This is a genomic window from Guptibacillus sedimenti, from assembly GCF_028610665.1.
GTDB classification, from domain to species: domain Bacteria; phylum Bacillota; class Bacilli; order Bacillales; family Guptibacillaceae; genus Guptibacillus; species Guptibacillus sedimenti.
In genome coordinates this window covers 1-56,558 of record NZ_JAQQWV010000009.1, presented here as the reverse complement: position 1 = coordinate 56,558, position 56,558 = coordinate 1, and the positions used below count along the sequence as shown (strand labels likewise).

Sequence of the window (56,558 nt, the reverse complement as noted above, 5' to 3'; positions counted from 1 at the left end):
CGGAAACCACTTTTGGCCAAAAGCTTAAGAAAGCCATTCGGCAGCGTTTGGTTTCTTACGATGGGATTCCAGCCCACCCCGCTTTGAAGTGGTACGGTCAGCAAGATAACTATGAGTGGGAACAATATTTTTTATCAGATGATGACTCTTCGCTTTCTAAATGTCCTTTCATGGCGATGAAACAGAAGTGGAAGAGCATACGTTCCTAGTGCTGTTTCCTTTTCATTTTAAAAAAGGTAGCCGAAGCAATGAGTAGAAGAAAGCATAGACTGACAAAAAAACCTGCTCTACTAATGCGATCAAATAACGTCCCTGAAACAGCTGTACTTATTAGAAGAATACCAATGACGAGTTTTATCTTATCTTTGAACGTGGTCTGAGTTAATTTCCGATAAGAAAAAAGGATAAACATCCAATTGTATAACAGCATTAAACCAGCGGCAGTTGTTAAATACTCAAAGATGTTTTCAGGTAATAAGAGAGCAACACCAATTGAAAGTATAACAACTAGGGTTGTAAGACCAAAGGCGGGAAGGGAAATCTTCCTGCTTTTTTTTGCGAAAATTGCAGGCGCATCATTTTCTTCAGCGAGTGTTACAAGCATGGTTGTAACAGCATAGAGAGAAGCGACCATTGTTGAAAAGCCAGCAATAATTAAAATCGCATTAAATACGTGAGGGATCCATGGGAGTTGAAATTGAGTGAGTGCTGTTAAAAACGGGCTTTCATTCGGGGTAATGCTTTTGATAGGAATAAGCTTTAAAACAACGATGAACGAAAGAATATATAGAATGGTTAAGACGATCAGCATCACTTTTCCAGCTTTAGGAGCGTTTTTTGGATCTTCAAGCTCATTTGCCATCAGTCCCATTACTTCAATCCCACCAAATGCATAGAAAGCATATACAAGAGCAACCCAGAGTCCCATTGCATGACCTGAAAAGAAGTCATTTGACGTCACTTGAACGGTCACGTGATCTTGTTTAGGATCAAGCCATCCAAGTAAGGCAGCGGCACCGATTGCGAGAAACATGACAATGGCAGCAATTTTCATTATCCCAAACACGTTCTCCATTTTTTCGACGAGCTGGACCCCTATAAAGATGATGAGTAGCCCAAGCGAAGCAAATACGGAGGCATTGAGCCAAAGAGGAGTACTGGGAAACCAGAATTGAGCGAATAGCGCAAGTGCCGTTAGCTGGCTTCCCATGATAAGCATTTCAGAAGACCAGTAGACCCAGCCATTGCTAAATCCAGCCCATGCCCCGAAAGCTTGTTTCGCATATGTTCGAAATGATCCTTTTGTTGGATGATTAGCTGTTAGGTTTGAAAGAGCCTCATAAACGATCCAGGTTCCAATCGCAGCTAAAGAATATGCTACTAAAATGAGATAGCCTGCTTTTTCAATGACGATGCTTGACCCGAGAAAATAGCCTGTTCCTATGATGCAGCCAACACCAACGCATGACATTTGCCACCAGCTTAATTTTTTTCCCTGAGCTGTCGGTTTACCCATTCTACCACCCTCCTCCAGCCTAGTTTGAGGCTCGAAGACAAGGTTTATGTGTTTATAAAATTGTAGAATCATTTTTTTGGTTGAGGAGAAAGTAAGGAGACCATGAATATAAAGGGGTTTAGTGAGATGAACATCCAACCAAATTGTTGGAATGAATACGGACAATTAAAATCGGTTATCGTTTGTTCTCCGTCGATTTTAGATGTACCTGATCAACAGACAGCGACAGATGTGCAATGGGAAAAGGCAGTGAGACAAAAAAAGGCGAGAGAAAATCATCAAATAATGATTGAAGCGATGGAGGAAGAAGGAGTAAATGTGATTGATTACTCCGTTCATTTATCACGAGAGGAACTTTTATTAAATGAAAAATTAATTAATCGTATTTTCGTCCGCGATCTTGCATGTGTGTTTGGAAAAAAGATTCTTCCCGGGGCAGCTGGGACTTCTATGAGGAGACCTGAATATTTTCAAAGTCACACGTTATTTCAACAATGGTTTGATAACATGACGTTTCGTTTGGAAGTAAATAATGATTTGAAGGCGCTCGAATATGGAGATGTGATGATCCTGAATAAAGATGCTATTCTGATAAATGTAGGCATTCGGACAAGCATTGAAAGTGTAGAAGCTTTGCAGGATGATTTGTTCAAGGCTGGTTTCTCAGAAATAGGCGTCATTGATTTGCCCCGTCGACCAGATACAATGCACCTCGATATGAATTGTAACGTGGTCGGGGGAAAACTTTTTATTGGGAAAAGCTACATGAACTATTTACCGATTCAAGTTATAGCATCAAAAGGGTTTACTTATGAAATGCCAGAAGTGTTTTTAAAGCGACATGGGTTTGAAACGGAGTGGACTTCTGACATTAAACATACCGTGGCAGATATCAATTTCCTAAATCTTAATCCAGAGACGCTGTTAATCAGTACAAAAGCTAATAAATCAATCTTTAAAAACCATTCTATTCTTAAAAAGAAAAAGCTGATTGAAATAGAAGTAGACGAATTAGAAAAAGGGGGCGGCGGTATCCGGTGTATGACGTTGCCTTTGGAAAGAGAATAAAAAAACCTACATGATGTAGGTTTTTTTTATGATACGATTCAGTTGACACACATACCTAAGGGGGGTATATTGAACTTAAGAAAATATAGAGGAGTTGATTCGAATGGATGACTTGAACATTCCCCTACAGCCGGAGAAGAAGCCCACTGAACCGCGAACCGAAGAAGAAAAGCAGCAGCTTCAAAACCGCTTAAAACGCATTGAAGGCCAGATCCGTGGTATTCAAAAAATGGTTGGAGAAGACCGCTATTGTGTAGACATTCTCATTCAGCTTTCTGCGATTCAGGCAGCATTAAAAAAAGTTGGTTATACGCTTCTTGAACGTCATACGAAAACGTGCGTAGCTAATTCAATTAAAGAAGGTACGGGTGATGATCAGATAGAGGAGTTAATGAAAGTCATTCAGCAGTTCTCTAAGTAGGAGGTGAACGAAATGGAATCACAGAAGCAGATCTCCCTTCATGTTACAGGGATGACGTGTGCTTCATGTTCAACAAGAATTGAAAAGGTATTAAATAAAATGGACGGAGTAAATGCAAACGTTAATTTAACGATGGAAAAAGCAAGCGTCGCTTATGATGAAGATAAAGTAAAGGCGGAAGAAATTGTTGGGAAAATTGAAAAGCTTGGATACGGTGTACGCAAAGAGAAAGTTGAGCTCGATATTCACGGGATGACATGTGCCGCCTGCTCGACAAGAATAGAAAAAGGCTTAAACCGTACAAAAGGTGTTGAGCTTGCTTCCGTGAACTTAACAACAGAGTCTGGCGTAGTCGAATATCAGCCTGGAGAAGTAACGTTAGATGAAATTCTCCAAAAGGTGAAAAAGCTCGGTTATGAAGCGGTAGTCAAAAAGGATCGAGAAGAGCAGCAATCTCACAAAGATGAAGAAGTTAAAAAGAAAAAACGTCGTTTGCTTATCTCAGCACTTCTTTCGTTACCGCTACTCTTAACAATGCTAGGTCATCTACCTGGCGGGTTAGCACTTCCGGTGCCCCATCTTCTCATGGAGCCCTGGTTTCAATTTCTTCTAGCTACACCCGTTCAGTTTGTCATTGGCGCACCATTTTATTCTGGCGCTTATCGAGCACTGGTTAATAAGAGCGCAAATATGGATGTCCTTGTTGCGCTTGGGACATCTGCGGCTTATTTTTACAGTGTGATAGAGGGCATTAGAAGTTATCTAACGGAAGGCTACAATCCGTCTCTTTATTTTGAAACAAGTGCTATTCTAATAACGCTTATTTTAGTCGGAAAGCTATTTGAAGATCTTGCGAAAGGGAGAACAACACAAGCGATTACAAAATTGCTTAACCTCCAGGCGAAAGAAGCAAGTGTCATTCGGGATGGGGAAGAAGTAAAAGTACCTGTTGATCAAGTACAGGTAGGAGATCATATCATTGTTCGTCCTGGAGAGAAAATACCTGTAGACGGTATCGTAGAAAAAGGCAATTCATCCGTTGATGAGTCTATGATCACAGGGGAATCCATCCCAATAGAGAAAGAAGTAGGAGAGAGTGTAATTGGTTCTACAATTAATGAAAACGGTACGTTAACCATTCGCGCTGAAAAGGTCGGAAAAGACACAGCACTGGCCGGAATCATTAAAATTGTAGAAGATGCCCAGGGGTCTAAAGCACCAATACAGCGGTTAGCCGATGTAATTTCAGGTGTTTTTGTACCGATAGTAGTCGCTATTGCCGCCGTTACGTTTTTCGTTTGGTATTTTCTGGTTGATCCATACAATTTACCACAGGCGCTTGAGGTTGGAATAGCCGTTCTTGTTATTGCATGTCCTTGTGCACTAGGTTTGGCTACACCGACATCAATTATGGTTGGGACAGGTAAAGGTGCTGAGCAAGGTATTCTTTATAAAGGTGGCGAATTTCTAGAAGCCACTCACAAAATTGATGCGATCTTACTTGATAAAACAGGGACTATTACAAAAGGAAAGCCAGAAGTAACAGATTTTGTTGCTTTTCAAAGTAATGAGAAGAGCGTGCTGGAAAAATTGGTAGCGGCTGAGAAAGCTTCTGAACATCCTCTTGCCAAGTCCATTGTAGAGTATGGTTTGAATCAGAAGATTGAAGTAGCTGAAGCAGAGCAGTTTCAAGCTATTCCAGGACATGGGATTGTGGCAACTGTGCAAGAAAAGCAAATCCTGGTTGGTACGCGCAAGCTGATGGAGCGGGAACATATTTCCGTTTCTGCATATGAAGAGCAAATGACTACGTACGAATTAGACGGGAAGACGGCTATGTTTATTGCATTTGATAACAGTGTGCAAGGAATTATTGCTGTCGCTGATACTGTGAAAGAAACGTCTCAGAAAGCGATTGAAGAAATGCGTGCGCTTGGCATCGATGTGTATATGATTACAGGTGACAACCAACGCACAGCTGAGGCAATTGGAAAACAAGTAAATCTAAATGGCGTGTTTGCTGAGGTGCTCCCTGAGGAAAAGGCTAGTAAGGTGAAAGAGTTACAGCGAGAAGGTAAACGAGTTGCGATGGTAGGAGATGGAATTAACGATGCCCCAGCTCTTGCGACAGCTGATATTGGAATGGCTATTGGAACAGGAACAGATGTAGCTATTGAAACAGCAGATGTTACTCTCGTTGGTGGCGACCTTCAAAACATTCCAAAGGCGATTCATTTAAGTCAGAAAACGATGCAGAATATTCGTCAAAATTTATTCTGGGCGCTATTCTATAATTCAATTGGTATTCCAATTGCTGCGCTCGGTCTACTAGCTCCATGGGTTGCTGGAGCGGCTATGGCATTTAGCTCCGTATCTGTCGTAGCAAACTCCCTCCGTTTGAAGCGAGTCAAACTTTAAGAAATGAAAGGAGAATGAAAATGGAACAAACAACGTTAAAAATCGAAGGTATGACATGTGATCATTGTAAAGCAGCAGTAACTAATGCATTAACAGAGCTTGATGGTGTAGCAGAAGTAGATGTGAATATAAAAGAAGGCACGGCAAAAGTTTCTTACGACTCTAGAAGTGTTTCTGTTTCAGAAATGAATGAAGCGGTTGAAGAACAGGGATATGATATTGTCTAACTAAAAAGGCTGAAGAAAGGACGCAATCCTTTCTTCGGCCTTTTTTATGATACATAAGTTCACCACTCCACTAATAAAATGCGCTAATAGGACAAGTGGGTAGAAGAGAAAGCCTCTTCAATTTATTTAGGAGGGAATGCAGTCATGATGACATCATTGTTAACTCTTTTTATGATTGGCTTTGGAGGACTTATGATCGGCTCGTTCGCAGGGAGAATGGCATTTACATATTATCAACATCGTCTAGAAGCTCTTTACCTTATTTGCGGAGGAATGCTCATTGGTGTCATTATGTTTGAATTAATACCCGAAAGCATACGTACTTATCCGTTTTGGGCCCTCGTGGCAGGAGTATCGTTATCGGTCTTTGTTTGTGTGTTTACGGATCACGCCATACACGGGATGTTTCGTGATAAAAGCTATCTTCCTGTGTTCGCTTTCGTGCTAGCCCTTATTTTTCATAATATCCCTGTAGGAATCGCGCTAGGAATGACATTAGGTGAAGGTATCGGCATATCGTTGCTTATTGCTCTATTTATTCATCATTTACCAGAAGGGGTCGCACTCTATATTCTAATGAGAATGAATGGGGTTAAACGCATTTTTGTTATCATCGGTGGGAGCTTCGTAACGATTGTTTTAACAGTGGCAGCGTGGTTTGGTATGGTTTCGAGTCAATCTATTCTTATCAATGGCATATTTTTGGGCATTGCAATCGGCTCTTTAGGCTATGTAGCGCTTCACGAAATGATCGGCCAAGTTGTCGGGAAAGTTTTAAAAAGAGAGTTGTACTTGTATACATGTTTGGGAATACTTTTGTTATCACTCTACCTACAGGTGGCTCACGAAATCTTTTGACAACGTGCAAAAGATTCAGTAAAATTGTACATAGATTAATATGAACACATGCTCATATATTGAATACAATAGATAAAAGAACGAAGAAAGGAGTAAAATACGATGGAAGAATATCGTCTTAAGGGCTTATCTTGTCCCAACTGTGCTGCTGGCATGGAGCAACAGATTCAAAAACTTGAGTACGGCGAATCAGCTCAAATTCAGTACAATTCAGCTAAGCTAAAAGTAGATAAAAGAGTTAACATTGAACAGGTCGAGAAAATCCTTGATTCCGATCATGCTTCTATAATGAAGGAAGAGGATGGACATACACACGCTCATGCTAGTATGAAGTGGCTCCTAGGCATTTCAACTGGTATCTTTCTATTCGCTCTGCTATTAGATTTCGCCACAGCTGTTCCAGCTGTTCCGTTTTATCTTACTGCGATTATCTTAAGCGGATATCAAACGTTTATGAAAGGTCTTCGAAATTTAACGAAGTTAACGTTTAATATTGAAACCTTGATGACGATTGCGTTAATCGGGGCTGTTTCCATTGGAGAGTGGAAAGAAGGAACGCTTGTTGCGATTTTGTTTGGATTGAATGAATACTTAGAAGGACTTGGCATGGAGAAGGCCAGGAAGTCGATGGAATCCCTTCTTCAAATCGCACCGAAAGAAGCGCTTCTTATCCGAGATGGAAAAGAAGAAGTGGTCTCAATTAACGACCTTAAAGTAGACGATCTTGTTCTCGTTCAATCTGGCGCTAAAATTCCTTCAGATGGAATTGTATCAGCTGGAAATAGCTCAGTGAATGAAGCTGCGATCACGGGAGAAGCCATGCCGGTTGAAAAAGGAGTTGGTGAATCTGTTTTTGGCGGAAGCATTAATAATGAGGGCATTCTGCACGTGAAAATCTCAAAGGCCTATGAGGATTCTTCGCTCGCAAAAATATTGCATTTAGTTGAAGAAGCTCAAGAAACGAAGACACCAACGGAGTTATTTATTAATCGTTTTTCAAGATTCTATACACCAATTATCATGGTCATCTCAGCCCTGGTTATGCTTGTTCCTCCGTTATTGTTTGGTGGGATTTGGGGTGACTGGTTTTATCAAGGGCTTGCTGTATTAATTGTCGGTTGTCCATGTGCTCTTATACTGTCATCACCTATTGCGAACATCTCCGGTATTACAAGGAATGCGCGTAACGGCATTCTAGTAAAAGGATCGGTCTATCTTGAGCAACTGGGTAAAATCGATACGCTAGCTTTTGATAAGACTGGGACACTGACAAAAGGATTCCCTTATGTTGAGACATATGAAAGCTATAACGATGAGAAGTTCCTATCTGTAGCAGCAGCGGTCGAGAAGCATTCTTCTCATCCACTAGCCAAAGCAATTATGAAGAAAGTAGCTGATTTTCCTTATAGAGAACTCGAAGCAACCAATGTCGAAACGGTTTCAGGGCAAGGCATCATTGCAGAGGTTAATGGAAAGAGACATTGGGTGGGAAATGAAAAAAGCGTATGTCATGTTACCATACCTGAGAATGTTCAATCATCAATTAATGCGATGAAACGAGATGGGCTAACGCTTGTCATTGTAGCCGATGAAACAAAGATACTTGGTATGTTTGGTATTGCGGATGAAATCCGCGAAGAAAGCCAGTCTGTTATACGTGATTTGCATCAAGCAGGTATTAAGAATACGGTGATGTTAACCGGAGATCATGAGAAAACAGCTGAGAAAGTGGCAAACCGTGTTGGTGTTCGTTCTTATTTCGGTGGTCTCTTACCTGAAGACAAAGTCTCTAAAGTAAAAGAATTAACAGCGAAAGGCAAAGTAGCCATGATTGGTGACGGAATTAACGATGCACCGGCTCTTGCTTCAGCTGATCTTGGAATTGCAATGGGGAAAGGGACGGATAGCGCGATTGAAACAGCCGATATTGTATTGATGCAGGATCATCTCGGTAAGCTGCCAGAAGCGGTCTCGATCGCCAAGCGCGTGAATCGAACGATCCGAGTCAATATTGCACTAGCCCTTGGTTTGAAACTCATTGCCTTACTCCTTACTATTCCTGGATTATTGACCCTATGGATTGCAATATTGTCGGATATGGGTGCAACGATTCTTGTGACCTTGATTAGTTTAACGATTTTATGGGAGCGGAAAGAAAAAGAAAATCCAACGATAAAGAAGGAAGCTGAACCCCAGCATTCGTAAAACCTCTGGTTGTCTAGAGGTTTTTCTTTATGAGTATTTTGGGAAATTCGCCTAAATTATAGGAAGTTAAAGGTGTTTATTTAATCATGTCAACAAGTGCTGCGCCGAATTCGCGTTTGGATTTCATTGTATATGACTCAAAACGCTCGTATGATAAGAACTACAGAAAGTCGCACTGGGATAAGGATCCTATATAAGCGTTCATATTAACTGATTCAAATAAGAAACGTACAAACAAAATGAAAACGCTTTTAACGTGCGAGTGAAAAGGAGGAAATACGATGAGTGAACAGAACACAGAGAAATCTGGATTCAAAGTAAAAGTTCAGCGGTTCGGAAGTTACTTAAGCAGTATGATCATGCCGAATATTGGTGCGTTTATTGCTTGGGGGTTAATCACTGCTCTATTCATACCAGATGGTTATTTACCAAACGCAAGTCTAGCAGAATTAGTAGAACCAATGCTTTACTACCTATTGCCACTACTGATTGGATATACTGGAGGTAAAATTGTCTACGGCGGTCGTGGTGGAGTGGTCGGTGCAACAGCTACGATCGGTGTTATTGTAGGCGCAGACATTCCGATGTTCCTTGGAGCTATGGCAATGGGACCACTTGGAGGATATTTAATTAAGAAATTCGACGAGGCCATTCATGGCAAGATTAAATCAGGTTTTGAAATGCTCGTTAATAATTTTTCAGCAGGAATTATCGGTGGAGCGTTAACAATTATTGCTTCTCTAGCAATTGGACCAGTGGTATTGGGACTAAACAAAGCACTTGCTGCTGGTGTAGAAGCGATTATCGCTGCAGGTCTACTCCCTTTAGTAAGTATTCTAATTGAACCTGGTAAAGTGCTCTTTTTAAATAATGCTATCAACCATGGGATTTTTACCCCGCTTGGACTTGAACAAGTAGCGAATACTGGTAAATCAGTGCTCTTTTTAGTTGAAGCGAACCCTGGACCAGGTCTAGGAATTCTTCTAGCCTACTCGATTGTTGGGAAAGGATCTGCAAAACAATCAGCACCAGGAGCTGCACTGATTCATTTCGTTGGGGGAATTCATGAAATTTACTTCCCTTACATTTTGATGAAGCCAGCACTTGTACTTGCTGCCATTCTTGGTGGAATGGGTGGTGTATTCACATTTACACTTCTAGATGCAGGACTGTTAGCAGCGGCTTCACCAGGTAGTATCGTCTCTCTTATGATTATGTCACCACGAGGCGGCTATCTAAGCGTTATTGCAGGTGTTCTTGTAGCAACAGCTATTTCTTTCCTAGTCTCATTCGTCATTCTAAAACGCTCAAAAGATAGCGGAGAAGATATTTCAGAAGCAACTGAAAAAATGGAAGTAATGAAAGGGAAGAAGAGTAGCGTATCGTCTAATCTAAAAACGAATGCGGAAGGGCCAAAAGTAGAAGCATCTTCTTATGGTAACATCGCTAAAGTAGTCTTTGCATGTGATGCTGGAATGGGCTCAAGTGCAATGGGCGCATCCGTACTTCGTAACAAATTCAAAAAAGCTGGGTTAACAGACATTGAAGTAACGAATACGTCGATTAGCAACCTACCCAATGATGCTGACCTAGTCGTAACGCACCAGGATTTAACGGATCGTGCGAAGGATAAGCTTCCAGAAGCGAATCATATCTCGGTTAAAAACTTTATGAATAGTCCAAAATACGATGAGCTTGTTGCTGAGTTAACTTCCACAGGAGAAACGCCAGTGAAAGAAGAGACAATACCAGAACAAGCAGAGCAGAAAGAAATTAATAAAGTAGTCTTTGCATGTGATGCTGGAATGGGCTCAAGTGCAATGGGCGCATCCGTACTTCGTAACAAATTCAAAAAAGCAGGACTTCAAGACATTGATGTAACAAATACGGCTATTAGTAACTTACCAGATGATGCTGATTTAATCATAACGCACCAGGACTTAACAGATCGAGCAAAAGCGAAACGCCCTGATGCTGAACATATTTCAGTTGCAAACTTTATGAATAGCCCGAAATACGAAGAGCTTGTTGATAGACTTAAAAAATAGTTATAGCCAGAATTCGAGGTGAACCACGTGTTTATTTCAGCAAGGGAACGAAGGATTCTTCAGCTTCTATTAGAGAATGATGACTATTATACGGTCAAAGGGATTGCTCAAGTACTTGAGGTAAGCGAGCGAACGGTTCACCGTGACTTAGTCGGCGTAGAGGATATTCTTACTCAGTATGATTTATTCTTACAAAAGAAAGCTGGAGTAGGCGTTCAAATTGATGGTCAAGAATCTAGACGAGCTGAGTTGAAAAGCTATCTAGTTGATCTAACCATTACAGAATATACGCAACAGGAGAGGGAGACGTTGATTCTATGCAAGCTATTGGAATCAGCTGACCCTATTAAGTTAGTTGGGCTAGCGAATGACTTGAAAGTGACAGTTGCTACTGTCAGTCATGATTTAGACAAAGCGGAAGAATGGCTTGAAAAAATGCAGCTTTCATTAATAAGAAAGCGGGGGTATGGCGTGCAAGTTGATGGGGCTGAAGCCTTGAAGAGACACGCCATGAGCTCCTTGCTTGCGCATGAGTTTAATGATTCAGACTTTTTTACATTGTTAAAGAAGTCGATCCAAAAGAAATCTCAAACTACTGCTCTCCAATCTGCTTCTGAACGATTGCTAGGGTTAGTTGATCGAACTAAGCTTTTGAAGGTTGAGACAATCGTTGATGATGTTAACAATGAGCTACCCTATATGATCGCTGATAGTGCATATATTGGTTTAATCGTCCATCTGACCCTAGCTGTTGAGCGTATTCAAAAGGGTGAAAAAATCGAGATAGATGAAGCGTATTTAAATACCCTAGTGAATACGAAAGAGTTTGGTTTTGCTAGAATAATCGGTACAAAACTTGAAGAATCTTTTAATGTCTTAATACCTGAAGCTGAGATTGGTTATATCACCATGCATTTACGCGGAGCGAAATTGAGAAATACCGGAGATTACTATTTGGAAGAAACGAATTATCCGATTCTCGTTAAAACAAAGGAGTTAATCCGCTATGTAGATAACCACCTCAATGCGGGTTTAGTAACTAATGAATCTCTTTTAGAAGGATTAGTGACACATCTCGGTCCTGCTACACATCGCGTTAGGCAAAACATGAATATCCATAATCCTTTACTTACAAAAATAAAAGCAGACTATGCTGAATTATTCCAACTGCTTGAAGAAGCGTTAAAAGAAACTTTTCCGGGGATACCCATTCCTGATGAAGAAGTTGGTTTTCTAGTTCTCCACTTTGGTTCAGCTCTTGAAGGTCGCTTTCAACATAACGAAGTGAATATTCTTGCCGTATGCTCAAGTGGTATCGGGACATCCAAAATGCTGGCTACTCGGTTAAAACAGGAGTTGCCAGAAATTCATACCATCAAAAGTGCTTCATTATTTGAATTGCAAGATGAAGATCCTGAAAGCTATGACCTCATTGTTTCAACCATTCCTCTTCCAGATTATGAAGGCGAGTATATTAGGGTAAATCCTTTTTTAACGGAGGAAGAGGCAACGCGCATCCGCTCGACACTACAAAAGAAGTCGCTGATGAAAAAAAGAAGTACGGTAGAGAAACCTAAGAAGAACAAGGAATCTTTATTTATTTCAAACGATGAAGCAACCATCTGGTTTCGTAAAGCTGGAATATATAGCACGACTGTATCTTCGGTAATAGAATTATTTCGAGTAAATCAATCTGAACACAAAGAGGTCGAGAAACTCTTAGAAGAAGAGTGTATGCGTTTAGAAAAACTTAATGCGATCAGCTATTCACCAGAAGTTAAAGAGGCGCTTCTGAAGCGTGAAGCCATAAGTGGAGTGGGTATTCCAGAGACTTCACTTGCATTGTTTCATACGCGGACACCTGAAGTTAAAAAACCAGTATTTACAATTGGTCGATTGATAGAACCGATTCAGCGAAAGGCAATGGATGGTTCACTCATTGAAATAGATACTGTTCTTTTACAACTGGCACCAGAGGATTCACCTGTGGAAAGTATCGAAATCATGAGCTACATCAGTTCTCTAATTATTGAATCAAATGAAAGCATCGCGCTTTTCTCGGAGAGCAATCAAGAATCAATTGGGTTGTACCTCGCTAACAAAATGAAAAGTCATGTAGAAAAACAATTAGGAATTAAAGGAGACGATTAAAATGGCAAAAGAAATTCTATCAACTGAGAACGTATTACTAAACGAAACGGCTGCAACAAAAGAAGAGGCTATCCGTATGGCAGGTCAAATCCTTGTCGACAACGGTTATGTGGATGAAAGCTACCTTGAGCAAATGCAAGAACGTGAAAAAATCACAACGACTTATATGGGCAATTCTGTTGCTATTCCTCACGGTACGGAGGATGCTAAGAAAGCTGTGAAGCATTCTGGACTATCCATCATCCAATTGCGAGAAGGCGTTGATTTCGGAGATGGAAATATTGCGAAGATTATCATTGGGATTGCTGGTAAGGATAATGAGCATTTAGAGATCCTTTCTCAAATTGCGATTGTTTGTTCTGAAGAAGAAAATGTGGAAGAGTTGATTCAAGCGGATTCCAAAGAAACGTTAATCTCCATGTTTAACGAGGTGAATTAATCATGCTTGCCGTTCATTTTGGTGCTGGAAATATTGGAAGAGGCTTTATTGGAAAGCTTCTTTCTCAATCAGGATATGAAGTATGCTTCGTAGATATCAATGAGACTGTGATTAATGAGCTTAATGAACGAAAGAGTTATACGGTAGAAATATTAGGTCAGGATAGGGAACAGATTGTTGTTGAAGGCGTAAGAGGTATTAACAGCCAACAAGATCCTGAAGCAGTAATTGATGCGATCTATCAAGCTGACCTTATTACGACAGCTGTTGGTCCTACCGTATTGAAATTGATTTCTTCTGCTATCAAAGAAGGCATCTCAAAACGTATCGCAGATGGAAAAGCTCCCGTTAACGTCATAGCATGTGAGAATATGATCGGTGGCAGTACAATGCTTCGAAATGCTGTTGAAGAAAAAATGGATGAAGCGGATCGTAAAGTGCTTGATCAATATGCTGGTTTCCCAGATGCCGCAGTGGATCGTATTGTTCCAAATCAAACGCATGAAGATCCATTAATGGTTGCGGTTGAGCCCTTCTATGAATGGGTCGTCGATCAAACGATGATGGCTGGAGAGGTTCCGGAAATAGCTGGCCTTACGTACGTTCAAGATCTTGCTCCTTATATTGAGCGGAAATTGTTCACCGTTAATACAGGACATGCCGTGACAGCTTACCTTGGTTATCAAGCAGGGTATGAGACAATAAAGGAAGCACTAGACACTGAAGATATCTATCATGATGTTAAGAATGCTCTTGAAGAGTCTGGTGAATTGCTTCAGCATAAGCACGGTTTTGAAAAAGAGGCGCATGCGGCTTATATTACAAAAATTCTTGGTCGTTTTCTAAATCCACATCTAGTGGATGAAGTTACTCGCGTTGGCCGAGCTCCAATTCGTAAAATTGGACCCGACGACCGTCTTGTTGGACCGGCACGTCAGCTCGCGGAATTAAACAAAGAACCAAACTATCTTGCGAAAGGAATTGCAGCAGCATTGCGATTTGATCCCTTAGAAGATGAAGATGCAGTTAAGATTCAAAGCAAAATCAAGAATGAGGGTATTTCAAGTGCGATTACTGCTTTTACAGGAATAAATGAGGGCGAGATTTTGTTTGATTTAATTAGCAAGCACTATAAAGAAATGTCAATCAGCTAATAAAATGGAGAAGCTCATATAGGGCTTCTCTTTTTTTGGTATATTTCGTATATTTTTGTTACGATTTTGCATTAGGACTTGTGCCAAACTCAATACAATTCTACTATTAGAGTATGACATGAGTCATATCCATTTTTAATGGGAAGGGGAACACGAATGTTTAATATTTTATTACAGTCTCACTCAGGTTCATGGGCGATTCTTGTTTTGCTTTTAGTGATTAGTTATTTTGCACCTAAGCAAAAGATCTCGCTGATGATTCAACGCTTATTTTATCTAATTATGCTTGGTACAGGTATCGGAATGCTCTTTATTCTTGGTTTTCCACTGATTTATGTACTTAAAGGAATTCTGGCGATTGTGTTAATCGGTGTTATGGAAATGATTGTAGGAAGAAAGAAGCGTGGCGAATCAACAAAGATGCTTTGGATCGCGTGTATTGTTCTAATTTTAGTGATTATTTCAATCGGGTACAACTGGATTTAATACCAAAAAGCGACGTTCCGTTTACGGGACGTCGCTTTTTCTATCCTTGTCGAGGCTAATCGGGGGCCTCCGCTTTTGATTCATCTAGCTGCAGTGACCAGCCTCTCGATCGCTTCACCATATGAAATGAACATAAAGGGCGTGTTCTTTTTATGAGGTTCCAGCGCTTTTCGGGCCTCCCGGGGCCCTTCCGCTTTTTGTTTCATCTAGCTACAGGACCCCAGTCCCTCGATCGCTTCACCATATGAAATGAACACAAAGGGCGTGTTCTTTTCATATGGCTCCAGCGCTTTTCGGGCCTAACCGGTCACTTCCGCTTTTGATCCATCTAGCTGCAGTGACCAGCCTCTCGATCGCTTCACCATTTCAAATGAACACAAAGGGCGTGTTCTTTTGAAATGCCTCCAGCGCTTGTCGAGGCTAACCGGTCACTTCCGCTTTTGTTATTCCCAGGGTTTTTCTGTGGTTAGGAGGCCGGCTAGTTCTTTACTGGCTTGTCTGTGTTCTCTTCGCTTTTCTGCTCGTGCTGGTGCTGTTTCGTGTAGATTTTTTTCTTCTTCTGATTCTGGAATTACTTTTGGGACGGGAAGTGGTTTTTTATTTTCATCCAGTGAGACAAAAGTAAGAAATGCTGTTGCTCCGATATGTCGTTCGCCTGATAAGAGATGCTCCGCAATGACTTTCACAAATACTTCCATAGAAGACTTTCCGGTGAATGTCACGTATGCTTCGAGACAAACGGAATCGTCTGGTGTAATTGGGTGTAAGAAGTCAACAGAGTCCGTTGAAGCTGTTACAACTTCACTACGACAGTGTCGCATTGCTGCAATTGATGCTATATCATCAATGTCTCTCATCAGTTGGCCGCCAAATAAGGTGTTGTGGTTGTTGGTTGCTTCTGGGAATACGTGGCTTGTTTTTACTACACGTGATTCACGAATATATTTAGATTCCATAGTTGTCTCTCCTTAGTATGCTTTTCTTGTAGTCTATCTTTACTATGCCCTTGATTGAGAGGTGAAAAACCTCTGTCTTTACGAAGAAGCGAAGAGGGTATCAAAAATAGCTGTTATATAGATAATTCCATTCATCGTCGTTTACGTCAAAGACATTTTTATGATGATGCTGAGTGATGACAAGTGAATCATCTGTAAGAGTGATCCGTCCATTGTTTGTCGCAATCGTCACTATTGTATGATTCGTAAATGGTGAATTTGGATGAGTTTGAACAAATGAACTTAATGGCTCATATTCAGCCAACGTTCGAGGCGCGGTTGAGAAGCGTATTTGAGTTTTCCATGTGTCGTTGCTAACTGCTTGTTGAAGATCATACGTATCGTTTGAACGTTGGGCAATTCTATATCGATGAAACCCATCATCAACAATTTCACCCGAGAGAAGGATCGGCGTTTGACTCGAGTTTCCAAAGCCTACATCGGTTAAGTAAGTCGTTCCTTCGAGTTCGACAAGGTTAGTTAAGTGTGTATTTTCTTTCCCCCAAATCTTTTCATCAATCGCGACAGTGCCAGTAACCATAACTGTTGTAAATCCAATTTGAGTAAGAAGCCAGTTAAAGAGAGGATTTAGTTCAAAGCACAGTCCTCCGCGCTTGTTTTCAATGATTTTTGCATACATTTTCTCAAGATCCAAATCAATCCATCTTTTTCTAGAAATATCGAGGTTTTCAAAAGGAATTTGGTGCATGTGATTTCTCTGAAGTAATTGAAGAGAATGAAAATTAACCTGCATCTGCTTGATGCTAATTCGTTTAAGATATTTCTCAACATTCATACAAAAACTCCTTTCTCTTCATTTTCTATTTTCGTGCAGATCGGCTCATAACGCAATGAATTTACCTATGTAGTCATGAAGCATGTTCCTTAGGGAATAATAAAGTGAAAAGGGGTGTGAAAGTGTGAAGAAGTGGGTTTTGTTTATGTTAATGGTTATGTACTTCCCAGCCCAGGTAGGTGCAGAAGAGAATCGTGAGCTGGCTATCGTTATTGATGACTTCGGAAATGACATGGGGGGTACGGAAGAAATGCTACGACTTCCTGTAACATTAACCGTTGCGATTATGCCATTTCTTGAAACCACTGAAAAAGATGCGGAAGAAGCGCATAAGTTTGGACACGAAGTGATTGTGCATATTCCAATGGAGCCATTGAAAGGAAAGAAGAGCTGGCTTGGACCAGGAGCGATTACAACGGACTTATCTGATGATGAAATTGAGAAGCGGGTCATGGCTGCAATTGACGCTGTGCCTCATGCAGTTGGTATGAATCATCATATGGGGTCAAAAGCGACAGCTGATGAACGAGTGATGAAAATCGTTCTTGAAGCGTGTCGAGAAAAAGGTCTTTATTATTTAGATAGCAAAACGACAGGGAAAAGTGTCATTCCGGATCTTGCAGAAGAAATCGGGGTTCCTTATCTTGAAAATGAACTTTTTTTTGATGACGTCTATACGATTCAGCATATGAATAAAAAGGCTCAAGAGCTTGCAGTAAAGCTTAAAGATGATCAGGCACATATTGCTATTGGGCACGTGGGGATTGCGGGTGAAAAAATGGTTGCGGTTTTAAACGAGTTTATTCCTATGTATAAGAATGAAGCGGTAATTGTACCACTATCTCAAATGATCCCAGGATTCGAAATGATTGATGAGAGTATGCCTTAAGATAAATGCTTTGAATGACGATTATATGGGCCTTTTTTGTAGCAATTACAGCTTTACTTGCTCAAATGGAAATTTCATTGCCACTTGTTACAATCAGTGGAGGAGTTTATCCTTTCATTATTGTTGGTTTGATTAAAGCATTTCTTGCAAGTTGGTTAGGAATTACAATTCGTAGACGTCTCATTCAAGCAAGACTTTTACAACGTACAATAGGAACAATTCAATCGAAAAACTGATCCATAAGGACAACTCATTCGTTAGCTAGGAAACAAAAGTGAGGTGTCCACCATGAAAAAACGAATGGAATGGGGCTTATTATGTGGTCGAATGATACTTGGAATAATTATGTTAGCTCATGGTATACAAAAACTAGGTGCGATGGAGAATACGATTGCGATGTTTGATAAGATTGGTCAGCCTGCAGCACTTGCATATGCAGCAGCGATTATTGAAGCAATTGGGGGAGCATTCCTGATTACTGGAATCTTTGTCATACCATCAGCGATCCTACTTGGATTAACGATGATTGGTGCTATTGTTCTGGCAAAGCTTCCAATGGGGCTTATTGGAGGTTATGAGTTCCCACTTTCTCTTCTTGGTATATCAGTGATTTTAGCTTTTACTGGTAGTCGAAAATTTGCGATATCTGAAGTTATCACGAAGAAAAGTAGAGTAACTCAATAGCGTTAAATAAACGTTTGTTTAATTTTATTAATTCAAAAAACGCCTTCTCAAATGAGAGGGCGTTTTAGTCTATTTAAGAAAAAAGGAATAGATCTCGAAAATCACTACTATTTATGGAATATCATACCCCATTGAACTTGTAAGGATCTCGAACCACTGATCACGGGTTAATGAGTACGAAAGTGCATCAACTGCACTATCGATGCGCTCAGGCTTACCTGATCCCACGATTGGCATAATGTTTGCCGGATGGTTGAGGAGCCAAGCATATAGAACCTGATCCATTCCTTCAGCACCGATTTCAGAAGCGACTTTCTTAACCGTTTCGCGAAGACGTACGGCTTTTTCGTCATTCGAAGTGAATACATTTCCACCTGCAAGGGGAGACCAAGCCATTGGCTTCATTCGTTTTTCTTGACAGAGATTAAGGGTACCATCCTCAAAGTTCTCAAGGTTATAAGCAGAAAGCTCAAGCTGGTTTGTAATGAGAGGCTGCTCGACATACGATTGAAGCATGTTAAATTGGTGGTGTTTAAAGTTAGAAACGCCAAAATGACGAACTTTTCCTTCTTGTTTTAATGTAGAAAAGGCTTCAGCCACTTGTTCTGGGTCCATAAATGGATCTGGACGGTGGATGAGAAGAACATCAATATGATCAATACCAAGTGAGATGAGCGATTGTTCAGCAGAAGTGATAATGTGCTCCTTACTTGTATTGTAATGATGTGATTGGTGAGCTGGTCTGTTTGGTGATTCAATCACAATTCCGCATTTTGTAACGATTTCCATTTGGTCACGTAAGGAAGGTTTCAGAGCGAGAGCTTTTCCGAAAAGCTCTTCACATTCGTAACTTCCATAAAGATCGGCATGATCGAAGGTAGTAATGCCACGATTAAGGTTATGTTCAATGAGTGAAAGGGTTTCTTCACTCGTTTGATTCCAATCTGCCAGTCGCCAAAGACCATGAATAATACGAGAAAAAGATAAATCTTCTGTTAAATGAACACGTTGCATGGATAGTCCCCCTATTTTTTATGTGCTTTTCTTATAATAGAGGAATTAAACCGCTTGCACAACTATTGAGTCTTCTGTGAAATGTGCTTGATGTTAATGATAATGCTTCTCATTATCATTAAGCCGTGCTATAATGATAAAAACATTCAAAATAAGAGGTGGATAAAATGGTTGAAACGTTACAGATATCCATGTTTTTGTTCATTTTGCTCTTGTCTTTCACAGCATTTGCGCTAGTTTTGAGAGCAGAGGCGGTTAAAAGTGGATTACGCGAAAAGAAATCAAGCGCATTTGAATCAACACCTTCGATTTCATTTAAGAAAAGTTATTGACTTTATAATTGATAAAGATTATCATTATCATCATAGAAGAGAATAGACATGGTGTTCCCCGACACAAATTGTTCTATATATTTCAAACAAAACCAAAGAAGTTCCCCCTTCTCCAATTGTTTGATGATCGTAGCTGCCAACGCCGGCAGCTATTTTTATTTGCCGAATTTAATAATTATACAAAGCCCTTATTGTATCAGGTTTCAAAAGAAAAATTTATCCATATTTTCTCATTTACAAATTTGGATTTAGTGCTAAACTATTTTTTGGAAGTAAACATCAATAGGGGGTTTGACATATGAAGAAGTTATTATCTGTTTTAAGTTTATCCATGCTTCTGATTGTAGCAGCGTGCGGTTCAAATACAAACAGCGAAAGTGAAACAAGTGGAGAAACAGAGCAAGCTGATACGAAAAGTGTTCTACTAGATTTTCAATCAGAAGTGGTAAGTGTTCTTAAGAAACATAATGACGCAATCGTCGCTTATGAATCAGCAAAAGCTGCTTTTCATGACAGTGAAACACCTGAAGCAGACAAGCCTTCAACAGAAGAGCTTGAAGAGTTAAAAGGAAGTGCTACTGAAGCTAGTAAAGCAACAGTAGAAGGTATCAAAGGTCTATCTGTTCCAGCTGAACTAGACGACTCTAAAGAGGAAATTGAGAGTGCATTTGACGATTTAACACAAGCATATACCATTCGTGCAGAACAAGCGGACATTGCTGATCCTTCTGTACAGGAGAAGGCGCTAGAGCAATTTACCAAGTTTGAAGATAAAATGGGGAAGGTTTTTGAAGATACTGGTCTGATTAAGCCAAGTTTTGCGAAAGAGTTACAATAGATATGACAGGCCCCTGCATGTATTGCGGGGGTTTTTTTGTGTGTTAATAAAGTGCACAGAATTCACTTATGATAAGCTAGGAGAGGGAAAGTAGAAAAAAGCTTAATTTATATAAAGGAAGTGTCACTATGAACACACGTTTATCAAAAATGACAGATTGGCTTATTGAACAAAATCAAGACTTTGCTTATATTCATTCATCTTCGAATGTCTTTTACCTATCTAGTTTTCACTGTGAACCACATGAACGGTTACTTGGTCTTTTTATCGTTCCTAACCAAGAACCATTCCTTGTAGTTCCCGGGATGGAAGTTTCCCAGGCACGAGACGCAGGATGGGAATATGAGATCATCGGCTATAGCGATTCAGAAGATCCTTTTGACTTTATTCATGAGGCATTGAAAGAACGTGGTGTGCATCAACCAACTAGTGCTTCAATTGAGAAAGGAACGCTTGCCTATGAACGCGCTGAAGAATTGCAAACTCGCTATCCGAAACTTCAGTATCATTCAGCAGAGCTTGGTCTGAATCAATTTCGTCTTATTAAAGATGAGGAGGAAATTGAAGTGTTGCGCGAAGCAGCAGCACTTGCTGATTTCGGTGTAGAGACCGGGGTAAAGGCTTTACGCGAAGGCATTACTGAAATGGAAGTACTCGCTACAATAGAATTTGAGTTGAAAAAGAAAGGTATTCGAGAGATGTCTTTTTCTACGATGGTTTTGTTTGGAGAGAAATCAGGTCAACCACATGGTAACCCTGGGGATCGTCAATTGAAAAAAGGTGACCTCGTTTTATTTGATCTTGGTGTTGTCCTTAACGGTTATTGCTCTGATATTACCCGGACAGTAGCCTTCGGTGAAGTGAATGAGAAGCAAGAAGAAATCTATAATACGGTGTTACGTGCCCAAATAGAATCACTTCATATCTCTAAGCCGGGAACTAGACTTGGCGATATTGATCTTGCGGCAAGAAATGTGATTTCTAATGCAGGCTATGGTGATTATTTCCCACATCGAATCGGTCATGGCATCGGGATTGAAGTACACGAGTTTCCATCGATGAGTGAAAAAAACAATAGCTTGCTACAAAAAGGTATGACTTACACGATTGAGCCGGGCATCTACTTGCCGGACGTTGGTGGGGTAAGGATTGAAGATGATGTACTTGTTACGGAGAATGGGTATGAGACGTTAACAAAGTATCCGAAGGAATTACAAATTATTGAATAAGTGAAAAACCAGGGCCGACTCTGATAAGGAGTCGGCTTTGTAATCGTATTGTCACGTTTCATCTTTTTAAAAGTCGATTGCTGTGGTGTATAATGGAACTACATTTTGGTGTGAAAAGAAGAGAGGTACAGCTGTGAAACCTGAGCAAAAAAGTGAGTATCTGTTATTTGGCGCCTGGGCTACTTCAGTCCTTGCCCTTGCTGGAAGTTTGTATTTTTCTGAAGTAATGAAATATGAACCATGTGAGCTATGCTGGTATCAACGAATTCTTATGTATCCTTTAGTCATTTTCCTTGGAATTGCTATGATAAGAAAAGATGCGTCACAATGGTTATATGTCTTGCCGTTATCGGTCATTGGTGTATGTGTTTCTCTTTATCATTATTTGATTCAAAAAACATCTTTTTTTGCAGATTCAGCGCCCGCTTGTGGGAGAGTTCCGTGTACCGGAGAGTATATTAATTACGCCGGGTTTATCACGATTCCGTTTCTAGCACTCATTGCTTTTCTTTCGATTACGATGATCATGTTGTTGTTAAATAAGCAGACAAAAAAGGAGAAAAACGTATGAAGAAAGCTATTATTTTTCTTGGTATTATTATCGTATTATTTGGAGCGCTCGCATTTGTTACAAATTACAGCAATAGTGAAAAAGCAGAGGGAAATCCTTACGGGAAAGACTCACTAGATCCTGCAACGATCGATCAGCTCGATGATCCGCTTTACCAAAATCAAATTCTTCCTGATGAGCTCGATAAAAAACTTTCTAACGAAGATGATGCATTTGTCTATTTCTATAGTCCAACTTGCATTCATTGTAAAAACACCTCTCCGATACTTGTGCCACTCGCAGAAGATATGGATATTGACCTAAAGAAGTACAATGTTCTCGAATTTGAACAAGGTTGGAATGACTATCAAATTGAATCAACGCCAACCCTTATCCGATTTAAAGATGGGAAAGAAGTCGAACGTATTGTTGGCACCCAGACAGAGGAAACGTTCAAACAATGGATTGAACAAAATAAGTAAAGCGAAAGCACCTGGCGCAGGTGCTTTTTTGTTTGGGCACATCCGAATGTTTATAGGTGTTTCAATCGGGAACTAGAGTGGTGTAGATAACATGAAAGGTGGATAATCATGAGTCATATTAATGGAAAAGTTGTTATTATTACTGGAGCAAGTAGTGGAATCGGCGAAGCAACGGCAAAGAAACTGGCAGGAGACGGTGCGAAAGTTGTCCTTGCAGCGCGACGTGAGGATCGCCTTGAAGAGCTGAAAAAAGAAATCACAAACAGCGGTGGAGAAGCGATCATTCAAAAAACGGATGTGACGTCAAGAGAGCAAATGCAGGCTCTTGCTGATAAAACGATTGAGCAGTATGGACAGATCGACGTCATCATCAATAACGCAGGATTGATGCCACTATCCTTCATGAACAAACTTAAAATTGATGAATGGGATAAAATGGTCGATGTTAACATAAAGGGCGTACTTTACGGTATTGCTGGCGTCCTTCCTCATATGGAAGAAAGAAAATCAGGTCATATCATTAATGTTTCTTCTGTCGCGGGGCACGAAATTATGCCAGCCGGTGCAGTGTATTGCGGTACGAAATTTGCAGTAAGAGCAATTACAGAAGGTCTACGAAAAGAGATGTCTCCTTCTACAAATATCCGAGCGACAATCATTTCACCAGGGGCAGTTGCAACAGAATTAACGAATACAATTACTGATGAAGATGTACAAGAGAAGTTAAACAACCGTGGTCCAAATGGTCTCGATCCACTCGATCCCCAAGCGATTGCAGATGCAATCTATTACGCTGTTGGCCAACCTGACAGTGTGTCCATTAATGAAGTTCTTGTTCGCCCTACTTCACAAGGATAAAGGTATAGAAAAATCCGTCCCCCTAGAGGAGGACGGATTTTTCTTTGTAAAAGAAGCTAAAACATTGTGGCGACCATCCTAGCCAATTGAGCACAGAGCACAGCTGCATAGCTACCAACAACGTTACCTACAATTCCCATCAATAGTCCAACCGGAGCAAGTGAGGGTTGAAAGACAGAAGCCACGATTGGAGCTGAACTTGTTCCACCAATATTTCCTTGTGATCCAACGGCTACAAAGAAAAGTGGCGCACGCAGTAATCGTGCTGCAATAAAAATAACAAGAATATGAATACTAAGCCATACAATACCCATTAGTACATATTGGGGAGAATCGACTACATATGCAAGATCGGCTCTAGCCCCAATTGTTGCGAGCAAAAGGTATATGGCAGTATAGCCGACTTTACTAGCTCCATATCCCTCTAACTTTTTAACAGGGGTGAAAGAGAACAGAATACCGATAGCTGAAATAATCATAACGGTCCATGTAGTTGTAGAAAGAACGGCCGTTTGCGGAAGGTTCTCAGAAATTTTCAATACGATGTAAGAGACACCAAAGGCAAGTCCAAGCAAGCCTAATAGCTGAGGAACTTGAATAGGACGTTCATTCTTACGTTGAATATCATTCATTTCTTTATTCACGCTTTGAATAACTGAGTCATCTGCTTTGTTCCACTTATTAAATTTATCTTGGAATCCTGCAAGGAAAATCATAATTCCCATCCAGCTATAACCAACAACCGTATCGACAACGATAATGGGGGATAATATTTCTTTTGGTGTTCCGACTGCTTCGATCATGGCAGCCATGTTCGCTGAGCCACCAATCCAGCTTCCTGCTAGAGCAGCAACACCTGTCCAAGCATTCTCTGGTAACCATGGTTGGAAAATGGCAAGAGCAATCGGACCACCGATAATGACACCAATTGTACCAGCAAGGAACATGAGTAGTGCTTTTGGTCCTAATCGAAGTGTAGCTGGAACGTTAGCTGATAACAGTAACAGCAGTAAGCCGACAGGAAGAATATATGTGGATACAAATCCATATAAACTTGACTCTTGCGGAATAATAGCAAAGGTCGTTGAGAGCATTGGAATAAAGTATGTCCAAATTAACGGAGGTGCGTAATGGAAAATCTTTTGCAGAACGGCGTTTTTTGACTCACCAAGCATAAAGATAAATCCAACGACAACCGTTAGATAGACAAATACAGCCATCGGATCCTCAATTAAAGGATTAGCCTTTGACCAGGCTAGGGCAAATGTCATGATTGTTCACTCCTTGATGTTAGACTATAGTCGCAAAGAAACATTATATCATCTATTAGGCTTGTGACGCTTTTATAAAAAATTATAGAAAAATTACAACCATTAAAAAAATTCATAGCTTGTATGAATGACGCATACATATTGTGTAGAGTGAGGTTAAAGGAGTGAATTCCCATCGGTCTATTAAATGAATTCCGCCATTTTGCTATTAGAGGAAATGCAGCTGATATGGGGATAGGTATTGTTCTCGGTGCAGCATTTAGCAGTTTTATCGATTCACTCGTTTCGGACATTATTCTTCCGCCAGTCGGTCTTCTTTTAGCACAGATCAATTTTGCAGATTTGTATATTAGTTTGAATGGACATTACTATCCTTCCCTCTCCGATGCGAAAGAAGCGGGAGCCGCAACAATTAATTATGGTGTTTTTTTAACGACCTCCATCCGCTTTTTAATTATTTTTTTCTCTGTCTTTCTAGTTGTTCGACAACTAAATAGATGGCGCAAACCTGGACAGGACCCAATAAATTCAATGACTCGCAAGGAATGTCCGTACTGTTGTACACCCATCCCCTCTAAAGCGGTGATTTGCCCCAATTGCTCAACATCGCTTCAAGAAGAAAGGAAAGCTTCTTTAGCAATTCACTATAGCAAAGGATCAAAAGCTTCAAAGCGTTAAAAACGGATTGGATTAAGAGCGCAATAACCGGTTAACTTTTTTCTCCTGGTGGTATTATAAAAAGTAAACTTTAGGAGGAAAGGTGAGGGAACGAATATGATCGGTTGTTTGCTCATACATGGATTTACTGGTGCACCTTATGAAGTGGAACCGCTGGCAGAATATTTTCGAAGCCATACAAATTGGGTCGTTTCATCTCCAACGCTTCCAGGGCATGGTGAACAAGATTCGCTTCGCGGTATTACTTTCCAGCAATGGATTGATACGGCTGAATCTCATCTCCAACACTTACTAGAGCAATGCGACACCGTATACGTTATAGGCTTTTCTATGGGCGGCGTTCTAGCTGGTTATTTGGCGACAAAGTATCAAGTGAATAAGTTAGTTTTATTAAGCGCAGCGCTTCAATATATTCATCCCATTCAAATGGTTAAAGACATTGGAGGGATGGTAACGGACCTATGTAGAGGACAACTATTCAAAAACGAATTGTTTATTCGTTATAGTCGAAAGGTGAGAAGTACACCATTTGTTGCTTCGCTAGAATTTCGTAAGCTGGTGCAACATCTTAAGCCTTCGTTTGAATCTGTTTTCACTCCTACGATGATTCTTCAAGGAAAACTGGATGGGCTCGTTCCTTATAAAACGGCAGATGCGATATACAACCTCATCGGTTCAGAAGAGAAACAGGTTAAGGTGATGGAGAATTCAAAGCATCTTATCTGTCATGGGGCAGATCGTAATGAGGTAATTGATTCCGTTTATCGATTTTTAACAAGTGAAACTAATGAAGATAAATAAGTAGAAAAGAACGACGGACCAACTTCGTCCTAGCAAGCTTTTTCTAAGGGTCTCGGTGAAAAGGAGAAAATGAGATGCGACATGTACTAATCACTCCACTAATGATTGAAAAATACGCAAAACGTCTTGTTGATCGATTGAAAAATCCATTGTTAAAGGGCGTTGTGATTACTGGAAGCTTTGCACGAGGGGAAGCTGGTCCATATTCTGATTTGGATATTTGGTGCTTTTATAACGAACCACTGATAAAATCACCTTCTTTGCCAGAATTAATGGGTATTTCTCTAGATATGAGAGAGGTATGCTTGAAAGATTTTAGAGATGTAGCCAATGGTTCAAAAGAATATGTAGCACCGTGTTTTGAGCAATTGAAGATCTACGGAGAGACACCATTTGTCCTACCTTCAAGAAATGAGATAAAGAGTGGTCTCATAACATTATTGCTCTCTATTGACAGTCGAATAAAACAGTTTGTTTCTCCAATCAACTCTTACGAATTACTAAACGATCTTATGTACATACTTCGCATTGAACATTTTCTCGCAACTTCTCAATATCCATTAACACTTTCAGAACTCTATTCGATGCAAATAGAGGCGAGCGATCGCTTCCTTGTTGAGCTTTATTCGGCCTTTTTATTTGGTCATAATCATCAGCAACGAACGGAAGAAGAAATCAGATTTGCTGTGCAGCAATTTGTTCAGAAACGCTTAAGCAGGAATTCGCTCATGGAACGAGAATCTGATTAAGAGTAGATAATGCTCCTGAAGAAGTAAAAGGCAGGGTGAACAGAATGGCAACGTTTGATGATTTTATGAAGCTTGATATTCGAGTAGGCGAGATTATTGAAGTCAACGATTTTAAAAAGGCGAAAAAGCCAGCTTACCAACTAAAAGTTGATCTTGGTAAGGAAATTGGTATTAAGAAGTCCAGTGCACAAATCAAGGATCTTTATGAGATTGAAGATTTAATTGGTAAACAAGTGATGGCGGTCGTAAACTTTCCTCCACGGCAAATTGCTGATTTTATGTCAGAAATACTGGTTCTTGGTATATATGGAGAAAGAGGCGTTGTTTTGATCCAGCCTGATCAAAAAGTAAAGAATGGCGATAAGCTAGGATAAGGAGTGTGCTTTAGCACTCTTTTTTGTTGTTCATCAGCTTTTTTCGCTAGGTAATGATCGATTTTGATGAAGGATTGGAGTTGGGGAGTTGAAACAGGAAGAAGCAGTAAGAGTCATAACAGGTCATCTTCAAGAGGAACCACTCGTAAAAGCGTTGTTTCTTAAAGGATCAATGGGACGGGACGAGCATGATGAGAATTCAGATGTTGATCTTTATTGCCTCGTTGATGAGGGAGATGTGGAGGCTTTCCTAAAGAAACGAAAAAGCTATTTAGAAGCCTATAGGAGTCTTCTTTTCTATGATGAAATCTTTATTATTGCGCCACAAGTGATTGCTGTGTTTGATAATTTGTTGCACCTTGATTTGTTTACAGTAACTGCTGAAACGTTAATTGAAAAAGATTTTTGCAGAGTACTTTACGATCCACATCGATGTCTAAGTCATTTTAACGAACAGTTAACTTTATCGAAACAAGAGTTTATTGATCATGTTGATGATACGGCATTCTTCTTATTTCAATATGAAAAGTCCAGAAGAAGAGGGAATGATATTTGGTCGGTTCACTTGTTGAATCAAGTCATGGTTCACTATTCACGAGTCGTTCTCCACCATTACCATCCTGAGAGAGCGCAACTTGGATTAAAAGCGCTCCACAAAACACTTGAAGAAGTGAATCTTGAAAAAACGAATGAAATCTTCCAGCATATGACGACACATGAGCATGAAAAAGCAGTACGATCGATAAGAAATTGGCTCAAAGAAGAAGAGGACTGGATACGAAATCAGCTTCAAGGAACAACGTACAGTAGTGCATTTCTTAAACGGATGATTGAATTAAATTGATTGAAAATAGAAATAACAAAAAAGGTGCTCTAAGCACCTTTTTTGTTATGAAAGATTACTGAACAGAAATTGTCTCAGGTTCAAAAGCAATTTTTGCTCCTTCATAGATCGCTCGCTTAGCATCAAGCTCTCCAGCAAGTCGTGCACCACCGATCACAGCTAAATCGATCCCTCTTTGTGATAGATCTTCATATTCCTCAGGTATATTTGACTCTTGGCCAGCTGCCAGGATGATGGTGTCAGCTTCTAGGAATTCCTGCTCACCTGTCTCTCTGTTTGTAATCTTTAACCCTTCAGGTGTGATTTCTTCGTATGAAAGGTTGGTTCTGAACGTAACCCCATTTTGCTTCAAGTCTTGCAGCATCGCCCATTTTGTCGTCTTTCCAAGCCCTTCTCCCATTTTTCCATTTCGTCTGAGAAGAAGAATGTCGTGAATTCCTTTTTCAATCAGAAAGTGTGAGACATCACACCCAATTCCACCTGCACCAATGATAATGACTTTTTTTCCAACTTCTCGGTCCCCAGAAAGAATTTCAGGATATGGAATGGCGTGTTTAATGCCATTGATGACAGGCAGCCTTGGAACAACACCTGTCGCCAGAACAACGAGGTCAGGTGAGTGGGCTAGCAAGTCGTCAGCATTCGGTTTATGATTAACGTTAATTTGAACGCCTAATCGGTTTAGCTCTGTTGTATAGTAACGAATGGTCTCATCGAATTCTTTTTTTATTGGAATTTTTCTCGCCAGATTAAATTGCCCGCCAATGGTTTCGTTCGCTTCGTAAAGCGTAACCGTATGGCCTAGTTCAGCATGGGCTCTTGCTGCCTCCATCCCGGCGACCCCGCCACCGATTACAACAACTGTTTTTGTTTTGTCCGCTTTTTTTATTGTCCATTTATGTTCTCTTCCAGCACGAGGGTTAACAAGGCAGGAGACGGCTTTTCCTTCAAAGGCATGATCCAGGCACGCTTGATTACAAGCAATACAAGTATTGATTTGATCAAGAGCTTGTCCTTTTGCTTTTGCTAGTAAATTAGCATCAGCAAGGAATGGTCTCGCCATCGAAACCATATCGAGTTTATAAAGCAGTTCTTCTGCTAGAAGTGGATCATTAATCCGATTGCTACCAATGACCGGGATGTTAACGGATTCTTTGATTTTGAGAGCAGGTTCAATGAAGCCAGCGCGTGGCACCATCATTGAAATTGTCGGGACGGTTGATTCGTGCCAACCAATACCAATATTTAAAATATCGGCCTCATGCTCTTCTAACTTCTTTGCAAGTTGGATCGTTTCTTCAGGTGTTGAAGAATCAGGTACAAGATCGAGACCGGACATTCGAAAAATAATAGGATAATCGTCTCCAACAGCGTTTCGAACAGATTTCAGTACTTCGATCGCAAACCGGGTGCGCTTCTCAAAATTACCTCCCCACTTATCTGATCGCTTATTCGTCCTCGGTGACAGGAATTGATTAATTAAATACCCTTCAGAACCCATAATTTCTACGGCATCAAAGCCAACAGCTTTCGCTTTTCTCCCTGCTTCTGCATAGGATTCAAGCAAATTAAGGATATCGATTTCAGTTAATTCTTCTGGAACCTCTCTGTGTATAGGCGATTTTATAGGAGAGGGGGCGACGGATGGCACGCCATTCATTTGTGAATAGGCATATCGACCAGCGTGAAAAAGTTGCGCAGCAATGCGCCCGTTTGCCTCGTGGACGCTATCTGTAAGTCGTTTCATCACTCTAAGATCATCTTCCCTGTAGAATCCTAGAAAATGATGTCCTCCATCTCCTTCGGGAGAAACGGAAATGCCACCAGTCACAATCAGTCCAGGACCGTTATCACCTGACCGTTCAGTATAGAAGGAAATGAGTGCATCCTCCTGATCCTTACTTCCTTCCATTCCAAGGTGCATCGACCCCATCATCACTCTGTTCGGCAAGGTCAGTTTTCTTAATTGAATAGGTTCAAATAATTTTTCCCACTTCATTTACCATTCACCACACTTCTTCGTTTTGAACATATTTCGATGAATGGTCATTCATTTCCTGTAAAGAAAGCGCTTTTTTTATTTATTTTTTGTGAGGAACGATGATAACACATAAAAAAAGAGCGCCGCGGCGCTCTTTCTAAACATGCTTTTTAGTTTTTCTTAAAGGAGACCAGAAGTCCACCTTCTCCGGCGTATGTTCCAATAAGTGGGCCCATAGTTGAGAGAATCACTTGTTTAAACGGATAGCGTTCTTGAATTTGGTCAATTAATGCCCGGGCTTTGTCTTCGCAGTTACTATGAGCAACTGCAATTACTTTATCTTCCAGGTTATGGCCATAGTCTCCGATCTTCTGAATGAATTGACGAACAGCTCGTTTATTCCCACGAATTTTATCAAGGACTTCAAGCGAGCCATCGTCATCACTTGCTTTCATAAGGAGCTTAATATTAAGGGCGGAAGCAATGGTTCCTCTCACTCGATCAAGACGTCCACCCTTGATAACGTTCTCAAGTGTATCAAGTAAAAACATCGTAAGCGTATCTTCTGTATACTCATGTGCTTGTTCAACAATGTCATTAAAGCTATGACCATCGCGTGCCATCTCCGCCGCATGATAAACAATAATCCCAAGACCGGATGAAGCTGTTTTAGAGTTAATCACTTCAATGTTTCGATCAGGATGTTCCTCATGAAACATTTTTTTCGCTAGAACAGCGTTGTCATACGTACTACTAAGTGCTTCAGAAAGCGCTACTACAAGAATATCGTCTTCCGGACTAGTTTCTTCAAATTTTGTAAGAAAGTCCTGGGGTGATGGGGCAGAAGACTTAGGAAGTTCTTTTGATTTTTTTAGTTTCTGATAGAACGTCGGTGTATCAAGATCTACTCCAGCTTTGTATTCTTCGTCACCAAAGAGAAGGTTGAGTGGAACTACCGTTACGTTCAATTCATTGAGCAGTTCTTCAGGGAAGTCAACACTGCTGTCAGTAATGATTCGAGTTGCCATACAATTACCCCTTTTTTATTATTACCCGCATCCAGGTATTACGTCTATTGTACCACGCTTCCACTCCTAATCGAGGGGAAGTTATTGCTCATGGATGAAGAGTGAAATGGACAGCCTAATAGAAAGATTTTTGAGAGGTGAGAACGAATTGACAATCATTCAACTTGGCTATGTTGCTATGAGTACAGAACTTGTAAACAGCTCTCCGTCTCAGACGATGACTTACGCGCAATTTCAGAAAATCAAAAACACAGAAGCCGCTATTCGAAAGCTTGAGCGGATCGCACAATCAAACTTAGAAAATTGTCTCAGACTTTTAAAACATAATAAAGGGAATGACATTCACTTCTTTCGGTTAAGTTCTCGCTTAATTCCTCTTGCAAACCATGAGGCCTTGGAAGGATGGGATTATTTAACCCCGTTAAAAAATGAGTTAAAAGAATTGGGTGATTATGCAAAAAAAGAAAAAATGAGAATCGGTTTTCACCCAGATCATTTTGTGCTGCTTAATTCTCCTAAAAAAGAAATCTTACAAGCTTCTGTTCAAATGCTCGCTTTGCACGTTCGTCTTCTTGAGGGGATGGGCATCGATTCGACCCATAGATGTGTCTTGCATGTGGGAGGTGGTTATGACGACAAAGAGCTGTCGCTTGAACGCTTTATCCATAATTGGATGTATACCCCAAAGAAAATACAAGAAACCATTATTTTAGAGAACGATGATACAACCTTCACACTTATGGATACGCTCTATTTATGTGAGAAGTTAAATGTACCAATGGTTTTTGACTATCACCACCATATGGCCTGTCATGAAACCAAAGCGTGGGAGAAGGATTGGGAGAGAGTAGTTAATACTTGGAAGAACTCGCCACTCCCTGTGAAAATGCATATTTCCTCACCCAAAAATGAGCAAGAATTTCGTAGTCATGCTGATTATGTAGATGTTGATTGGTTCTTTTCATTCTTGAACAAAGTAAAAGGGAGTACCGAGCAAATTGATTGCATGATTGAAGCGAAGCAAAAGGATGCGGCATTATTTCAATTAATGGAAAAAATCAAGAAGCGAGATGATATCGAACTCATTGATGCGTCTACATTTAGAATAAAGTAAAACCGGGCATGCTTTGCCCGGCTTTACTCTGTGATTCGTTTACTTCTTTGTTTTGTTGAGGGTTTTGTTTCATTGGCGTGGTCAACTGCCTGAGAAAGTTCTTTCTTCATACCACGTTTTTTTTCTTTTGCCATAAAATCTCCTCCTTACATGAAGTTAGCGTGTCCGAGCCGGCGAGTTTTATCCATTGCAAGTGGCTCTTCTAACATGATTCTTATAAATGGAGAAGGAATGGATTGAAAAATGCGACTGCTAACGATGAGGCGCATTAGCTTAAGTATGAGGTAATGGCTTGATAACACGCCTGTTTGTAAGCCCTGTGTTGTGAATGATCGCCGGTCATCATCCATTGAATCATATAGCCGTCAATCATAGTCCGTATGGCTCGACCAGCCGTTTCGAAATCGTTGATGACAAAGGTCTTTTCCTTCGCTCCCTGCATTAAAATCTCCTTAGAGATTGAAGCACAATTTTGGTAAAAGCGTGCGTTAATTTCACGATAACGGTTGTTTTTTGTAGCCTGTGCTAGAAAATCTAAATAAACACGATAAAATTTCTCATTCTCTTCAGCACTAACAAACACAGTATTTATATAAGCTTGAAGCATGCTTTCTGCAGATGTTTCTTTTTCAACCGCTTCTTTTTCTTTCTCATAAATTCGCTCCGTAATTTGAGCGAGGAGATTAGCAAGGACATCTTCTTTGTTTTTAAAATAATAATTCGGAACGCCTTTACTTACATTGGCATAATCCGCAATATCTTGTAGTGTCACGGCTTCGTAACCTTTATCAGAAACGGCTTGATAAGCTGCTTTAATGATTTGTTGCCGTTTTAACTCTGCTTTACGGTTCATTTGAGTCCTCTCCTTACAAAGGTTATTATACAGGAATTCAAATGAGGATTAAAGAATTCAGTTTAATTGACCAGTCAGAATAATTTCTGTTAAGCTTATACCGAATGAAAGATCAAGGAGGAATAAAAATGGATCAATTTAAAGCATTAGTTGTTAATAAAGTTGAGGATGATACAAATATAGCAATTCAGGAATTTACGAAGGAAGACCTACCTGAAGGTGATGTGTTGATCAAAGTTCATTATTCAAGCGTGAATTACAAAGATGGATTAGCAGCGCATCCAAAAGGTAATATCGTAAGAAACTACCCTCATGTTCCAGGGATTGATCTTGCAGGAGTTGTGGCTGAATCGGATCATCCAGATTGGAAAGAAGGAGATCGCGTCATCGTTACGAGCTATGAATTAGGCGTATCTCATTATGGCGGCTTTAGTGAATACGCAAGAGTAAAATCTGACTGGATTGTCCCGCTCCCCGATGGTTTATCTCTTAAAGAGGCAATGGTTTATGGAACAGCTGGCTTTACGGCCGCGCTATCTGTTTACCAAATTGAACAAGCAGGAATTAAGCCAGACAAAGGTCCTATCCTTGTAACAGGCGCTACCGGTGGCGTTGGGAGTATGGCCGTTGCGATTCTTGCCAAAAAGGGATATGAAGTTGTAGCCAGCACAGGGAAAGAATCTGAGCATAGCTATTTAAAAAAGTTAGGCGCAACTACGATTGTTAGCAGGGAAGAAGTAGCTCCAGAAGGGTTTAAGCCAATTGGTAAGCAAAAATGGGCTGGCGTAGTGGATCCAGTTGGTGGAGAAACGCTTGCAGCTGTATTAAGTAACACGATGTACGGCGGCGCTGTTGCGGTTAGTGGTCTTACAGGTGGACCCAAAGTTCCTACGACAGTATTTCCTTTTATTCTAAGAGGCGTTAATTTACTAGGAATTGATTCTGTGTACTGTCCGATGGAAAAGCGGAAAGAGATTTGGAAAAAAGCTGCTGATGAATACAAGCCCTCTGAGCATCTTGAAGCTATTCAAAATGAAATTACTCTTGATGAACTACCAGAAGTATTACACAACATTTTAAATGGAAAAGTTCGTGGCAGAACAATCGTCGCATTCTAAAAACGAGAGGCGGAGCAAAGCTCTGCCTCCTTTCATTTATTACGGTTAAGGTTTTACTCGGCAAATGGTAAGGCCATCGCAAAGAGGGAGGAGCATTGCTTCCACTCTCTCATCAGTGGCAACTTGTTCGTTAAATTCGCGTATAGCGGTTACATGAGCAGTGGTTACATTTTCATCAAAAACGTTGTCACCCTGGAGTGTATTATCAGCTACGATAACTGCTCCTGGTGTAGCTAATTTTAACGCGGCTTGAAAATAATTTGGATAATTGATTTTATCGGCGTCAATAAAGAAAAAATCGTACTGTTGACCAGCACTATGTAGAGAATCCATGTTCTGAAGAGCTGGACCAATTACATATTTAACTTTATCGCCAAGACCCGCCCTATTTAAGTTGTCTTTCGCGACATTTGCATAAGCTTCCTCTAATTCGAGCGACGTAAGTGACCCTTCTTTATCAAGAGCGCTAGCAAGCATAATACCACTATAGCCGCCTAAGGCTCCAATTTCCATAATGTTTCGTGGCTTAGCAATGCTGACAAGTAAAGAGAGAAAGCGCCCAACCTCTGGTTTAACTGAGATAGCAGGCATACCATTTTTACGAATACTTTCATTGACTGATTGCAGTGCTTCGTCTTCAATTCCGAATAGATGTTGAATATACTCATCGTGGTTACGTGCCAAGCAAATCTCATCCTTCCTCGTATTAGTGGATTCGTACTCATTGTTATGCAGTCAAAGGTGGCTGTCAAGGTTAAAGTGCTACTTTTGAAGGAGCGTCGAAAGGAAAAGGAGCAGTAGAAGAACTCGCTTCATTCTAATGCTGAGGAGTAAAGACCTATAATATTCCACAATACTTGGGAAAGTAGGAAACGATTCACGCTAATAATCCTACTAAAGTTATTGTTATTTCCCAATACCCCCTTGACGAATTGTTTGTTAAACTAGTAATAACAGCAAGGATCGGTTGCAAACATCTATCCTTTTTCCTACTTGCCTCAACGGAAGAAGGCAGCTGATTACGAAGGGAGCGTTTAGAATGCCGTTTGAGCAAGGGAGCAAAGCACTAAAATCTGATGGGCATAAGCACACTACCCAAACATCTGAGCGGGTCAATGTACCCAAACTACCAATCGCAAGTGAAGAAGGCTTTTCTAATGTTGTGAGGGATTCAAACCAAAATTATTGGTTTACCAAGCAACTTTCGCCTAATCATGTCGAGGTTTACGTCTTTGTTCATAGCCTTGCTCAACTAAGAACGTTCCAAGTAAACGGTAAACCAAGCTTTTATGAATATCCTGAAACCATTTGTATTGCTTGTGAAGGAGAAGAATGGAACGGTTGGATTTATGAGTTTTCGAAGGAAGACCCAAGGATGACACATCAGTGGCACGTGAATGGTATTTTTTGTGATTTAAAAAGAAAAGGAAATCAGCTTATTGTATCATCGTACCATGTTGAAGGGGATGAGGCCCTGTTAACAACGTTTGGTGATTCTGGCAAAAAGGTGATTCCCTTAGAAGTAGGCTATTCCCCGGTAAACATGATGATTGCTGAAGAGGGCGTTTATGTTGCTGCTCTATCGATTACTGCTTCTTACCAGGATCAGGTTCTCTTACTTGATGATACGTATCAAATTAAAAATACTTTTAAACTTGATTTTTCACCGCGAACGATTCATTCCTGGAACGGGAGTTTAATCGTCCATGGGATTAACAGAAAAACTGGTAAAAGTGATCAGCTTGTTTACATTTGTTCTAAAACAGGTCGACAGGAGAAATTCCCAATACCGAGTTGTGAACTAGTTCAGTGTTCAGAGCAGCATTTAACTTTTTATAATGCAGATACTAAAATATTATCGATATTTGACCATCAACAAAAAGAAATCGTTAGTATGAGAGAATCAGAACGTCCTTACGTATCAAATCACTTTTAATAAGAGTAAAAAAACTCGAGCTGAAAATAGCTCGAGTTTTTTTGTTATTATCCAACCTTTCTTATTATGAAACAGAGGAATAGAAGCCATAACCTAAGAATGATATAATTATTCTCATACTTAAGAGATGATAACTATTCAATAGAAAGTGAGGAAGCCGATGCGACTGGAACCTTCAAAGCAAATTGACCCAAAAGGGTTGAAAGTATGGCAAATTACAGGGGGAATGGTTTCACTTATTTCCATTTTACTCCTAAGTGGTTTGTTTGTCGTTCATGTCATCGTACGACCTCTCCCTTTATGGATTTTAGCGGTAGGTTGTGTGCTTGCTCTTCTATTTGTCATTCTCCAGACATGGTTGCTACCAAAACTTCGCTGGAAAAAATGGAGATATGAAGTCACTGAACACGAGATTGAACTGAAACATGGCGTCATTATTGTGAAACGAACTCTCATTCCAATGGTTCGAGTTCAACATGTTGATACGAGACAGGGACCGCTGTTAAGAGCTTATCGTCTGTCATCGGTAACGATTTCAACTGCAGCTACGACGCATGAAATACCAGCTCTTTCAAACGAAATTGCTGATGAGCTAAGAAATCGGATCTCGATTCTAGCAAGGGTGGCGGAAGATGATGTCTGAGAAAAAACGCCTGCATCCAGTAGCCATGTTGTTATCTTTTATAAAGTACGCTAAAGAAGCAGCCATCCCTCTGATTTTCTTTGTTTTTGTTGGAGGAGGAAATGGATACGCGTGGTGGCACTTTCTAATGATTGGAGCACTTCTTCTATTCACCGTAGGAAATGGAGTGCTCGGATGGTTTTTTTATACATATCACATTGAAAACAATGAGCTACGCATCCATCAGGGATTTATTTTTCGTAAAAAGCGATTCATTCCTAGGGAGAGAATTCAATCGATTGATTTTTCTCAAGGTTTAATACAGCGTGCATTTGGACTCGTTAAAGTGCAAATTGAGACTGCCGGGGGTGGCGGGGAACCGGAAGTGGTCATGTCAGCGTTAAGACGGACTGATGCGGAATTGTTAAAAGGCAATCTTTATCAGAAAAAAAATGGGGTCACTAATGAAGTGATGGAAGAAGTGGAAGAGAAACCGCCGCTGCTTTATAAACTTTCATGGAAAGAATTACTGATTACAGCTTCAACTTCAGGTGGTATAGGAGTTGTTCTTTCCTTCGTAGCGGCAATTGCCTCACAAGTAGATGATTTTATTCCTGATCAGTTCTATGAAAGTCTCACAGAGCGGGTGATGGATGCTACACTTCCATTTCTATTACTTGCAGTCGCCTTTCTCCTCTTGATATCATGGTTTTTCTCAGTCGTTGGCACAGTGCTAAAATACGGTGGTTTTGTTCTCAAGCGACATGAGGATGATTTAATTATTAATAGAGGGATTCTGGAAAAGCGTCAGTTAACCATTCCTGTTCATCGCATTCAGGCGATTCGAATTGTGGAAGGGCTCCTTCGCCAACCTTTTGGTTATTCGGTACTTTACGTAGAAAGTGGCGGCGGTGGAGGAAAAGAGGAACAGTTTTCAACCGTTTTATTTCCACTCGTCAAACGAAAAAGAGTGAAAACATTATTGGAGGAAATCCTACCTGAGATGGCCATCCATGAAGAGTGTTCTTCCTTGCCTCTAAGAGCAAAAAGACGTTATTTCATTCGAACCCTACTCCCTGCCGTATTACCAGTAGGATTAATAACTTACTTTGTTCCATACGGAGCTTTCTCACTTTTGTTATTGCCAATTTGCTTTTTCGTTGGGTATTTCCATTACCGCGATGCAGGTTGGGGCGTCAAAAAAGACGTCGCTCTTCTGCAATTTAGACAAATTTCAAAAACGAGAGTATACGTAGCAAGAAAAAACATTCAAGCCATGGAGATGGAGACAACATTTCTTCAAGAGCCCAAACAATTAACGACCTTCAAAGTATCAATTTTATCAAGCTTTGCCGGAAAACAATTTAGGGTGAAAGATATTGAACATACAAATGGAGAAGATCTTTTAAATTGGTATTCTTACTGTGCCAAAAAAAATAGAAAAGAAGAGGTATAACAATTCTGTAAGGAGGGTATATATGTACATTGTTAATTCGGTGATTAATGTACCAGAAGAAAAAGTAGATGAAGTGATTGGCATTTATCAGTCACGTTCGCGGCGAGTGGATGAGTTTGAGGGATTTGAATCTTTCCGACTTCTCCAAAATGAGAGCAAACCATCAGAACTCACCGTTCAAATGAAGTGGAAAACGAAAGAATCTTTTTTAACATGGATTAAAAGTCCTTCTTATAAAGAAATACATGACCTTGAAAAGAAATATCCTGATCAGGAACTTGCGGCGATAAAACCAAAAGTATCTCGCTTTAAGGTTGTAGCGGAATGATGAATCAAATCGACGCGATTATTGACCGGGTTGTTCAGGGTATCTACCATGATATGCCAGAACTATTAGACAAGTTCGGAGAGCAGGGGCGTGTGAAGTGTCGTGAAGATAATTATCATCACATCAAACACTTGAATTCGGCGCGCAACCTGGATTCGAATGATTTTTTTGTTGACTATGTCTTATGGTTGAACAACATTCTAACGGCCAGAGGGATGAAAACCGAGCACTTAATTGATAATTTTAAGCGTCTCGAAAATGAATTGCGTGCATCTGAGTCGTTCGAGGAGAAGGAAGATTATCTTAAAACGTTAAAAATAGGTCTTGCAGAGCTGGAAGAACTAACAGTTGATAGTTCTTCGTATACAAAGAGGTGAGCATGTGTCGATAGATATAAAAGGGTTAACAGATGATTTTCTTGAAGGTGATCAAGATCAAGCGTGGGAAAGAATAACAGAGCAGGCCGAATTGATGGCAAATAGCCATTTAACTTTTGAAGCTCTTACGAAAGCCATGCAGCGCATTGGTAAGCTATGGGAAGAAAATGAAATATCAGTTGCGGACGAGCACTTAGCTACAACTACTTGTGATTATGTTCTTTCACGGTATGCCCATTTTAGGAAAATTACGAACAAAAACGAAGGTGGCCCAAAAGCCCTTTTTCTTTGTATTGAGCAAGAACAGCATTATTTAGGCTTAAAAATGATATCGTTACTCTTTCAAGAATATGGTTGGCAAACAAAGCTGTTTGGAGCCAATTTACCTCTTGAATATGCCATAGAAAAAACGGAGAAATGGGGAGCATCAGTTGTTGGTATTTCGGTTGCAATCTTGTACCATGCAGAGCGATTAAATCGTTATGTCACGGAGCTTGAAGCGTTGGAAAATCCTCCTGAAGTCTTAGTTGGAGGGAGGCTTACCTCACAGTACAACTTGTCTAAATATTGCTCTGAACATACAACGTTGGTTCCTGATTTACATCGTGTTCGTGAATGGCTGGATGAGCGGAAAGGGAGTATGAATAATGTTCGATATAAATGATCATCCACTCCCTGCTTTTTTAGTTGATGAGGAACTGAACATTCTTTCGCAATCAAAGCTTGCAACGGAAGCTTTTTCTCCTCGTTCTTCTTTTTTAGAGCTAGTTGACATCGATAGTCGAACGAAAGCTGCAAAAATGCTGAATCCGCTTTTGAAAGAAACAGAGGTTGAATTAGTTATGGGTACTGCCCAGTCTCCTTATTCTCTCTTTCATGTTTATGCAAAGTGGTCCATGAATGGTGGAGGACAGATTGTTTGTGTAAGGCAAGATGAACGGTTGGAAAAACTATCAAAGGCGCTTCAAAAACAACAGGAAAGACTTGCGGATACAAACTTTGATTTGTTGGATAAAAAAGAAGAGCTTGAAGCAGCTTTAGTGAAAGTGAAAAAGCTTTCTAGCCCTTTCCTCCCCATTTCAACGTCACTCGGCATTATTCCATTGTTTGGCGAGCTTGAGGAAAACCTGTTTCGAGTTAATGAGCATCAGCTGTTACAAACGCTTCAGAATGGCGATTATGAACGTGTCATTCTAGATTTTAGTGGCATCGGTGAAGTACACGCCAGTGGTGTGCTTGCATTGATTTCGTTTTGTAGTATGCTCGAAGTGGTAGGGGTTTTTCCGATTTTATGTGGGATTAAACCAAGTCATGCCCGACATCTAGCGAATCATGACTTTGCGTTACACCAACATTTTGATATAACAGGAAATTTAAAAAACGCCGTTAGCTACTATTTAAATGAGTCTTTCATGTAAAAGACCAGTGATGAGATCACTGGTCTTTAATAATATCATTTTGATTATAAATATCTTGCTATAAAACCAAGTATAACAAGACCGATAAAAATCCCCCAGATAATTTTCCCACCACCAGAAGGTCCAGTTCGGATTTTTCTTCGTTGCCATCGATTTGGCTTAAAGCGAATTTCTCCACTATCAGCTGTTCGCCTTACGCGAACGATCCCTCGATTAATAAAAGGCTTCGCACCAATTAAAAGAATAGGTGCAAGTGCCGCTCCTCCAATGAAGCCAAAGAGGTGTCCAAGAATATTAATATTTGGACTAATGAACGTCATGACAAGTCCAATTCCGAGGATCATAAGTATGAGTTGGGAATTTGCCTGGTCTATTAATTCTTTACGATAGAAAGCCATGTAAAAATAGATGCCAAACAATCCAAAAATAGCACCTGAGGCACCGACATGACTAAAGTTACTATCCTGCAAATAGAATGTAGCGATGTTCGCAATAATCCCAGCCCCAAAATATCCAATCAAGAACTTTGCTTTTCCGAGCATTTGCTCGAGAGCAGGTCCAAAGAGGTAAAGTGAAAAGGAATTAAAGAGGACGTGGGCAAATCCACCATGAAGGAAGATTGGAGTGATGAGTCTCCAGTATTCTCCTAGTTCAATCGCTCTGTTGTAACCTACCCCCAACCTCAGTATTGAGAACATTCCAAATAGGTTTACTAGAACGAAGAGGAGGATATGTATACCAATAAGTATGGAGATGATAGGATAATAACGAATAAATGAGCGGAAATCTTCATTTCGCACGAACATATGTTGACCACCTTTCTTGGAAACCAAAGTGTAAATGTTAGAATTGACTGCTCGCTTTATATAAAATCGAAATGGTTATTGCTTATAAGTTTAGCATAGCCAAAGGAAAAATCACTATTGAAAACACTATGCTAACTTTTAATGATTTAGTACGAAGGGGTTGTATCATGATTAAAGGTATCGGGATTGATATGATTGAACTTGATCGAATAAAAAAAGTCATACAACGAAATGCTTCGTTTGCAGAGCGCATTCTAACAGAAAGTGAATTAAGTACTTATTACTTACTTAATGGTCATCGAAGTGTTGAATTTTTGGCTGGCCGTTTTGCTGTAAAAGAAGCATACGCAAAAGCAAGAGGAACTGGTATCGGGAAATTGAGCTGGCAAGATATTTGTGTACAGAAATCAACTGAAGGTGCTCCTTATATCGAAACAAAAGAGGAAAATGAGATCGTACATATTTCTATTTCACATACAAAGCAACATGCTGTTGCACAGATCATTATTGAGTGCTCGTCAAGCTAGTCTGCATATGATGGAGACTTGCCTCATATAATTTACCACGGTCAGGAGGGACCTGTTGTGAGAATCGTATCCGGAGAAGAAATGTATGAAGCGGACCGGTTTGCCATGGAGGAGATTGGAATAGCTGGTGCTATGTTAATGGAGAACGCAGGAAAATCTCTATTTGAAGCGATGAAAAGCAAACTTCATAAGAATGAGCGTATGGCGCTGTTAATCGGCACAGGGAATAATGGAGGCGACGGTTTTGTGATTGGAAGGTATTTGAAAGAGCATGGGTATGATGTTGATCTTTGGTTAATTCCCTCATACTCAAAAGTAAAGGGAGATGCTAAAACCCATCTAGCTATCTTTCAAAATCTGACCTACACGTGGAAACCGTATGAAGATGGCAATGCATTTGTAGAATCACTTCCCGAGTATGGTGTTATCATTGATTGCTTACTAGGACTCGGTTTATCTGGTGCTGTTCGTCAACCATATGATGATGTCATTAGGCTAGTGAATCAAACTTGTGCGACGGTTTTGTCAGTCGATCTTCCAAGTGGTTTACAGGCAAATGGTGGTTACGAAGAGGAGTGCGAGCCTATTCGTGCTGATTATACGTATACTATTCAATGCCCGAAGCTTGGAGCTTATCTTTACCCTGATGCTGAATTTTATGGAGAATTGGAGATTGTTGATATCGGTCTTCCACAAGCCGCTTTTTCATCAAGTGATAGAGCACTCTGGCAAAAATCAGACGTACATCGCACGCTTTCTGATCGATCGGCATCCTCTCATAAAGGAAGCCATGGAAAAGGTCTGGTAATTGGCGGATCAAGAGGAATGGTTGGCGCACCAATTATGACAGCGAAAGCAGCTTATCGCAGCGGAGCCGGTTTAATACAAGTTTCTGTTCCTGAGGAAATCCTGTCGATGACAGCTGGTGCCGTAGTTGAAACGATTTTCCAGGGGTATCCATCTCGTAATGGATTTTTCTCTGGTGAGGTGCCTGACGATCTCGCTACATTTGACGGAATCGCGGTTGGTCCAGGTCTTGGAAGACAACCAGGGTGCAAACAAATCGTTGAAACGATGTTAGCGACAGATTCGCTCCTCATTTTGGACGCAGATGCCTTGTACCACTTAGCTGAGTTGAAAGAGCGCCTTAAGGCAAGAGAAGCACCAACTGTTTTGACACCTCATCCTGGTGAGATGGCGAGGTTAACTGGGCTGTCGATCAAGGAAGTGCAAAGGAAGCGATTCAACATCTCGCGAGCATTTGCTAAAGAGTTCGGTGTTTATCTTGTTTTAAAAGGCCCTTATACGATTGTAACTGCTCCTGATGGAAGTCAATATGTGAATACAACAGGTAATCCTGCTCTCGCTAAGGGTGGATCTGGGGACGTTTTAACGGGCATGATTCTTGCTTTTGTCATGCACAGCGCGTCTCTTCAAGAGGGGATAAGCAATGCCGTTTATTTACACGGTCAATCAGCAGATACTCTCGTGCAAACCGCTCATTCTACTCTTGATGTACTGGCAACTGACGTCATTGCTACAATACCAACCGTTCTGCATTCATTTCTCGAGCAACACCACGGATAGGTTTTTCACCATACAGGAACCTCCTTTGTCGTTTTAAATGAGGCAAAGGAGTTGGGGATAGAGTGAAAAAGTTCGGTGCAGTTTTATTAATTGGGATATTGATTGCGGTGCTTGCAGGTTGCGGACAAAAAAGTCAGGAAGACGTGGTTAATGCTCTTGATAAGAAATTGAACGAAATGGAAGGGTATAAAGTTAACGCAAAAATGACGCTTGAAACTGGAGAAGAACCACAGCGTTACGATGTAGAGATCTGGTACCAAAAGCCATCTTATTATCGAGTTGAATTGAAAAACGAATCAAAAGAGCAAAGTCAAATTATTTTGCGAAATGATGAAGGTGTTTTTGTTCTCACTCCCGCATTGAATAAAAGTTTTCGATTCCAAAGTGATTGGCCTGAAAATGGTAGCCAGGCCTATCTGTATAATACGCTCGTGCAGGATATTTTAAATGATTCGGGAGCTCAATTCGAAGCGAAGGAAAATGATTATGTTTTTACAACGAAAACGAATTACCAAAACAAGAACTTATCGACCCAATCGATTCAATTAAATAAAAAGGACCTTGCACCAGAAAAAGTAACCATTATGAATCAAGATCAAAAGCCCCTTGTTGATATTGAATTTTCGGATATGAAATTCAATGCTTCTTTTGATAAAGGTGCTTTTGATATGGAGCGAAACATGACTGCTGCTCAACTGGAAGTGCCGGTGCTTGCAACTACGAATGAGCCTTTTGAAGTTGTGTATCCGATGTATGAGCCGCAAGGAACTGGTTTAACTGATGAGAAAGAAGTGGCAGCGAACAAAGTCATGCTAAGTTTTACTGGAGAAAAATCTTTCACGTTAATTGAAGAGAAAAGCGAGGCTGCTGTTGAAACGAGTGCTCCTGTTAATGTAAGTGACGGGCAACCCATAGATTTAGGTTTTACGATGGGAGTTATGACTGATACGACTGTCTCCTGGCATCACAATGGAGTTGATTTTTTCCTTGCGTCAAATGATTTATCTCAAGAAGAAATGGCTGCCGTAGCGAGGTCTGTGTACGGCATGACGGAAATTAAATAATACTTCAATGAGGTTCAGCTATGTCACATGGCTGGACCTTTTTTGGAAATATGAAGTACCCAACCCACCACATTAGAGATTCGCCTTAAGCTTGTCGGGGATAAACAAGACGCTTGCGCTTTTCATTGTCTAGCTTCAGCGTCTATCCCCTCGAGGTCTTAAGTCAGATCTCATTGTGGTAAACCCACCACATTGAGATCCACCTTAAGCTTGTCGGGGATAAACAAGACGCTTGCGCTTTTCTTAAAATCTCCTAAAATAGAGGGCAGAGTGTATTGTTGTGGGAGGAAGTTGGAATGGACAATCAAGTGTTTTATCGTGGGACATGGGCTGAGGTAGACCTCGATGCTATCGAAGAGAATGTAAAGTCTTATAAACGATACGTATCGGATAAAGTTGGGATTATGGCTGTTGTGAAAGCCAACGGATATGGACATGGAGCGGTTGCAGTTGCCGAGAAGGCTTTAAACGCTGGGGCTGAATATTTAGCGGTAGCGATTTTAGACGAAGCGATTGCTCTACGAGAAGCAGGCATTAGAGCTCCTATTCTTGTATTGGGATGGGTGCCGCCTATTTATGCTAAAGTAGCGGCTGTGAATGAGATCACCCTTACTGTTTTTCAAGAAAAGTGGTTAGAGGAAGCTTTTGCAGTCTTGGACGGAATGCTGCTGAAGGTTCATCTAAAAATAGACACTGGTATGGGGCGACTTGGCATTAAGGGAAAAGAGGAAGCCAAGCAAATCATTGAGTGTTTGAATACATTTGCTTCATTTCATATAGAAGGTTTTTATACTCATTTTGCAACAGCAGATGAGCCTAGTAATTCTTTTATTGAAACGCAGATAAAGAAATTTGAAGACATCACTTCCTTTCTTAAGGAGAATGGTTTGCAACCAAAGTGGATCCATCTTGGAAATAGCGCTGGATCATTACGTGTTCCCGAACGGGTTGGCAATCTTATTCGTCTAGGCATTTCGATGTATGGGCTAAGTCCCTCACAAGAAATGAAGCCAATACTACCTTTTGCATTAAAGCCTGCGTTTTGTCTCTATAGTCAGCTTGTGCACGTAAAAAAAATGAAGGCTGGAGAACCGATTAGCTATGGTTCTACGTATCACACGGCTGAAGATGAATGGATTGGAACGATTCCGATTGGATATGCTGATGGATGGATACGTAAGCTAGGTAAAGCGTATGTGCTCGTAAACGGTGAGCGTGCTCCGATCGTTGGGCGTATTTGTATGGATCAATTCATGGTTCGCTTGCCTTCGCAAGTAGAGGTTGGTACGAAGGTGACACTGATAGGAACAGAGGGCGCAGAAGAAATTACAATAGATGACATTGCTGAGCGACTTGAGACGATAAACTATGAAATTCCTTGTATGATTGGACCGCGTGTTCCGAGACTTTTTCTCGAAAATGGAGAAAAAAAAGGCGTAATGAATACAATTTTAAAAAAATAGTAAAATAAAAGAAGGATTTTGCAAGAATATGATGAAATAGTCTTGTGGAAAGTTGTTTTGCAATGCGTCGCGCGCAATGGTAAGATTAATGGTGGAATACAATATGAGTAGCAGTGCTTCGGAGGTGTATGTTTGTGTCAGAGGCAAACAAAAAATCGATTGTTGTAACTCTCCCACAACATATTTTAAATGAGGTGGATGGTATTATTCAACAGGAACAGCTTGATCGTAACGAGTTCATATCACAGGCCACGACAATGTATATTCGCGAACGAAAGAAGCGACAAATTCGTGACGCCATGCGCCAGGGATACATGGAGATGGCTAAGATTAATTTGAACCTTGCAGCAGAAGCCTTTCTTGTTGAGGAGGAAGCAGAGCACACCGTGGACCGCTTAGTAAGCGGGGTGTAGTGGCTTGATTGTCAAACGAGGTGATGTGTATTTTGCTGACCTTTCTCCTGTTGTAGGTTCTGAACAAGGTGGCGTAAGACCCGTCTTGATTATTCAGAACGACATTGGGAATCGTTTTAGTCCTACTGTCATTGTTGCTGCAATCACTGCGCAAATTCAGAAAGCAAAGCTTCCCACACATGTCGAAATCGATGCGAAGCGCTATGGATTTGAACGTGATTCGGTTATACTGCTAGAACAAATCCGTACTATTGATAAACAGCGTCTAACTGATAAAATCACTCACCTTGATGAGGGTATGATGCAAAGGGTACAAGAAGCTTTGCAAATCAGCCTTGGACTTATTGATTTTTGAAAACGTATAATATCCAAACGAAGCTGCTCCTATGAGCAGTTTTTTTTATATAAACCCATTCAAACACAAACTAATTATGGTGAAAATGGAACAGATTGGTTCCTTCGAATTCCGAACATTTAGTAGTGAGGACAGCAGGGAATTTTCTAGTTATGTCGAAAAGTGTGTTAAGATGAAAATGATGTAATGTGCTAAGACTAGGAAAGCATAATTATTGCGAGAGGTTCCATGCAATGAGAAGATAAATGAATGTAGAAAGATCGTAGGGAGGAGCAAGATGGACAAGTTAGTCATACAATTATTGAATGAAAGTCGTGAACGAATCTACACCAGGTGGATGGATGAGATGGAGAGGGTTCGTGATGAGCATCGGCTACAATCAATAACGGATACAGCCTATGAAGAAACGAACAAAGAGCTCTTTGAAATCATTTACACGCATATCGAGCAAAATGTTCATAGGCCAACAGATCGAATGACAGAGTTTGCTGAACATCTAATGAAGATTGGTTGGAGACTTAGCTATATAACGCAAGGTTTGCAAAACTTCCGTCGAATTATTTTAGCAGTTCTACTAGATGCGAATCAATCGAATGAAAAAGTATACAGTATGTATGATGAAATTGATCGTTGGATTGACCCTATTGTAAACCAGCTGATTAATGAAAGTGCAAAGAACTGGGAAAACACAGTTTCTATTCAGAAGGTCGCTCTTCAAGAATTGTCGGCACCGCTTATTCCGGTGTTTGAGAATATTAGTGTCATGCCACTGATCGGAACCATTGATACTGAGCGAGCCAAGCTGATCATGGAGAATTTGTTAACCGGCGTAATTAAACATCGATCACAAGTTGTCCTTATTGATATTACTGGAGTGCCTGTAGTCGATACAATGGTAGCTCATCATATTATACAGGCAGCAGAAGCAGTTCGTCTCGTTGGGGCGCAGTGTATTCTAGTTGGAATTAGACCGGAAATTGCTCAAACAATCGTTAACCTGGGGATCGATCTTGGTCAATTCCCGACGAAAAGCACGTTATTTAAAGGCATGAAAACTGCATTAGAAATGACAAAACGCAAAATGATTGAGATTGAGTAAGGGGGGAAGACAATGCGAATTCCTATATTAAAATTGAATCAATATTTACTAATTACAATTCAAGTTGATCTCGATGACAAAACAGCACTTCAATTTCAGGAGGATTTGCTCGAGAAGATTCATGAAACAGGAGCAAAAGGCGTTGTAATTGATTTAACATCTGTCGATATGATTGACTCCTTCATTGCTAAAGTTTTAGGCGATGTGGTGCGCATGTCAAATTTAATGGGGGCAAAAGTAGTGCTGACAGGAATCCAACCTGCTGTTGCTATTACGCTAATTGATTTAGGTATTATGATGAAAAACGTCCCAACTGCATTAGATTTAGAACAGGGGTTAGAGAAATTACAACAGGAATTGGGGGGATAAGTTATGAATATCCAATCCTGTGTGGAAGTACGAAATGAGTGGGATATCGTGAAAGCGAGGCAGTCTGGTAGGAATATTGCTAAAGAACTTGGCTTCGGTACAGTCGATCAAGCTCGCATTACAACGGCTATTTCTGAACTCGCGCGTAACATATACCTCTATGCTGGAAATGGCGAAGTAGCCATTGAACGTGTAGAAAACGGTGGGAAATTTGGTCTTAAAATTGAAGCATCCGACTCGGGCCCAGGAATTAAAGACATTAGAAAAGTAATGGAAGATGGTTTTACAACCTCTGGTGGTCTTGGAGCTGGTTTACCTGGTGTTAAACGATTGATGGATGAGTTTACAATTGATTCGAAAGAGAACGAAGGTACAGTTATCACTTCTATTAAATGGCTCCGTTAAGGAGGGATCGAGCATAATGGACGACCGAGATCTTCAATATCAAAAGTATAAAGCAATATTAGAAAATTATTTAGAAGAGCAATCTGAGCAAACCTTATATAAGGGACAGCAGTTTAGTCGGAAGATGATTGAACAAAAGATCTCCCCTGAAGAAGCAGTTAGTCTCCATGTAAGTGTTCTAGAGGAACTATTTCCTGATATTCCTGAGCCGCTTAAAAACTCGTATGATTTTTTGCTTGAAATGATGATTGGGTACGGATTCGCCTATCGAGAGCATCAAAGTCTTCGGAGTCGACAGCAGCAGTTGGAATCTGAAATTGAAATTGCTGCAAATATGCAACAAACGTTACTAGCGGGCGATAAACCGGAAGTACCCAATCTTGATATTGGTGCCATTAGTAAACCCGCCCAGAAAATGAGCGGGGATTACTATCACTTTGTTCAAGACGAGAATGATTGTGTAAGTGTAGCGATTGCAGATGTCATTGGGAAAGGTATTCCTGCCGCACTTTGTATGAGTATGATTAAGTACACAATGGATAGCGCTCCAGAGCAGCGAATGCAGCCCGGAGCTGTTCTTGAGAACCTTAATCGGGTAGTGGAACAAAATGTTGATCCTAATATGTTTATTACGATGTTTTATGGATTATATGATCCAAGGGTGCATTCATTTTATTACGCTGGAGCCGGTCATGAGCCGGGCTTTTTTTACGATGCGGAAAAGGATGAATTTGAAGAGCTCTTTACAAAGGGACTTGTGCTTGGTGTTTCAAAGAAAACGTCCTATCAAGAATATCAGCGCGTACTTAATGGAAATGATATGGTTATCATGCTTTCTGACGGTGTTACAGAATGCCGTTCGACAAATGGTTTTATTGAACGCGATGAAATCGTAGCGTTGATTCGTAAATATATTCACCTCTCAGCACAAGAAATTGTGGAAGAGGTTTACCGAGAACTTGAGCGTCTGCAGGAGTTTGAACTCAGAGATGATTTCACTCTGGTTATTTTAAGACGCGAGGTTTAACTTCTTTCTAAAAGTGGAATAAGGAAATAATGACTTTAACTAATAATTAGAAGCAACCTAACAGGGGGTAATGTTATGAATTTACAGATCAAACAAGAAGATCATGAGAATACACATCATTTACATATAGGTGGAGAGATTGACGCTTACACGGCGCCACAGTTAAGAGAGGCTTTACTTCCGCTAACTGGAAAAGAAGGTCATGAAACGCTCGTTCATCTTGGTGATGTTAATTATATGGATAGCACAGGTTTAGGTGTATTTGTTGGTGCGCTGAAATCTTCCAAAGAGCACGGTAGCTCGTTGAAACTAACTGGAATGACTTCACGCGTACAGCGTCTATTTGAAATCACTGGACTTGATGAAGTGATTGACATTGAAGACGTAAAGGGGGGATCAAAGTGATAAACATTTCAGATTTTGTTGAAATGAAAATCCCTGCTCAAGCAGAATTTGTTGGCGTAACAAGATTAACGGTTTCTGGAATTGCGAATCGCATGGGCTACTCCTATGATGAAATCGAGGACATTAAAATAGCACTATCAGAAGCATGTACAAATGCTGTTAACCACGCATATAAAGAAAATGAAAAAGGACAAATTACCATTGGGTTTGGTATTTATGAAGACCGTTTAGAAATGATGGTCCTTGATCGTGGACAAAGCTTCGACTATACAAAGGTTTCTGAAAAACTAGGACCAGTTGATAGCGACAAGTCAGTTGAACAACTCAGTGAGGGAGGATTGGGACTCTTTCTGATTGAATCACTAATGGACAAAGTGGAAATCAGTGGAGAGGACGGAGTAGTAGTAATGATGACAAAGTTCCTCCACAGAGATGGGGTGGAAGTAGATGCCGACACAATCTCATCATCCCCGCAATAACAATAACAACGAAGTATATGAGTGGATTGAACAGTACCAAAAGGATCCAACAGACGAAGTTGTGCAATTAAAGCTAGTGGAGCGATATCAAGATCTCGTTCAGTCACTTGCCCGTAAATTTTCTAAAGGGAAAAGCATTCACGACGATCTTTCTCAAGTAGGGATGATTGGGTTGCTTGCTGCGCTTCGTCGGTATGATCCTGAATTTGGTAGAAGTTTTGAATCTTTCGCAGTACCCACAATCGTAGGGGAAATCAAACGATTTATTCGAGACAAAACGTGGAGCGTACACGTTCCAAGAAGGATTAAAGAACTAGGTCCACGTATTAAGAAGGCAGTCGAAGAACTTACTAATGAACTTCAACGGTCTCCAAAAGTTGATGAGCTCGCTGAGTATTTAAATGTATCTGAAGAAGAAGTACTTGAGACGATGGAAATGGGCAAAAGTTATCAAGCACTTTCTGTCGATAGTTCAATTGAAGCTGATCAAGAGGGGAGTACGGTCACATTACTCGATCTTGTTGGCGATCAAGAACAAGGATTTGATCTTGTTGACCAGCAGATGCTTCTTAAAAAGGCTTTTGCAGTACTCACAGAACGAGAGCAAGAAATTTTGAACTGTACGTACTTTGAGAATATGAGTCAGAAAGAAACAGGTGAGAAGTTGGGTATCTCACAAATGCATGTTTCCCGTCTGCAAAGAAGAGCCCTAGAAAAATTAAGACAGGCAATTCGAATTGAACCTACGGAGGCTTTCTAGTCATGATCCATCATCATGATTTTGAGAAGCTTACTGTTGCTGCATACCAAAAGCCAAAGGCCGGTAATCAGATGTGCGGGGACAGCTATTTTGTGGCTGAAACATCCGATTATTTCATTTGTGCTGTAGCAGATGGTCTTGGCAGTGGTGACATGGCCAAGGACTCTTCTTTAGCTGCTATAAATGCAGTGAAGGACTATCAAGAAGAAGATGTAGAATCGTTAATGGTACGAGCGAATGAAGAGATGCGAGGAAAACGAGGGTGTGTTCTTTCTGTTTTTAAGCTTGATCTAAAGACGAGGCAACTTGAATATAGCGGAATAGGGAATATTAATTTGATTATCTATCAACCAGACGGGAAAATTATTCGCCCGATTTCTTATTCAGGCTACTTGTCAGGTAAGCTTCAAAAAGTGAAAGTGCAAACTATTGATTACCCTTCAGGTTCTTCGTTCGTCACGTATTCTGATGGCGTTCAAATAAGTTCGAAAAACTATTCGATGATTGCTCGTTTTGACTCAGTGCATGAATCGTTTCAACATTTAACTGATACGCTTCCATCTACAAATGATGATATCACTCTCCTTGTAGGGAAAACCGTATAAAAAAGTTCTTCCGTTTCGATAAAGGAAGAACTTTTTTTATTTTCATTAAAAAGACATGTACAGGAATAATTGTTGTTTTCTAGAGGGGAGCTTTTAACAAATCAACTTATCCGGTAAACTGATACTAGTGTAGAAGGCTCTTAAGGAGGAATTGTTTTGGAAATGACAGTAGATCAAAAGCAATCAGAACATTTTCGTAAAGTTGCTCAAAATTTGAAGCTTGCCGAACGAAGTGTAAGAGAAGTAATTACGTTATTGAATGATGGGAATACTGTTCCTTTTATCGCGCGATATCGTAAAGAGTTAACGGGCGGGCTTGATGAAGTTCAACTAAGAGATATACAGGAAGCGTGGACATACCTTCAAAATTTGGATCAGCGAAAAGAAGAAGTGATCCGTCTTATTCAAGAGCAGGATAAATTAACAGATGAACTAAAGAAGCAATTAAAAGCTGCTACAAAGCTTCAAGAAATAGAAGATATCTATCGTCCATATAAACAAAAAAAGCGGACAAAGGCTACGGTTGCTAAAGAAAAAGGGTTAGAACCTCTTGCCCAATGGATACTGGTAGATGGAAATAGTGATCCGTCACAAGTTGCTAATAAGTATATATCAGAAGAAAACGAAGTCTTATCGGCGGAAGATGCAATTCAAGGTGCGCAGGATATCATTGCAGAATGGATTTCTGATGATGCTGACGCTCGAAAATGGATAAGAGCGAAAACATTCCAACATGGATTACTCCAAACGGTTGTTAAATCAGAGGAAGATGACCCTAAACAAATTTTTGAGATGTATTATTCCTATCAAGAAGGCATTTCAAAAATTGTTCCCCATCGTATCCTTGCCATTAACAGAGGTGAAAAGGAGAAAGTTCTAAGAACATCAATCACACCTCCAACTGATTCAATTCACGAGTATTTAAAAAGAAAAACAATTAAAAATCAGCAAAAAAATTGCGTGACTCTGCTTGAGCAAGCGATTACTGATGGCTATAAACGTCTTATTCAACCTTCAGTAGAAAGAGAGATACGGAAAGAATTAACAGAAAGAGCTGAAGATCAGGCTATTCACATCTTTTCAGAGAATTTAAAGCATCTTTTATTGCAGCCTCCACTAAAGGGTAAGCGTGTACTTGGTGTAGATCCCGCCTATCGGACAGGATGCAAATTAGCTGTTGTGGATGATACAGGTAAGATGCTAGAAGTATCAGTTATTTACCCAACGCCACCTAAATCTGAAGTAGAAAAGTCAAAAGCAGCTGTCATTCAAATGATCAAGAAGTATGATATTGAAATGATTGCAATCGGGAACGGAACGGGATCACGTGAAACAGAACAGTTTATTGCAGATGTGATTAAAGAAGTTGAAAAAAAGGTCGTTTATCTGATTGTCAATGAGGCGGGAGCAAGTGTTTATTCAGCGTCTGATCTAGCACGAGAAGAATTTCCTAATCTTCAAGTAGAGGAGCGCTCTGCAGTTTCCATCGCACGAAGGGTTCAGGATCCATTGGCTGAACTTGTGAAAATTGATCCGAAATCTGTTGGTGTCGGTCAATATCAACACGATGTCTCTCAGAAAAAGTTAAATGATCAATTAACGTTTGTGGTAGAAACCGCCGTAAATCAGGTAGGTGTTAATGTAAATACAGCTTCGGTATCTCTATTGCAATATGTAGCTGGTCTGTCTAGAGCTGTTGCGATGAACATTGTGAAGAAACGTGATGAAGAAGGAAAGTTCACGAGCCGGGTCCAATTAAAAAAAGTTCCGAGACTAGGTGCCAAAACATATGAACAGTGTATTGGGTTCCTCAGAATTATGGGAGGGAAACAGCCTCTGGACCAAACTGAAATTCATCCGGAGAGCTATGACGCTACAAAAGCACTTTTGGAACGCATCGAGTGTAAACCAGGGGATATTGGTACAGAAAAATTAGTGCAATCATTGTCTCAGGTATCATTAAAGGAAACAGCCGTTGCTTTAAATATAGGAGAGGTAACTCTTAAAGATATTGTAACTTCACTTCAAAAGCCTGGTCGAGATCCGCGGGATGAACTTTCTCAACCAATTCTAAAGACAGACGTTTTAAAAATGGAAGATTTAGAACAGGGAATGGAGTTAGAAGGTACAGTAAGAAATGTTGTTGATTTTGGAGCGTTCATTGATATTGGTGTGAAACAAGATGGGCTTGTTCACATTTCGAAGTTAACGAATCGCTATGTGAAGAATCCAATGGAAGTCGTCCACGTGGGACAAGTAGTGACTGTCTGGGTTGATCAAGTTGACCTTAAGCGTGAGCGAATTGCTTTGACGATGCTTCAACCGTCCTAAGCATAAGCACTGCCCTTAGGGGCGGTGTTTTCTTTTATAGAAAAACCAGCACTGGTTTAATAACTTAATTTGGCGTCGATCTTTCTCAAGATAAGCTTGTTTCAATTGGTTTTTAAACCAAACAGGCAACGTAATCCCCTCCTTAAGTGATGACACATCTTAAATGTTAATGTACATTAGTTTATGAGAAACGGCTTGTATGTGTTCGAAAGAGAAAGGATGAAAAGCGTATGAACGAAAAGGAATTACAACAGCTAGTTGAAACGATCTCTGAGGAGTTTTTTGGACTCGCTTTTCGTCATAAGGCGATGTTCAATGCTCGATTAAAAACAACGGGCGGACGTTATATGCTCAGGTCTCATAATCTCGAATTTAATCAAAAGCATTATGATGAGTTTGGTCAAGACGAACTCATTAGTATTATTAAACACGAGCTATGCCACTATCACCTTCACCTTCAGAAAAAAGGTTACAAACATCAGGATAAAGATTTTAAACGACTTCTTAAGGATGTAGGTGGATCGCGATACTGTCAGGTAGTACCTGGGCAACGTAGAGTTGAGTCGTTCAAGCATTTTTATGAATGTGAAGAATGTAAGACTAAGTATAGTAGAAAAAGAAAGATGGACATATCACGGTACGTATGTGGAAAATGCAGAGGTAAATTAATTCAAATTAATTAAAAGTAGTTATTGACGACCTAGATTGTATGTGGTAAATTAATAAAGTCTCTTCGGAGAGCACGTCTTAATCAAACATATGACAGTTAATTAATTTTAAAAAACTGTTGACTTTGTTTGCGGGATGAGTTATTATATTAAATGTCGCCGATAACGGAGACAACAACTTAAATGTTATTCCACAGTAGCTCAGTGGTAGAGCTATCGGCTGTTAACCGATCGGTCGTAGGTTCGAATCCTACCTGTGGAGCCAAACGGAGAAGTACCCAAGTGGCTGAAGGGGCGCCCCTGCTAAGGGTGTAGGTCGCGCGAGCGGCGCGAGGGTTCAAATCCCTCCTTCTCCGCCATTTTTATGGCCCGTTGGTCAAGTGGTTAAGACACCGCCCTTTCACGGCGGTATCACGGGTTCGAATCCCGTACGGGTCACCAACTTATTCTTAAAAATGTTTTAACAACATGATATGTAATCAGTCATAAAGGTCTCGTGGTGTAGCGGTTAACATGCCTGCCTGTCACGCAGGAGATCGCGGGTTCGATTCCCGTCGAGACCGCCATTATTTCTAAAACTAATCTGATTATATAACTTGTTGGGCTATAGCCAAGCGGTAAGGCAACGGATTTTGATTCCGTCATGCGCTGGTTCGAATCCAGCTAGCCCAGCCATGTTGAGCCATTAGCTCAGTTGGTAGAGCATCTGACTTTTAATCAGAGGGTCGAAGGTTCGAGTCCTTCATGGCTCACCACTTATTTGCGGGTGTGGCGGAATTGGCAGACGCGCTAGACTTAGGATCTAGTGTCTTACGACGTGGGGGTTCAAGTCCCTTCACCCGCACCAATTTCTTTTATAAACGAACGTTTCATCAAGTTACGATGTGCGGTTGTGGCGGAATGGCAGACGCGCTAGCTTGAGGGGCTAGTGGGGGAAACCCCGTGGAGGTTCGAGTCCTCTCAACCGCACCAAATATAATATGCGCCCGTAGCTCAATTGGATAGAGCGTCTGACTACGGATCAGAAGGTTAGGGATTCGACTTCTCTCGGGCGCACCATATTACTTTTAAAAAATGTCGGGAAGTAGCTCAGCTTGGTAGAGCACTTGGTTTGGGACCAAGGGGTCGCAGGTTCAAATCCTGTCTTCCCGACCATTAATATCGCGGGTGTAGTTTAGTGGTAAAACCTCAGCCTTCCAAGCTGATGTCGTGGGTTCGATCCCCATCACCCGCTCCATTAAAGATGGGCCTGTAGCTCAGCTGGTTAGAGCGCACGCCTGATAAGCGTGAGGTCGGTGGTTCGAGTCCACTCAGGCCCACCATCTTTTCTTAAAAAAACTTGTTGACACCGACAAACACATCATGGTATGATGGTTTGGTCGCTGAAAACGACAATGAAAGAAAAATTGCTCTTTGAAAACTGAACGAAACGCCATGTAAGTAGTTGTTTCTACGGAAACAAATTGTTTTAAAAGCTAGATTAAGCTTTCTATCGGAGAGTTTGATCCTGGCTCAGGACGAACGCTGGCGGCGTGCCTAATACATGCAAGTCGAGCGAAGAGATGGGAGCTTGCTCCCTGATCTTAGCG

61 protein-coding genes, 12 tRNA genes and 1 rRNA gene (1 of these 74 running past the window's edge) are annotated in these 56,558 nt (G+C 40.5%); 63 read left to right on the top strand and 11 right to left on the bottom strand.

All coding sequences use genetic code 11. From position 1 onward, the window contains the following. Positions 1-209, top strand: the end of a protein-coding gene (locus PQ578_RS20650; RefSeq protein ID WP_273836516.1) for a YqcI/YcgG family protein. It extends 505 nt beyond the left edge of the window; the window shows 209 of its 714 coding nt (coding positions 506-714); its start codon lies off the left edge, out of view; the stop codon is at positions 207-209. On the opposite strand, the gene PQ578_RS20645 is transcribed toward PQ578_RS20650, so the two are convergent. Next, positions 206-1,516 (bottom strand): amino acid permease, encoded by a 1,311-nt coding sequence (locus PQ578_RS20645; RefSeq protein WP_273836496.1) that lies wholly within the window; start codon positions 1,514-1,516, stop codon positions 206-208. The genes PQ578_RS20650 and PQ578_RS20645 overlap by 4 nt on opposite strands. A 126-nt stretch (positions 1,517-1,642) precedes the next feature. Here PQ578_RS20645 and PQ578_RS20640 point away from each other — a divergent pair, with 126 nt between their 5' ends. The 11 genes from PQ578_RS20640 to PQ578_RS20590 all read left to right on the top strand — a co-directional run bounded on the left by PQ578_RS20640 (position 1,643) and on the right by PQ578_RS20590 (position 14,991). Beyond that, positions 1,643-2,584 carry an arginine deiminase family protein gene (locus PQ578_RS20640; protein WP_273836494.1) on the top strand — a complete coding sequence of 314 codons (942 nt, stop codon included), beginning with the start codon at positions 1,643-1,645 and terminating at the stop codon, positions 2,582-2,584. A gap of 103 nt (positions 2,585-2,687) precedes the next feature. Next, positions 2,688-3,005 carry a metal-sensing transcriptional repressor gene (locus PQ578_RS20635; RefSeq protein ID WP_224885140.1) on the top strand — a complete coding sequence of 106 codons (318 nt, stop codon included), beginning with the start codon at positions 2,688-2,690 and terminating at the stop codon, positions 3,003-3,005. Positions 3,006-3,017: 12 nt separating this feature from the next. Next, positions 3,018-5,423 carry a heavy metal translocating P-type ATPase gene (locus PQ578_RS20630; protein ID WP_273836490.1) on the top strand — a complete coding sequence of 802 codons (2,406 nt, stop codon included), beginning with the start codon at positions 3,018-3,020 and terminating at the stop codon, positions 5,421-5,423. Between the two features lie 20 nt (positions 5,424-5,443). Then, the gene (gene copZ, locus PQ578_RS20625) at positions 5,444-5,650 is read left to right on the top strand and encodes a copper chaperone CopZ (RefSeq protein WP_273836488.1); all 207 of its coding nucleotides are present in this window, start codon (positions 5,444-5,446) and stop codon (positions 5,648-5,650) included. 144 nt (positions 5,651-5,794) lie between these two features. Beyond that, a complete protein-coding gene (locus PQ578_RS20620; protein WP_273836486.1) occupies positions 5,795-6,508 on the top strand; it encodes a ZIP family metal transporter in 714 nt (237 codons plus the stop codon). Between the two features lie 102 nt (positions 6,509-6,610). Further along, positions 6,611-8,713 carry a heavy metal translocating P-type ATPase gene (locus PQ578_RS20615; RefSeq protein ID WP_273836484.1) on the top strand — a complete coding sequence of 701 codons (2,103 nt, stop codon included), beginning with the start codon at positions 6,611-6,613 and terminating at the stop codon, positions 8,711-8,713. A gap of 281 nt (positions 8,714-8,994) precedes the next feature. Continuing rightward, positions 8,995-10,761, top strand: coding sequence for a PTS mannitol transporter subunit IIBC (locus PQ578_RS20610; protein ID WP_273836481.1), 1,767 nt, complete (start codon positions 8,995-8,997; stop codon positions 10,759-10,761). Positions 10,762-10,788: 27 nt separating this feature from the next. After that, the gene (locus PQ578_RS20605; RefSeq protein WP_273836479.1) at positions 10,789-12,912 is read left to right on the top strand and encodes a BglG family transcription antiterminator; all 2,124 of its coding nucleotides are present in this window, start codon (positions 10,789-10,791) and stop codon (positions 12,910-12,912) included. Between the two features lies 1 nt (position 12,913). Beyond that, a complete protein-coding gene (locus tag PQ578_RS20600) occupies positions 12,914-13,351 on the top strand; it encodes a PTS mannitol transporter subunit IIA (RefSeq protein WP_160921705.1) in 438 nt (145 codons plus the stop codon). Positions 13,352-13,353: 2 nt separating this feature from the next. Beyond that, entirely contained in the window at positions 13,354-14,505 is a 1,152-nt protein-coding gene (locus PQ578_RS20595; protein ID WP_273836474.1) for a mannitol-1-phosphate 5-dehydrogenase, read from the top strand. A gap of 156 nt (positions 14,506-14,661) precedes the next feature. After that, positions 14,662-14,991 (top strand): DUF1516 family protein, encoded by a 330-nt coding sequence (locus PQ578_RS20590; protein WP_098446026.1) that lies wholly within the window; start codon positions 14,662-14,664, stop codon positions 14,989-14,991. A gap of 443 nt (positions 14,992-15,434) precedes the next feature. Here PQ578_RS20590 and PQ578_RS20585 read toward each other — a convergent pair whose 3' ends face one another. Both PQ578_RS20585 and PQ578_RS20580 read right to left on the bottom strand, forming a co-directional pair. Next, positions 15,435-15,947: an acyl-CoA thioesterase gene (locus PQ578_RS20585; RefSeq protein WP_224885070.1), complete on the bottom strand. Its 513-nt coding sequence runs from the start codon at positions 15,945-15,947 to the stop codon at positions 15,435-15,437. Between the two features lie 100 nt (positions 15,948-16,047). Next, complete coding sequence (locus tag PQ578_RS20580) at positions 16,048-16,782, bottom strand: arylamine N-acetyltransferase family protein (RefSeq protein WP_273836469.1); 735 nt, start codon at positions 16,780-16,782, stop codon at positions 16,048-16,050. Between the two features lie 145 nt (positions 16,783-16,927). Here PQ578_RS20580 and PQ578_RS20575 point away from each other — a divergent pair, with 145 nt between their 5' ends. From PQ578_RS20575 to PQ578_RS20565, 3 genes are read left to right on the top strand one after another with little or no spacing between them, the layout of a single operon-like run. Then, positions 16,928-17,671, top strand: coding sequence for a divergent polysaccharide deacetylase family protein (locus PQ578_RS20575; RefSeq protein WP_273836514.1), 744 nt, complete (start codon positions 16,928-16,930; stop codon positions 17,669-17,671). Between the two features lie 14 nt (positions 17,672-17,685). Further along, positions 17,686-17,907, top strand: a complete 222-nt coding sequence (locus tag PQ578_RS20570) for a hypothetical protein (protein ID WP_273836521.1) — start codon at positions 17,686-17,688, stop codon at positions 17,905-17,907. 52 nt (positions 17,908-17,959) lie between these two features. Continuing rightward, the gene (locus PQ578_RS20565) at positions 17,960-18,355 is read left to right on the top strand and encodes a DoxX family protein (protein WP_273836467.1); all 396 of its coding nucleotides are present in this window, start codon (positions 17,960-17,962) and stop codon (positions 18,353-18,355) included. A gap of 111 nt (positions 18,356-18,466) precedes the next feature. On the opposite strand, the gene PQ578_RS20560 is transcribed toward PQ578_RS20565, so the two are convergent. Further along, the gene (locus PQ578_RS20560) at positions 18,467-19,369 is read right to left on the bottom strand and encodes an aldo/keto reductase (protein WP_273836464.1); all 903 of its coding nucleotides are present in this window, start codon (positions 19,367-19,369) and stop codon (positions 18,467-18,469) included. A 630-nt stretch (positions 19,370-19,999) separates the two neighbouring features. Between PQ578_RS20560 and PQ578_RS20555 the strand changes: the two genes are divergently transcribed. From PQ578_RS20555 to PQ578_RS20535, 5 genes are all read left to right on the top strand, one after another. Further along, complete coding sequence (locus PQ578_RS20555; RefSeq protein ID WP_273836462.1) at positions 20,000-20,539, top strand: hypothetical protein; 540 nt, start codon at positions 20,000-20,002, stop codon at positions 20,537-20,539. Between the two features lie 128 nt (positions 20,540-20,667). Further along, complete coding sequence (locus tag PQ578_RS20550; RefSeq protein WP_273836461.1) at positions 20,668-21,768, top strand: M24 family metallopeptidase; 1,101 nt, start codon at positions 20,668-20,670, stop codon at positions 21,766-21,768. 133 nt (positions 21,769-21,901) lie between these two features. Beyond that, the gene (locus PQ578_RS20545; protein ID WP_159780873.1) at positions 21,902-22,339 is read left to right on the top strand and encodes a disulfide oxidoreductase; all 438 of its coding nucleotides are present in this window, start codon (positions 21,902-21,904) and stop codon (positions 22,337-22,339) included. Beyond that, entirely contained in the window at positions 22,336-22,800 is a 465-nt protein-coding gene (locus PQ578_RS20540) for a thioredoxin family protein (protein WP_273836458.1), read from the top strand. Before PQ578_RS20545 ends, PQ578_RS20540 begins: the two co-directional genes overlap by 4 nt. Before the next feature lie 108 nt (positions 22,801-22,908). Continuing rightward, positions 22,909-23,658 carry an SDR family oxidoreductase gene (locus PQ578_RS20535; RefSeq protein ID WP_224885086.1) on the top strand — a complete coding sequence of 250 codons (750 nt, stop codon included), beginning with the start codon at positions 22,909-22,911 and terminating at the stop codon, positions 23,656-23,658. Positions 23,659-23,714: 56 nt separating this feature from the next. Here the strand turns inward: PQ578_RS20535 and PQ578_RS20530 are convergent, their stop codons facing one another. Continuing rightward, positions 23,715-24,929 (bottom strand): DUF819 family protein, encoded by a 1,215-nt coding sequence (locus tag PQ578_RS20530; RefSeq protein ID WP_160921719.1) that lies wholly within the window; start codon positions 24,927-24,929, stop codon positions 23,715-23,717. Positions 24,930-25,097: 168 nt separating this feature from the next. Here PQ578_RS20530 and mscL point away from each other — a divergent pair, with 168 nt between their 5' ends. The 5 genes from mscL (at position 25,098) to PQ578_RS20505 (ending at position 28,375) form a co-directional block, all read left to right on the top strand. Next, positions 25,098-25,607, top strand: coding sequence for a large conductance mechanosensitive channel protein MscL (mscL, locus tag PQ578_RS20525; RefSeq protein WP_337958037.1), 510 nt, complete (start codon positions 25,098-25,100; stop codon positions 25,605-25,607). A 96-nt stretch (positions 25,608-25,703) separates the two neighbouring features. After that, positions 25,704-26,408, top strand: coding sequence for an alpha/beta hydrolase (locus tag PQ578_RS20520; RefSeq protein WP_273836451.1), 705 nt, complete (start codon positions 25,704-25,706; stop codon positions 26,406-26,408). Positions 26,409-26,482: 74 nt separating this feature from the next. Further along, positions 26,483-27,157, top strand: a complete 675-nt coding sequence (locus PQ578_RS20515) for a nucleotidyltransferase domain-containing protein (RefSeq protein ID WP_273836449.1) — start codon at positions 26,483-26,485, stop codon at positions 27,155-27,157. A 44-nt stretch (positions 27,158-27,201) separates the two neighbouring features. Beyond that, positions 27,202-27,531 carry a tRNA-binding protein gene (locus tag PQ578_RS20510; protein ID WP_273836448.1) on the top strand — a complete coding sequence of 110 codons (330 nt, stop codon included), beginning with the start codon at positions 27,202-27,204 and terminating at the stop codon, positions 27,529-27,531. Positions 27,532-27,619: 88 nt separating this feature from the next. Further along, complete coding sequence (locus PQ578_RS20505) at positions 27,620-28,375, top strand: nucleotidyltransferase domain-containing protein (RefSeq protein ID WP_273836446.1); 756 nt, start codon at positions 27,620-27,622, stop codon at positions 28,373-28,375. Between the two features lie 55 nt (positions 28,376-28,430). Here PQ578_RS20505 and PQ578_RS20500 read toward each other — a convergent pair whose 3' ends face one another. Both PQ578_RS20500 and PQ578_RS20495 read right to left on the bottom strand, forming a co-directional pair. Then, positions 28,431-30,374 carry an oxidoreductase gene (locus tag PQ578_RS20500; RefSeq protein ID WP_273836444.1) on the bottom strand — a complete coding sequence of 648 codons (1,944 nt, stop codon included), beginning with the start codon at positions 30,372-30,374 and terminating at the stop codon, positions 28,431-28,433. A gap of 152 nt (positions 30,375-30,526) precedes the next feature. After that, on the bottom strand, positions 30,527-31,384 hold the full coding sequence (locus tag PQ578_RS20495; protein WP_273836443.1) for a DegV family protein: 858 nt from the start codon (positions 31,382-31,384) through the stop codon (positions 30,527-30,529). Positions 31,385-31,532: 148 nt separating this feature from the next. Between PQ578_RS20495 and uvsE the strand changes: the two genes are divergently transcribed. Then, complete coding sequence (gene uvsE, locus PQ578_RS20490; protein ID WP_273836441.1) at positions 31,533-32,498, top strand: UV DNA damage repair endonuclease UvsE; 966 nt, start codon at positions 31,533-31,535, stop codon at positions 32,496-32,498. A 268-nt stretch (positions 32,499-32,766) separates the two neighbouring features. Here the strand turns inward: uvsE and PQ578_RS20485 are convergent, their stop codons facing one another. Continuing rightward, entirely contained in the window at positions 32,767-33,351 is a 585-nt protein-coding gene (locus PQ578_RS20485) for a TetR/AcrR family transcriptional regulator (RefSeq protein ID WP_273836439.1), read from the bottom strand. Positions 33,352-33,479: 128 nt separating this feature from the next. Here PQ578_RS20485 and PQ578_RS20480 point away from each other — a divergent pair, with 128 nt between their 5' ends. Beyond that, entirely contained in the window at positions 33,480-34,469 is a 990-nt protein-coding gene (locus PQ578_RS20480) for an NADPH:quinone oxidoreductase family protein (RefSeq protein ID WP_273836438.1), read from the top strand. A gap of 45 nt (positions 34,470-34,514) precedes the next feature. Here PQ578_RS20480 and PQ578_RS20475 read toward each other — a convergent pair whose 3' ends face one another. Then, on the bottom strand, positions 34,515-35,153 hold the full coding sequence (locus tag PQ578_RS20475; RefSeq protein WP_273836436.1) for an O-methyltransferase: 639 nt from the start codon (positions 35,151-35,153) through the stop codon (positions 34,515-34,517). A gap of 355 nt (positions 35,154-35,508) precedes the next feature. Between PQ578_RS20475 and PQ578_RS20470 the strand changes: the two genes are divergently transcribed. From PQ578_RS20470 to PQ578_RS20440, 7 genes are all read left to right on the top strand, one after another. Further along, positions 35,509-36,405, top strand: coding sequence for a hypothetical protein (locus PQ578_RS20470; protein WP_273836435.1), 897 nt, complete (start codon positions 35,509-35,511; stop codon positions 36,403-36,405). 160 nt (positions 36,406-36,565) lie between these two features. Next, complete coding sequence (locus PQ578_RS20465) at positions 36,566-37,048, top strand: PH domain-containing protein (protein ID WP_273836434.1); 483 nt, start codon at positions 36,566-36,568, stop codon at positions 37,046-37,048. Next, entirely contained in the window at positions 37,041-38,483 is a 1,443-nt protein-coding gene (locus PQ578_RS20460) for a PH domain-containing protein (protein ID WP_273836433.1), read from the top strand. The genes PQ578_RS20465 and PQ578_RS20460 overlap by 8 nt, the downstream gene beginning before the upstream one ends. Positions 38,484-38,505: 22 nt before the next feature. Beyond that, a complete protein-coding gene (locus PQ578_RS20455) occupies positions 38,506-38,811 on the top strand; it encodes an antibiotic biosynthesis monooxygenase family protein (protein WP_098446053.1) in 306 nt (101 codons plus the stop codon). Then, positions 38,808-39,188: a hypothetical protein gene (locus tag PQ578_RS20450; RefSeq protein WP_224885116.1), complete on the top strand. Its 381-nt coding sequence runs from the start codon at positions 38,808-38,810 to the stop codon at positions 39,186-39,188. The genes PQ578_RS20455 and PQ578_RS20450 overlap by 4 nt, the downstream gene beginning before the upstream one ends. Positions 39,189-39,192: 4 nt before the next feature. Further along, a complete protein-coding gene (locus PQ578_RS20445; RefSeq protein WP_273836428.1) occupies positions 39,193-39,852 on the top strand; it encodes a cobalamin B12-binding domain-containing protein in 660 nt (219 codons plus the stop codon). Then, positions 39,836-40,606 carry an STAS domain-containing protein gene (locus PQ578_RS20440; protein WP_273836426.1) on the top strand — a complete coding sequence of 257 codons (771 nt, stop codon included), beginning with the start codon at positions 39,836-39,838 and terminating at the stop codon, positions 40,604-40,606. The genes PQ578_RS20445 and PQ578_RS20440 overlap by 17 nt, the downstream gene beginning before the upstream one ends. A 44-nt stretch (positions 40,607-40,650) precedes the next feature. Here PQ578_RS20440 and PQ578_RS20435 read toward each other — a convergent pair whose 3' ends face one another. Next, on the bottom strand, positions 40,651-41,412 hold the full coding sequence (locus tag PQ578_RS20435; RefSeq protein WP_098446057.1) for a rhomboid family intramembrane serine protease: 762 nt from the start codon (positions 41,410-41,412) through the stop codon (positions 40,651-40,653). Between the two features lie 167 nt (positions 41,413-41,579). Here PQ578_RS20435 and acpS point away from each other — a divergent pair, with 167 nt between their 5' ends. The 15 genes from acpS to PQ578_RS20360 all read left to right on the top strand — a co-directional run bounded on the left by acpS (position 41,580) and on the right by PQ578_RS20360 (position 54,301). Further along, positions 41,580-41,939 carry a holo-ACP synthase gene (acpS, locus tag PQ578_RS20430; RefSeq protein ID WP_273836424.1) on the top strand — a complete coding sequence of 120 codons (360 nt, stop codon included), beginning with the start codon at positions 41,580-41,582 and terminating at the stop codon, positions 41,937-41,939. Positions 41,940-41,996: 57 nt separating this feature from the next. Then, complete coding sequence (locus PQ578_RS20425; RefSeq protein WP_273836422.1) at positions 41,997-43,526, top strand: NAD(P)H-hydrate dehydratase; 1,530 nt, start codon at positions 41,997-41,999, stop codon at positions 43,524-43,526. 62 nt (positions 43,527-43,588) lie between these two features. Continuing rightward, positions 43,589-44,590: a LolA family protein gene (locus PQ578_RS20420; protein WP_273836420.1), complete on the top strand. Its 1,002-nt coding sequence runs from the start codon at positions 43,589-43,591 to the stop codon at positions 44,588-44,590. 296 nt (positions 44,591-44,886) lie between these two features. Beyond that, positions 44,887-46,053, top strand: a complete 1,167-nt coding sequence (gene alr / locus PQ578_RS20415) for an alanine racemase (protein ID WP_273836419.1) — start codon at positions 44,887-44,889, stop codon at positions 46,051-46,053. A gap of 128 nt (positions 46,054-46,181) precedes the next feature. Next, the gene (locus tag PQ578_RS20410; protein WP_048312993.1) at positions 46,182-46,466 is read left to right on the top strand and encodes a CopG family ribbon-helix-helix protein; all 285 of its coding nucleotides are present in this window, start codon (positions 46,182-46,184) and stop codon (positions 46,464-46,466) included. Between the two features lie 4 nt (positions 46,467-46,470). Continuing rightward, on the top strand, positions 46,471-46,821 hold the full coding sequence (gene ndoA, locus PQ578_RS20405) for a type II toxin-antitoxin system endoribonuclease NdoA (protein ID WP_048312992.1): 351 nt from the start codon (positions 46,471-46,473) through the stop codon (positions 46,819-46,821). 277 nt (positions 46,822-47,098) lie between these two features. Then, complete coding sequence (locus tag PQ578_RS20400) at positions 47,099-47,920, top strand: STAS domain-containing protein (RefSeq protein WP_224885131.1); 822 nt, start codon at positions 47,099-47,101, stop codon at positions 47,918-47,920. Between the two features lie 12 nt (positions 47,921-47,932). After that, positions 47,933-48,289 carry an STAS domain-containing protein gene (locus PQ578_RS20395; RefSeq protein WP_048312990.1) on the top strand — a complete coding sequence of 119 codons (357 nt, stop codon included), beginning with the start codon at positions 47,933-47,935 and terminating at the stop codon, positions 48,287-48,289. 3 nt (positions 48,290-48,292) lie between these two features. Continuing rightward, a complete protein-coding gene (locus tag PQ578_RS20390; protein WP_165999265.1) occupies positions 48,293-48,694 on the top strand; it encodes an anti-sigma regulatory factor in 402 nt (133 codons plus the stop codon). A gap of 16 nt (positions 48,695-48,710) precedes the next feature. Beyond that, positions 48,711-49,721: a PP2C family protein-serine/threonine phosphatase gene (locus tag PQ578_RS20385; RefSeq protein ID WP_160921736.1), complete on the top strand. Its 1,011-nt coding sequence runs from the start codon at positions 48,711-48,713 to the stop codon at positions 49,719-49,721. Positions 49,722-49,796: 75 nt separating this feature from the next. Next, on the top strand, positions 49,797-50,126 hold the full coding sequence (locus PQ578_RS20380; RefSeq protein WP_098446066.1) for an STAS domain-containing protein: 330 nt from the start codon (positions 49,797-49,799) through the stop codon (positions 50,124-50,126). Positions 50,127-50,149: 23 nt separating this feature from the next. Continuing rightward, a complete protein-coding gene (gene rsbW, locus PQ578_RS20375; protein ID WP_255640094.1) occupies positions 50,150-50,605 on the top strand; it encodes an anti-sigma B factor RsbW in 456 nt (151 codons plus the stop codon). Beyond that, on the top strand, positions 50,574-51,365 hold the full coding sequence (gene sigB / locus PQ578_RS20370; RefSeq protein WP_098446067.1) for an RNA polymerase sigma factor SigB: 792 nt from the start codon (positions 50,574-50,576) through the stop codon (positions 51,363-51,365). Before rsbW ends, sigB begins: the two co-directional genes overlap by 32 nt. Positions 51,366-51,367: 2 nt before the next feature. Beyond that, complete coding sequence (locus PQ578_RS20365; protein ID WP_098446069.1) at positions 51,368-51,970, top strand: PP2C family serine/threonine-protein phosphatase; 603 nt, start codon at positions 51,368-51,370, stop codon at positions 51,968-51,970. Between the two features lie 162 nt (positions 51,971-52,132). Then, positions 52,133-54,301, top strand: a complete 2,169-nt coding sequence (locus PQ578_RS20360; RefSeq protein ID WP_273836508.1) for a Tex family protein — start codon at positions 52,133-52,135, stop codon at positions 54,299-54,301. 15 nt (positions 54,302-54,316) lie between these two features. Here PQ578_RS20360 and cmpA read toward each other — a convergent pair whose 3' ends face one another. Then, on the bottom strand, positions 54,317-54,430 hold the full coding sequence (cmpA, locus tag PQ578_RS20355; protein WP_098446072.1) for a cortex morphogenetic protein CmpA: 114 nt from the start codon (positions 54,428-54,430) through the stop codon (positions 54,317-54,319). A gap of 101 nt (positions 54,431-54,531) precedes the next feature. Here cmpA and PQ578_RS20350 point away from each other — a divergent pair, with 101 nt between their 5' ends. The 14 genes from PQ578_RS20350 to PQ578_RS20285 form a co-directional block, all read left to right on the top strand. Next, the gene (locus tag PQ578_RS20350) at positions 54,532-54,984 is read left to right on the top strand and encodes a SprT family protein (protein ID WP_273836410.1); all 453 of its coding nucleotides are present in this window, start codon (positions 54,532-54,534) and stop codon (positions 54,982-54,984) included. Between the two features lie 175 nt (positions 54,985-55,159). After that, positions 55,160-55,234, top strand: a tRNA-Asn gene (locus tag PQ578_RS20345). Between the two features lie 3 nt (positions 55,235-55,237). After that, positions 55,238-55,328, top strand: a tRNA-Ser gene (locus PQ578_RS20340). Between the two features lie 7 nt (positions 55,329-55,335). Further along, positions 55,336-55,410, top strand: a tRNA-Glu gene (locus tag PQ578_RS20335). Between the two features lie 49 nt (positions 55,411-55,459). Further along, positions 55,460-55,535 (top strand) — tRNA-Asp (locus PQ578_RS20330). Between the two features lie 34 nt (positions 55,536-55,569). Beyond that, a tRNA-Gln gene (locus PQ578_RS20325) sits at positions 55,570-55,644 on the top strand. A 4-nt stretch (positions 55,645-55,648) separates the two neighbouring features. Next, positions 55,649-55,724, top strand: a tRNA-Lys gene (locus PQ578_RS20320). A gap of 7 nt (positions 55,725-55,731) precedes the next feature. Next, a tRNA-Leu gene (locus PQ578_RS20315) sits at positions 55,732-55,816 on the top strand. 39 nt (positions 55,817-55,855) lie between these two features. Next, positions 55,856-55,941, top strand: a tRNA-Leu gene (locus tag PQ578_RS20310). 10 nt (positions 55,942-55,951) lie between these two features. Continuing rightward, positions 55,952-56,028 (top strand) — tRNA-Arg (locus PQ578_RS20305). A gap of 19 nt (positions 56,029-56,047) precedes the next feature. Continuing rightward, positions 56,048-56,124: transfer RNA gene (locus tag PQ578_RS20300), tRNA-Pro, on the top strand. An 8-nt stretch (positions 56,125-56,132) separates the two neighbouring features. Next, positions 56,133-56,206: transfer RNA gene (locus tag PQ578_RS20295), tRNA-Gly, on the top strand. Positions 56,207-56,214: 8 nt separating this feature from the next. Continuing rightward, positions 56,215-56,291 (top strand) — tRNA-Ile (locus PQ578_RS20290). Positions 56,292-56,458: 167 nt separating this feature from the next. Further along, positions 56,459-56,558 (top strand): 16S ribosomal RNA (locus PQ578_RS20285); the annotation flags it as partial.

Excerpts from the sequence above, each read along its gene's own strand:
- PQ578_RS20600 (WP_160921705.1), top strand. The coding sequence starts at position 12,914 with ATGGCAAAAGAAATTCTATCAACTGAGAACGTATTACTAAACGAAACG.
- PQ578_RS20460 (WP_273836433.1), top strand. The coding sequence starts at position 37,041 with ATGTCTGAGAAAAAACGCCTGCATCCAGTAGCCATGTTGTTATCTTTT.
- PQ578_RS20620 (WP_273836486.1), top strand. The coding sequence starts at position 5,795 with ATGATGACATCATTGTTAACTCTTTTTATGATTGGCTTTGGAGGACTT.
- PQ578_RS20385 (WP_160921736.1), top strand. The coding sequence starts at position 48,711 with ATGGACGACCGAGATCTTCAATATCAAAAGTATAAAGCAATATTAGAA.
- alr (WP_273836419.1), top strand. The coding sequence starts at position 44,887 with ATGGACAATCAAGTGTTTTATCGTGGGACATGGGCTGAGGTAGACCTC.
- PQ578_RS20455 (WP_098446053.1), top strand. The coding sequence starts at position 38,506 with ATGTACATTGTTAATTCGGTGATTAATGTACCAGAAGAAAAAGTAGAT.
- PQ578_RS20410 (WP_048312993.1), top strand. The coding sequence starts at position 46,182 with ATGTTTGTGTCAGAGGCAAACAAAAAATCGATTGTTGTAACTCTCCCA.
- PQ578_RS20610 (WP_273836481.1), top strand. The coding sequence starts at position 8,995 with ATGAGTGAACAGAACACAGAGAAATCTGGATTCAAAGTAAAAGTTCAG.
- copZ (WP_273836488.1), top strand. The coding sequence starts at position 5,444 with ATGGAACAAACAACGTTAAAAATCGAAGGTATGACATGTGATCATTGT.
- PQ578_RS20365 (WP_098446069.1), top strand. The coding sequence starts at position 51,368 with ATGATCCATCATCATGATTTTGAGAAGCTTACTGTTGCTGCATACCAA.
- PQ578_RS20395 (WP_048312990.1), top strand. The coding sequence starts at position 47,933 with ATGCGAATTCCTATATTAAAATTGAATCAATATTTACTAATTACAATT.
- sigB (WP_098446067.1), top strand. The coding sequence starts at position 50,574 with ATGCCGACACAATCTCATCATCCCCGCAATAACAATAACAACGAAGTA.
- PQ578_RS20615 (WP_273836484.1), top strand. The coding sequence starts at position 6,611 with ATGGAAGAATATCGTCTTAAGGGCTTATCTTGTCCCAACTGTGCTGCT.
- PQ578_RS20540 (WP_273836458.1), top strand. The coding sequence starts at position 22,336 with ATGAAGAAAGCTATTATTTTTCTTGGTATTATTATCGTATTATTTGGA.
- PQ578_RS20400 (WP_224885131.1), top strand. The coding sequence starts at position 47,099 with ATGGACAAGTTAGTCATACAATTATTGAATGAAAGTCGTGAACGAATC.
- PQ578_RS20500 (WP_273836444.1), bottom strand. The coding sequence starts at position 30,374 with ATGAAGTGGGAAAAATTATTTGAACCTATTCAATTAAGAAAACTGACC.
- PQ578_RS20530 (WP_160921719.1), bottom strand. The coding sequence starts at position 24,929 with ATGACATTTGCCCTAGCCTGGTCAAAGGCTAATCCTTTAATTGAGGAT.
- PQ578_RS20595 (WP_273836474.1), top strand. The coding sequence starts at position 13,354 with ATGCTTGCCGTTCATTTTGGTGCTGGAAATATTGGAAGAGGCTTTATT.
- PQ578_RS20510 (WP_273836448.1), top strand. The coding sequence starts at position 27,202 with ATGGCAACGTTTGATGATTTTATGAAGCTTGATATTCGAGTAGGCGAG.
- PQ578_RS20535 (WP_224885086.1), top strand. The coding sequence starts at position 22,909 with ATGAGTCATATTAATGGAAAAGTTGTTATTATTACTGGAGCAAGTAGT.
- PQ578_RS20480 (WP_273836438.1), top strand. The coding sequence starts at position 33,480 with ATGGATCAATTTAAAGCATTAGTTGTTAATAAAGTTGAGGATGATACA.
- PQ578_RS20360 (WP_273836508.1), top strand. The coding sequence starts at position 52,133 with ATGACAGTAGATCAAAAGCAATCAGAACATTTTCGTAAAGTTGCTCAA.
- PQ578_RS20560 (WP_273836464.1), bottom strand. The coding sequence starts at position 19,369 with ATGCAACGTGTTCATTTAACAGAAGATTTATCTTTTTCTCGTATTATT.
- PQ578_RS20390 (WP_165999265.1), top strand. The coding sequence starts at position 48,293 with ATGAATATCCAATCCTGTGTGGAAGTACGAAATGAGTGGGATATCGTG.
- PQ578_RS20435 (WP_098446057.1), bottom strand. The coding sequence starts at position 41,412 with ATGTTCGTGCGAAATGAAGATTTCCGCTCATTTATTCGTTATTATCCT.
- PQ578_RS20635 (WP_224885140.1), top strand. The coding sequence starts at position 2,688 with ATGGATGACTTGAACATTCCCCTACAGCCGGAGAAGAAGCCCACTGAA.
- PQ578_RS20350 (WP_273836410.1), top strand. The coding sequence starts at position 54,532 with ATGAACGAAAAGGAATTACAACAGCTAGTTGAAACGATCTCTGAGGAG.
- PQ578_RS20380 (WP_098446066.1), top strand. The coding sequence starts at position 49,797 with ATGAATTTACAGATCAAACAAGAAGATCATGAGAATACACATCATTTA.
- PQ578_RS20645 (WP_273836496.1), bottom strand. The coding sequence starts at position 1,516 with ATGGGTAAACCGACAGCTCAGGGAAAAAAATTAAGCTGGTGGCAAATG.
- PQ578_RS20570 (WP_273836521.1), top strand. The coding sequence starts at position 17,686 with ATGACGATTATATGGGCCTTTTTTGTAGCAATTACAGCTTTACTTGCT.
- PQ578_RS20470 (WP_273836435.1), top strand. The coding sequence starts at position 35,509 with ATGCCGTTTGAGCAAGGGAGCAAAGCACTAAAATCTGATGGGCATAAG.
- PQ578_RS20565 (WP_273836467.1), top strand. The coding sequence starts at position 17,960 with ATGAAAAAACGAATGGAATGGGGCTTATTATGTGGTCGAATGATACTT.
- PQ578_RS20485 (WP_273836439.1), bottom strand. The coding sequence starts at position 33,351 with ATGAACCGTAAAGCAGAGTTAAAACGGCAACAAATCATTAAAGCAGCT.
- PQ578_RS20465 (WP_273836434.1), top strand. The coding sequence starts at position 36,566 with ATGCGACTGGAACCTTCAAAGCAAATTGACCCAAAAGGGTTGAAAGTA.
- PQ578_RS20550 (WP_273836461.1), top strand. The coding sequence starts at position 20,668 with ATGAACACACGTTTATCAAAAATGACAGATTGGCTTATTGAACAAAAT.
- PQ578_RS20580 (WP_273836469.1), bottom strand. The coding sequence starts at position 16,782 with ATGAATGTTGAGAAATATCTTAAACGAATTAGCATCAAGCAGATGCAG.
- PQ578_RS20585 (WP_224885070.1), bottom strand. The coding sequence starts at position 15,947 with ATGGAATCTAAATATATTCGTGAATCACGTGTAGTAAAAACAAGCCAC.
- PQ578_RS20515 (WP_273836449.1), top strand. The coding sequence starts at position 26,483 with ATGCGACATGTACTAATCACTCCACTAATGATTGAAAAATACGCAAAA.
- PQ578_RS20630 (WP_273836490.1), top strand. The coding sequence starts at position 3,018 with ATGGAATCACAGAAGCAGATCTCCCTTCATGTTACAGGGATGACGTGT.
- PQ578_RS20590 (WP_098446026.1), top strand. The coding sequence starts at position 14,662 with ATGTTTAATATTTTATTACAGTCTCACTCAGGTTCATGGGCGATTCTT.
- PQ578_RS20555 (WP_273836462.1), top strand. The coding sequence starts at position 20,000 with ATGAAGAAGTTATTATCTGTTTTAAGTTTATCCATGCTTCTGATTGTA.
- PQ578_RS20575 (WP_273836514.1), top strand. The coding sequence starts at position 16,928 with ATGTTAATGGTTATGTACTTCCCAGCCCAGGTAGGTGCAGAAGAGAAT.
- PQ578_RS20520 (WP_273836451.1), top strand. The coding sequence starts at position 25,704 with ATGATCGGTTGTTTGCTCATACATGGATTTACTGGTGCACCTTATGAA.
- acpS (WP_273836424.1), top strand. The coding sequence starts at position 41,580 with ATGATTAAAGGTATCGGGATTGATATGATTGAACTTGATCGAATAAAA.
- PQ578_RS20450 (WP_224885116.1), top strand. The coding sequence starts at position 38,808 with ATGATGAATCAAATCGACGCGATTATTGACCGGGTTGTTCAGGGTATC.
- rsbW (WP_255640094.1), top strand. The coding sequence starts at position 50,150 with ATGAAAATCCCTGCTCAAGCAGAATTTGTTGGCGTAACAAGATTAACG.
- PQ578_RS20495 (WP_273836443.1), bottom strand. The coding sequence starts at position 31,384 with ATGGCAACTCGAATCATTACTGACAGCAGTGTTGACTTCCCTGAAGAA.
- PQ578_RS20440 (WP_273836426.1), top strand. The coding sequence starts at position 39,836 with ATGTTCGATATAAATGATCATCCACTCCCTGCTTTTTTAGTTGATGAG.
- PQ578_RS20640 (WP_273836494.1), top strand. The coding sequence starts at position 1,643 with ATGAACATCCAACCAAATTGTTGGAATGAATACGGACAATTAAAATCG.